Below are 56661 nucleotides of genomic sequence, written 5' to 3'. Positions count from 1 at the left end.
TGGTGTTCATGCCGATTGCAACCGCTTCGGAAGAGCGGGTTGATGACTTCGTGCGTGTCTACTTGCTGGGTGTATGGATAGTCGGTCCCTTGCTGCTCATGATTCGCAGCCGTGAGCCCCATTCCCTAAACGTTTCTTTGCATGAGTCCAATGAAGTTATTTAGCAAGTTCGCAATTCATTGCGCGTTGATTGCGGCCAGCTTGTTGCTGGCCGGTTGTGAAAAATCGGATGTTCGCTATTCCCAAACTCTGGACCGCAATGACTTGATGGTTCTGCCATTCCCCGGCTGGACGCCAACGGGGAACGACAAAGTTCAACCCGTGGACTTGTCGGCCACAACCGATACGCCCGTCGAAGTGGGCGTGGCCGGGACGTCGGCAGAAATCTCTCCTCTGTATGTTGTGAGGCTGGACGACACACATGCCGCGCTGGTGACCCAGGTGCTACCCGTCGATGAGAACAATCGTCCCTACGACTGCCACGCCTGCTCCGGCACGATTGGGGCCTACTTTTTTGAACACAGTGTCGATGGATGGCACATGATCACCAGACAAGATTCTGTGGCAATCAGTGGTGTGGAGGGCGACATTGGCAGGACCAGTATTACCAAATTGGAAGAGGGGCACTTTGCTGTTGCCGCCGAATGGGGAAGTTGCTGGCAAGGCTATTGCGGCAGGTGGCTGGTGGTCGTCGGCCTACAGGGCGATCTAGCCACCCGACTGAACCCAGGCATTGCCTTGTCGGTAGACAACGATGGCGCCCAGGGCGCCTGTAGTGCCTTGGACAGTCCTACACCCGCCAAGGAAGAACGCAGTGAGTGCCTAGATATTCAAAGCGAGTGGAAATTCCAAGGAAACCACCTGCAGGTGTTGTACAACGGCCGATTGAGCCAATTGGGTACCAACGGTGAATTGCTGCCCACGAAGAAGATTCGAGAACGAACGATTTACGTAGCCACACCCGGCGAGCTCACGCTGATCAGCGGGAGTGTTCCGATTCCTGAGTTTTGACCCATCCTTTCATACATCCACCTTCGGAGGCGAACCCATGGTTATGACGTCCGCAGGCCAGATATTCTTTGCCACCTGCGCGGTGTTCCTTGGCGCTGCGTATTGGTTAGGGCGGCGCGTGTCGCAGCGCTCACAACCCGGCAAGGGAACTAGCACGCTGGTGGTCATCATCATCTTTGCGCTGATTGCCTTGTTCGTTCCGTTCAGCTACTGGACCGGTCAAGCGCTGTACAACCTGGCGACCAAGCCCAGATACAGCGCCACCGTGGTGGGCTACACCTCCGAATTGCGCGACTACGAAGAAAAGGACTCCCGAGACCGCGTCGTCAGAGGTCAGCGCCTGATGCACACGGCGCAAGTGCGGTTTATCGGCCCGGACGGCGTGCCGCTGGAATTGTCGAGCACGGTGGCGTCCACCGAGATTCCCACCGAGGGGGCCAAGCTCACGGTGGTGTACGCCCCCGGGGACCATGCGGCTGCAGAGCTCAGCGGCCGCACCGTGGGCCTGTGGCTGGGAACAAGCGTCATGCTGTTCATCCTGGGCTACTGCCTGTGGGCCACCATCTGGTATGCGCTGGGCCGCCCCATGGCAGGCGTGGCGGCATTCGGCATGACGTTCCTGTTACGCGTCTTCTTGCCCGGTGTCAGCTTGCTAATGGCGCTGACGCTGGGCTATGTGGCACTCAAGTACTTTGCCCTGGGCAATCCGGACGGCTACCCGCTTTGGGTGGCATGTCTATGCACCCTGTTTACGCTGGCGCTATTGCCGCTGTTGGTGACACTGTTCACGCGGGACAAAGTGAGCGTGCGTAGCACATCTCCACACTAAGACATGCAGTGCAAACCTTTCAAGCTATTGGCACATGTACTGGCAGGGTGGCTGCTGGTCGCTGGTATTGCCATCGGCCAAACGCTGGGCTTGGCGTATATCAGCGCTGAGGCCCAGTCGTATGGCAACGTGCCCGTACCAGAGCTGGTGTATGCCCGCTTTGGCAAAAGCCCGGACCCGATGATCCGCGAACAAGTGGCGCAGGGCATGCTGAACAAGGCCGAGGCCTTATCGCAAAGCGGCGAGGCGGCAGAGTCCGCCGCCACCTACGACCTGGTGTACGAACGGTTTGGCCAAGACCTCGCCCCCAATGTGCTGGTGCAAGTGCTCAAAGCGCTGATCAACAAAGGCTACAACCTGGGCCAGCAGCAGCAACTGGAAGCGGAGCGCGCGGTATATGCGCTGATTGACCGCGAATACGGTCAACGCCAGGAGCTGGTGCTCAAAAAGAAACTGGCAGATGCGTTATTTAACACCGGCATCAATTGGCAAAAGGCCGGGAACGCTGAGGCCGCTATTGCGGCCTACAAGCGCATTGACACCCGCTTTGGCACGGAGACTGAACCCAGCCTGCAAGCCAGCGTCGCGGTGGCCCTGGTCAATGCCGCTGTGCAGCTGTCGCATACCGATGTGCGAGCCGCCATTGCCCTGTGCGACCAAATAAAAGCGCGATATGGGCAAGCGCCGTCGCCACAGGTACGCCAACGGGTCGCGCAGGCGCAGGTGAACAAGGCCATCGGTCTGCAAAGGTTGGGCGAAACGGCGCAGGCCTTGTACACCTACGATGGGGTCATTCAGCGGTACGCGGCTGACAAGGCCGCGCCTGTGTTGGTGCAACTGGGGCGGGCCTGGTATGGCAAGGCCATTAGCTTGGCAGCACTTGGAAAAACGGCGAAGGCCATGGCGCTGTACGACACGGTCTACACCCGCTATGGAACCAGCACGCACGCACCGCTGCGTTTGGTAGCAATGCAATCGCTGTTTAACAAAGGCGCGGCACTCGCCGTCCAGGGACAACTGGAACAGGCTGTTGCCAGCTACGCGCTACTCAGCAATGCGCTAGACCGTCGGGGCGATAGTGAGGTGCAGGAAGTCGTGCTGCAAGGCACGGTGAACATGGGAGTCGCACTGCACGAACTGCAACGCTACAGGCAAGCCATTGAGGCGTATGACCGGGCGGTACGGATCTACCAAGCTGACCTGTCAAACGAAATGCGTGAACAGGTTGCATTTGCTTTTTTTAATCGGGCTGTCAGCCTGAAAGCCCTTTCCGACATGCGCAGCGTACGGGTGAACTACGACCGGGTTGCAGAAACTTTTAGTGAAGACCCGAGCCCGATGCTGCGCGAGTATGTGGCCGCCTGGCTCTATAACGCAGCGCAACAGCTGACCGTTAAAGAAGAGTATGCCGATGCTGGGATTCTGTACCAATTGATTCACGCCAATTTTTCCAAAGACACAGCGCCCGGTGTGCGCAAAGTACTGGCCCTAAGCATGAGCAATTTGGCGCTGGGCTTCGGTCTGACCGACAAGCTGGAAGAAGAACGGCAAGTAAACGATTTGCTGGCGGAGCATTTTGCCCAAGACGACAACACCGAAATTCGCACCTTGGTAGCTCGGGCGTTAAGCAACGCCTCAGATGCACGGGTGGTGGAATCAAAGCGGCTGCTTTTAAATGCCCAGAGTCCGGCACTTATGCTGGCACGCGCGGTGGCCGACTTGCAAAAGGCCACGCTCATTTGCGCGCAAGAAGAATGCGCTGCAGTACTCGCCAACTTGGGCTACGCCCAGTTCTTGAATGGTGATGTGACCACGGCGGAGCGGACCATTCGTGAGGCAGTACAACAGGGAGGAGCGCCTGTGCTGGAAAACTTGCACAAAGATGCCGCATTGCACCGCGTCGAGCCCGCGGATACGCGGTTCGAAAAAATGCTCACGTCGTGTTGTGATGCGCGATGAACATGGGAGCAGCGCTTTGCTGATGCGGATCAAGGCGTCTCTTCTTGGCGGAGTGGCAGCAGCAATTGCAGCGCCAGCGTTCTGGTTCGTAGCCGAGCTGGTCCAACCGAGTGGGTTCTGGACCAGTCCCGTCGATGTGCTCTTTGCAAGTCCCGCAATCTGGCTGTTTGCGGGTTTCATTGCGGTTCCCACCAGTCTCTGTCTTGGGCCAGTGCTATTTGCGCTCGCTTGTCGCCTACCAATGCCACAACAGTCAGCTGCCGTCCTGGGGGGGCTTGTCGGTGCTGCAATCATGTACGTCCTGCCGGTTGTTGTTGGCAGCGCAGACCGCCCTTTCTCACCAGAACTCAGCATTTTCGGAGCTCTAACCGGTGCATTCGGCGCATGGGTTGCCGCATATTTCCTCGGTTGTCGTGGAGTACGGGGACGCAACGAGAGTGCGACCGGGACTTCCAAAGCGATCAAGTAGCTGACCATGAGGTCAAATAACGTGAGGCGTTGATTCATTAGGGAGCTATATGCGTTTGGTCGGTACTTTTCTGGTTTTCACCTTAGCCACGTCCTCGGTTCTTGCTGCGGATTTATTCAAGGATGGCAAACCCGTGCCAATGAAAAAGGGGAGTGAAATTGCTGCTTCGACAACGATCAGCGGTTATCCGATGTACTTGGACACAGGCGCATGGCGGTTGGTGAAGATCGAAACCAGCATAGCGGACACACTGGGGGCCGCAGACTCCCTTCGCCATGGTGAGGTGACCCTGCTGCAGGTAGATGCCACAGGTACTGCTGTTGCTTCCATGTCGGTCCTGGTCAACCTGACCTCTACGGGGGACAACCTTTACATGGGAGGCTCGCCGTGTGCGGGCGCGCATATCGTGTCGGTCAACAAAGGTGCAAGCCTGTATGACAACTGTTTGACCATTGACGCGAACGCTTCTGACCCTTCAAAAAGTGAAGGAACGAACTTCGCCATCCGTATTACGCAAAGTCGCAGTGGTGGACGCTTGTATATCCTTGACCTCCGTGTGCTCGCCAGTGTGTTGGGGGTCAGGGGTACTTATCTCGCGGACTGGCAGGCGGATGCCATTAAGGCGTCTGCGGAAAAGAAAGCATTCATCGAGCGCCTGAAGAAATGGGCAGTGGCATTGCAGGATGCCAGTAGCCGCGCGGTGGAATTCAGCAAGCCTGCGGACGCATTCGCGGCCGTTCCGTCTTACCGCACGCTGGTGCAACAATGAATGGATCTATGCGTTATGAACCGACATTCGTTTGACACTTTTTGCCAGCAGCAGCAACTCGACGCAGAGGGGGTGGGGCTAGTACTCGGCCTCAGCGGAAGTCGGCCCGACGCCCTTGAGTGGCGGTACTTTTTAGCGCAATTGCTGCGCGGTGCCGGCCTGGGGGCACTCGGTGCAGGCGTGCTGTTTTTTGTGGCTGCGAACTGGCAAGACTATGGCGTGCTGGGCCGCTTTGTGCTGCTGCAGTCAGGTCTGCTCTTAGGGGTTGCTGTGGCGCTATGGCGGGCACCACCCCAGCCGCTAGGCCAAGCAGGGTTGCTATTGGCCACACTGCTGACCGGTGCCGTGCTGGCGCTTTTTGGTCAGTCCTACCAAACTGGTGCAGACGTGCATGAACTCTTTTTCACCTGGGCGGCATTGAGTTTGCCGTTTGCCCTGGCAGGCAGATCGGGTGCGCTGTGGGCACTGTGGTGGTGTGTGCTGAATGTGGGCCTGGCCCTGCTCTTTGGTTGGTTGGGCAGTGGCCACGTGTTTTGGCGTCTGCTCGACGGCTGGGGCGTCGGCCACGCCGACTTGTTGATGCTGCCCTGTTTGATCAACTTCGCCGCCGCAGCGGTGTTCAGCGCTGTGGCTAACACACGCTTTGCGCCAGCCGCGCCCCAGTGGCTGGTGCGCCTGCTAACAAGTTTCGGCATGGCCTACGGAACGGCCGCGTGTATAAATGTGCTCAGCCGCAGCGGCAATCCAGGTACACCCGTGATGCTGGTTTTTTCGCTGATCTGCGCGTCTCTCGCCGTGCTGACCTGGAAGCGACGCCGTGACGTGTTCAATATCGCCTTGATCGCAGCCAGTTGGATCGCCATCTCGACCACTTGGCTCATCAAGACCATACAGTTCCATGACGTCGGCGCCTTCTTCATGGTGGCGTTCTGGCTCATCGGTACGTCCACGGCGGCGGGCATGCTGTTGATGCACTGGGTGCGAGCGTGGCAAGTCGCGGCAAAGCGGGAGGTTCACGCATGAAGGCCCTGAATCCACAAGAACTGCTGAGTGCGTTGCAAACACGCGGCCTCGCCCCTGCTGACGCAACGCTGGCCTCCATTGAGCCTGGTACACCACGCCCCTGGTACATCAGCCTTCTACTTGGTGTCAGCGGCTGGCTTGCAGGGGCCTTCATGCTGGTTTTTGTGGCGCTGGTGTTTAGTCCCGACTCGCCGAGCGCGCAGGCCATCAGTGCTCTGGCGCTATTGGCCTGCGCCTGGGGTTTGTTCAAGGTGGATCGCGAGGGCACTTTTACCTCACAACTGGCACTCGCGTTGTCTGTCGCTGGGCAGTGCTTGATGCTGTTTGCGCTTAATGAAGACAACCAAAGCATCGCTGTCATTGCTGGCACCGCCGTCGCGCTGCAAGTGGTGATGGTGCTGGTGATGCCCAACCCTCTGCACCGCAGCATGTCAACGCTGTTTGCCATGATCGCCTGGGCCATGATGTTGCGTTTTGGCTTGTTCGGCGAACCAAGGTGGAATAGCTCGACTTACGTGAGTCCTTCGCGTGGCGCAGCCTTACTCGGCTGGGCACTGGCGTGGGGGCCAATGCTGGGGGTCTTGTGGTGGCTGGTGCGCACCGAGGCGCAATGGGTAGCGCGCGGCTGGGCAGCGATGACGCGCCCGGTGCTGCAGGGCCTGATCATTGGCCTGGCATTCGCCACGATTGCGTCGCAGCCCTTCGAGAATCTTGTCTGGTGGGGTCATGGTGCAGAAGTGCAACTCAACGGGCTGGCCTTATGGCCCATGCTGTCGGCCGGCGCAGCATTGGGCGCCGTGGCAGCGGCCTTTGCCCTGCGCAGCCGTGCGCTGATGGGAGCCTGCATCCTTGCGGTGCTGCTGCACATCTCTCACTTTTACTATGTGCTTGGAACGAGCTTGTTGCTCAAGTCCCTGCTGATGATCGCGTTGGGGGTGGCACTGTTGCTGGCCTCACGTGCAGTCACCAAGGCCACACCGGAAACGAAACCATGAACAAACACTTTACGGCTGCGCGCCTATTGATACTGTTCGGTACGTTGCTGGTACTGGGCGCGGTGAACTATGCCATTTACGGCAAAGAACGCATTAAGAGTGACGGCGAAATCGTCTACCTACAGCTCGTCCCGGTAGATCCCCGCTCGTTGATGCAGGGGGATTACATGGCTTTGCGTTTTGCGTTGGTACAAGAGCTGGAGATGTCACTTGCTGCCAACGCCAGCAACCCCGCACAGTCGCCACGCGAAGGTGAAGTGCGCTGGGTCAGCGTAGCACTGGCATCCGACCACGTGGCCACCCTTGGCGCAGCCGAATCGGCGCTCCCACTCAAGCTGCGCTACCGCGTTCGCAACGGCCAAGTCTGGCTGGGTACCAACGCTTTTTTCTTTCAGGAGGGGGATGCCGAACGCTTCAGCAGCGCCCGCTACGGAGAGTTTAGGGTCGACCGCCGCAGCGGCGAGGCGGTCTTAGTGGGATTGCGTGATGACGCCTTGATGGCGCTGTAAGGTCCCACACGGCGTTTGTATATAGCCCACTGCGCGAAGACCTGCGAATAAGGGCGCCCTATGACAGCAAAAACCACTCTCCAGCTCGGCGCCAATAGCAGCAGCGTGCTGTGTACCCAAGACGACCGTGTTGTCCTCCAGCAAGACCTTCCTCTGGGCACCGCATCGCTGGCGCGCCAATGGATGCGCCACACACCACCCACACCTCTGGACATTGAGCACGCTATCGAGCAGACCGAAGACGTGATAATGCCCTTGGCCGCCAAGCTGGTGCGCACGGAGCAGTTGCAACTGCGCGGGTCAGGTGCTGCGCTGATTCTGCAAGGTGTGGGTGCTGTGCCGGATACCGTGTTGCGATGGAATTTGGAAGAAGTGGAAGACCTATTCAACCGCATCGCCATGGTGAGCCAGGGGCGCCCCAGCGCGCACGAGGCCTTGCCTACGGCGCCGGAGTTTTATGCGGCGATGGTGATTTTGCGGGAGTGCTTGCACCACCTGCGGTTTAGTGGGGTGGTGTTGCAGGTCTAGTGTCCAAATTGAGCCAGACGGCGGGAGCGGGTTTGGGGCTCAACTTACAAAAACTAGGCACTCTCACTTTGAGAAATGAACTCATGGTTACTCTTGCCTAAATTGCATTTAGAGCAAAGTGTTTGAAGATTCTGGACCTCAGTTTCACCACCTTTAGACCACGGTACGATGTGATCAACATGCAGCTCAATTTCAGGATTTCTCGCGGGAGATGCTCCGCATGAGCGGCAACGAAAACTATCCGACTGCAATACGGTGAACCTCAGTTTCACATTGATATTTCTTGATGTGCGCTTCGTTGAAACTCTTGCTTTCGAAGTAACTGGGTTTTGTTTCTGAGGTTGATGAGATGGTGGCGGCTCATCAACATTGATCTCTTCATCATCTTCCGCATTAACGTATTCGATGAATGCCGACAATGCACCTCTCCAGCCTCCAAACCTTCTAGTGAAAGTTTCAAGGGAATATCTGGAAATCCCCTTCTTCATGTCGGTTGTGGTTGGCTGATTGCCCAGAGTGGTCCAAATCCTCTCTATCTCCAAGAACAAATCCTCGGTACTTACATTCCTGAGATGCCCCGTTGGTTCGAGACAGGCTCTTGAAACAAAACTAGCCCAGGTTCCAAATCTCTCCGTAACAGTTGGAAGTGAGAAGTTTCCGTTTTTGCTGTAGTCAGTAGAGGTAACAACTCTTTTGTCCAGAAGCTCCGCGACACGTATCAAGTCGCTGATCATCGCTTCATCAGAAATGCGTTTCATCTCACTGTCGTGTTTTTCAGTTCGCAAACCCAGTTTCGCAAGAACTTCCGGCCATGATCCGAATCGCTTTCTGAACGTGCCCTCGGAATACTTGCCCTGAGATCTGTAGAGGGCATGCGACAAATAGCGATCTCCAACAACATTTGCAACCCGTTTGACGTCTGCAAGTAGTTCATCATCGGCTACGCCTTGTCGATATTCGTTGAGCTTGAATTTCATATTGCCTCCGCACCGAGGGTCGATGTCTTGACCGCGAAAAATCGTGACTCGTTGCACGCGATTGTTTCACTAAATGAATCGCAGTCACTCTTAATACTGAGTTGGAGTAAGCCTCGATGTCACATCGCCACGACTGGCCTCACTTCGCCGCCTCCACCTTTACCTTCACATTAGGCGTCTCCCCAAACATCTCCGGTGCGTACATAGCTTCCACGCGTGAGGGTGGCAGCGAGAACTCGCCCACGTTGTTCAGGCGGATGGTGTATTCCATCTTCACCACGCCTTTGGGCAGGTACTCGTAGTAGCTGCGGAAGGACTCAAAACTGCGCTCTTCGAACGCGGCCCAGCCGTAGCCTTCTTTCTTCTCGCCCTGCGTGGCAATCTCGCTGTCGCGGCCCAGGCCGCTACCCAGGATGGTGGCGCCGCCAGGCACGGGGTCGGTGATGGCGACCCAGGTCATGTCGGCGCTGGCGTTCACTTCGATGCTGATGCGCAGCACGTCACCACGTGTGTAGCTACCGGCGGGCAGGTTCTTGTTGGCCTGCTCCACGGGGGTGATGGTCTTCTTGATCTGGTAGCCCGCAAAGAACGGCGCCTTCAGCTGCACCGCGGCCACCGACTGCAGCGTGAGCCAGGGCTTGCCGGCGCCTTGGTGGGTCACGTTCAGCGTGTCTTTGGCGGCGGTAGTTCCCCAGGGCAAGAACATGGTGTTGTTCTTCAGGTTGCCCGGTGATGCGGGTGCACCAAAGATGGAGGTCTGGTGCGCAGCGCCGGATGCATCCGTAGTCTTGATGCGCTCCACCTTGCTCCAGTCCACGCTGGCCGCGCCCGTGCTCATGGAGGCCTTGGTGCTGCCGGCCACCGGCACGGCTTCAAACTTGGCGCTGAATTTCTCCAGTGCCAGGCCGCCCCACAGGTTGGCCGTGGTGGTGTGCCAGGCGCCGTTTTGCTGGCGGCTGATGAAGCCGTTGGCCAGTCGGCCCATGTCGTCTTTCCAGGCCGGGTCGTCCATCACGCTGAGGATCAGGCGGGCAGTGTTCACGTCGCCGTTTTGCATCAGCCACCACCAGTAGTCGTCCTTCTCGCTACTGAAGACCATCTTGGTGCCCTGGTAGCTGATGCGGCTGCGCAGGATCTGGTTGGCCTCGGCGATGCGCTTGTCGCGCTCGGGCACGTCGTTCACGCGTTTCAGGATGTTGAGCCAATCAATCACCGCGTGCGTGGGCCACTGGTTGGGCGCAATGGTGATGCTGTTGACCATGCGGCCCTGTGCCTTGCCGTAGCGCGACAGCGCTTCGATGGCGGCCAGCTTGCGCATGTCCAGGTCCTTGCGCGGGCTCCAGAACTCGCGCTGGATGCGGCCTTCCACAAACGCGATCAAGCCACGCTCCATGGGCGCACGAATCTCGTCGCTCAGTGCAAATGCGGGGTTGATGGTGGACGCTTCATGTGTGGCGGCCAGCAGGTAGGCCGTCAGCGTGTCGCTGCCGCGGTTGGCCTCGCCATCGCGCGGGGGGAAGTAGTTGGCTAAGCCATCGCTGTCCAGGTAGCTCGGGATTTGCGTGGCCACGGTTTGCCACAGCTTGCCGTCACGCAGGCCCACGCTCTTGCTGGTCTTTTGCTCCAGGCAGGCAAAGGGATATAGCGCAAACCAGTCACGCACGCCTGGCAGGCCTTCAGCCAGCTTGGGTTGCAGCGCCATCTTCAAGCCGCCGCGGCCGGGCAGGGCGTCAGCGGGGGCGTTCACGTCCAGGGTCAGCGGGCCGTCAATCTGTACCAGCGTGGCCTGCTGCACTGTCAGCGGTACGGCGGGCACGATGCGTTGGCGCGCCTTCAGCGCGTCGCGCGCGCCAGTGATGGTGTCCTTGGCTTCAATCTCCCACAGGATAGCTTCGTTGCGCGTCAGCGCCAGCTGTGCGGGTGCGGTCACATTCCACGCTACCTCACGGGCATCGCCCGCAGGAATGTCTACGGTTTGCGGTGGCAGGTCCAGCAGCGTGGCGCGCGGCGTCACCAGCACCTTCATGGCCTGTTTGGTGGTGTTGCGCAGGGTCAACTGCGCGCGGAACTGGTCGTCCTCGCGCACCATGGGTGGCAGGCCGCTGATGATCTGCAAATCTTGCGTGGCGCGGATGCTAGTGGAGCCGGTGCCAAACATGCCGGTGAACGCATCAGCCACCGCCACGATCTTGAAGGTGGTCAGTGCATCGTTCAGCGGCACGGTGACCACGGCCTGGCCGTTGGCGTCCAGCTTCACGCTGGGGTTCCACAGCAGCAGGGTTTCCAGCAGCTCACGCGCACCGCTGTGGCCACCGCCACCGCCGGGCGCCACGGCCTTGCGGCCATAGTGGCGCCGGCCGATGATTTCCATTTGTGCGGTGGACGTTTCCACGCCCCAGCTTCGGCGCTGCAGCATCGCGTCCAGCAGGTTCCAGCTGCTGTTGGGCATCAGTTCCAGTAGGGCCTGGTCCACGGCGGCCAGGGCCACTTCGGCATTGGCCGCGGGCTGGCCATTGGGTAGCTTCACGGTGATAGTGACTTTGGCTTGGCTGCGCACGGCGTAGCTTTCCTTGTCGGCTTTCACGCTCACGGCCAGTTCATGCGCCTTGGTGCCTACGCGAATTTCGGCCACACCCAGGCGGAACGCGGGTTTGCTCAAATCCACCAGCGCGGTGGGCGCCACGTACTCGCGTCCCTCGTACCAGAAGCTGGTCCACCACTCACGCGGGGCCTTGTAGCCCCAGGTGAAGAAGCTGTACCACGGCACCTCACGCAGGCGGCCGCGCAGCACCAATGCGCTTACATACACATTGGGGCCCCAGCCTTCCTGAATCTTCAGGCTAATGGTGGGGTCTTGCCCGTTGAGCTGCACCACCTCGGTCTGCACAATGCCTTCGCGTTCCACCGCCACCAAGGCCGTGGCAAAGCGGAAGGGCATGCGCACCTGGAACTTGGCGGTCTCTCCGGGTTGGTAGCTCTTCTTTTCAGGCAGCAGGTCGATGCGGTCGGTGTTCTCGCCACCAAACCAGAGTTCCCCCTGCTTGGTGACATACACGCTGCTGGCGGCCTGGATGGTGTTGCCAGATGCGTCTTTGGCGGTCACCACCAGCTCCACTTCGCCGGCTTCGTTAAGTTCGGTTTCGCAGAGCAGCAGGCCGCGCGAATCGCTCTTGCCGCTGCACACGCTGCCCATTTCCTTGGTGCTGGTTTTGTTGTCGTAGGTGTAGAAGCCGCCCACCATGCGCTTGCGCGTGGTGGTGGTGATGCGGGCGGTGGCTTTTACTTCCAGCGCCACGCCTGTCTGTGGTTTGCCAGTCAGGTCCAGCGCCAGCGCCTGGAATTTGATCTTCTGGCTGCTGGACACCCAGCCTTCGGTCTTGATGCCAGCCACCACAGCGGCGGGCCACAGCGTCTGCGTGCTGCGGATGGTTTGCACTTCGCCATTGGGGTCGGAGTAGGTGGCCTCCAGCAGCAGGTCTTGCGGTTGGCGGCTCTTGGGAACCTTGTCGATGGCTACCTTGCCCGCGCCGTTCTTGTCCAGCGTGATCGGCAGCTTGTCGGCAATCACGCGGGCGTCAGAGCCCGCGTTGGCGTCTTCCTCGCCTTCGCCGTTGGACACCTCACGCGCACCGCGCGGCGCGGAGAAATTGAACTCGCTGAAGTCTGCGTAGTTGAGCGACTTGGCACGCACGAGGGCCGATACACGCACCGGCAGGTTCACCGCACCGCCGCCCGATACGTAATTGATCTGCACGTCCACGGGCACCTTGTCTACGCTCACCAGTGCTTTCTTCTCGGTGGGTGTGACCCGGCCTTCCAGCACCGGCAGGCGGAACTCTTCTACGCGGAACTGGCCGGTGTAAAAGTCTTGGTCGCGCGTGCCGCCGGTCAGCTGCACCTGGTACACGCCCAGCTTGGCACCGGGCGGGATGGAGAACGTGTTTTCCGCACTCAGACCGCCCGTGGCGGTCTTGCGCCACTTCAGGTCCATCTCGTACTGCTGACCGCTACCCACATGGGTAATCAGCAGGGTGTCGGGCTGTTTGGCGGGCAGGTCAAAGCCCTTGGATGTTTCGGTGCGCAGCAAGTGCTTCATCGATACGGTCTCGCCCACACGCAGCAGCGTGCGGTCGAAGATGGTGTGGGCGCGTTCGTCGGGCACCACGTCGCGGCTGGTGGGCAGATTGAAACGCCAAGGCTCGATGCCACGGTTCCAGTCGCTCCAGGTAAAGGCCAGGTCTTGCACCGTGCCCTTGCCGTCGCCCGCAGGCTGGGTCGCGCGTGCGCTCACAAAGTAGGCTGAGCTGTAGCCTTCCTCACCGCTGCAGTGCGGGGGCTGGGGTGAGATGCCGCTGAGGTTGGCAATGCCCTGGGCATTGGTCACGCCGGTGGCGACTTCCTTGCCGCGGCAGTCCGACACGCGCACGGTGGCGCCGGCCACAGGTGTGCCCTTGTCCAGCGAGGTAACCCAGGCCAGCGCGTTCTCACGCCCCAGCTTGAAGTGCACGCCCAGGTTGGTCACCAGGGCCGAGGTGCGCACATACATCGTGCGGGCTGCGCCATGGCGTTCGTCCAACAGGCTCGTGCCCAGCTTTTGCGATGCAATCTCCACCACGTGGAAGCCGGGTGGCAGCGGAATGCCCACCACCTCAAACGGGCGCGGGTCGTTGTTCTCGGGCTTGGGCAGGTCCAGCGTTTTCACACTGGCCTGGCCCTGCAAGAGCGACAGCATGCGCGTCTGCACACCGTATTTGTCTTGGTCGCTCACGATCTTGGGCAACGGGCCCTGCACGTCGGCCGCGGCCTGCTTGCGCGACACGGTGTAGGCGTCGTAGCGCTGGAGCTTACGCCACCAGGCAATGATCTCGGCGTCGGTGCCGGGCTGGAAGGTGCTGACCTTGCCGGCCGGTGCTTTGGGCGCGGTGGGCTTGCCTTGCTCGGCGTTTAGCCCTTTCACATTCAGGGCGGCTTCCACATTGCGCAGCGTGACTGGCAGCAGGGCCACGCCATTGGGCTCGGCAAAGCGTTCCACGATGCCAAACGGTGACGCAGCAAACTTGGCCAGTGGTGGCATGGAGCCCGTGGCCACCTTGAGCGGGAAGCTGTCCGCATTGCGCAGCGCGCGGCCCGATGCGTCCTTGAAATCCTTGGGCAGCTCGATGCTGAACTGGGTTTGCTCGGTAAACGGGGCGGCAAACGAAATGCCGTTCACCACGTCGTCGCCATCGCCTTGCTCGGCCAGGTCGGGCTTGATGGTGTCTTTGCCGCTTTTCAGGCGAATGCCTTGCAACAGCTTCACCGGCACGGGGGCGTTGAAGTTCAACGTCATGGGGCGAATCGGCAGGCAGGCGCTCTGCGCGTTTTCGCGCTCGCAGTTGAAGGTGGCGGCAAACGGCTCGCGCACCTGGAAGTTGAAGCGCTTCTCCACGCTATTAGGCACCCCGGTGGCCGCGCCGCCGCGCGCCGGCGTCGTCACGCCCTTGCCAAACACGATCTGCACCTTGGCCGACGATGACAACTTGCGGTTGCACGCCAGCGTGACGATGGACAGGGGGTTGGCCTTGGCCTCGTTCTCCATGCCCTGGGCTTGCAGCAGGCCATCGCGTTCCTTGCCGCTCAGCAGGCGCACCGCCACACGCTCGCCCAGACCTTCCACCGCGCACCACACATTGGCCTGCACGCTCTCTAGCGTGGCCGCGCCATTCAGGCGCAGGGTGAAAAACTGCTCTTCGTCAATGCGGCTGCCCGAGTAGGGGCGGATGTTTTGCACAAACGGGCCGCCGCTATTGAATTTGTAGCTGGTCGCGCCGGCCAGCTCAGCGCCTTTGGGTGATTTGAAGCCTGCCTTGGCCTGCACCGTGCAGCTGATGCCCGGGGGCAGGTCGTTCTCAAAGTCAAACGCCCACACCCGGTCGTTCACCCAGCGGCCCGTGCCCTTGGTCACCTGGGCGTCGCTGCAGCTCAGCGTCAGCGGCGCTTCGGCCTTGGGGTCGCCAAAGTTGACGGCACTTTCGTCAAATTTGGCCACCACCTGGCGCACCTGGGCGACTTCGCCCTGGGGGGACAGACTGGTGATTTGCAGGGCCAGGGCGGCCCAAGAGGATGCGGCCAGGCCGCAGGCGACGATGATTTTTTGGTATTTCACGCAGGCTCCCGAAAAGCAGCATGGAGCGTAGCCGAAAAAAATTGAAACCAATTGAATCCAACCGTTTCCGCGCTGCGTACCTGTAACAAGCCGCAACGCATGTGCCTGCGCACCCCCTTCAACCCTGACCGATTGGACGCCCCATGAACCACCTTCGTACCGCACTGCTGCTCAGTGCCGCCTGCCTGTGCAGCGGCCTGACGTACGCCGATACCGGCAAACTTTTGCTCACCGGGGGCGTCAGCTCCATCGACGGCGCTGCCGGCGGGGGCCTGACGCCCTGGGCCGTCATTGGCACCAACGCCACCGAAGGCGAAGTGGGCTTCTCTGCCCACGTGAGCCGCGCCGCCACGCAGGACTACAGCCTCAACACCATGGGGGTGGCCGTGGGCTTCAAAGACCGGGTGGAAGTATCCCTGGCGCGGCAGGACTTTGACGCATCCCCCGCCACCGCGCTGAACGGCCTTGGCTTCAACGTGCAGGCCGGCCAGCACGTGAAGATGGATGTGTTGGGCCTGAAGGTGAAAATTGCCGGTGACGCCGTGCTGGACAGCGACAGCTGGATGCCGCAGATCGCCGTGGGTGTGGAGCAAAAGTCGGTGGACGCGGGCTCCATCACCCCGGTGCTGGACTTTCTGGGTGCCAAAAACACCGGCACCGACTTCTATGTCAGCGCCACCAAGCTGTTTTTGGGCCAAAGCCTGCTGGTGAATGGCACGCTGCGCTACACCAATGCCAACCAAAACGGCCTGCTGGGCTTTGGCAGCAAGGCTCCGGGCAAGAACGAAGGCAGCTGGATGCCCGAGGTGTCGGTGGCCTATTTGCTGAGCAAAAACCTCGCGGTGGGCGCCGAATACCGCGTCAAGCCCAACAACCTGGAAGCCCTGGGCCGCGCATCCGGCTTGTCCAGCGGCTTGGCCGAAGACGCCTGGCAAGACGTGTTCGTGGCCTGGGCGCCCAACAAGCACGCCTCCGTCACCCTGGCCTATCTGGACCTGGGCCGCGTCCTGCCCGCCATCACCGCCAACCGCAGCCAGACCGGTTTCTACCTGTCTGCCCAGTTCGCGTTCTAAGCACTCACATTCATAGGAACTGTCATGAAAAAACTATTCATCGCCCTGGCCATGGCCACCCTGGGCCTGGCTGCTCTGCCCGCCATGGCCCAAAGCGCCGCCCACAAGCAGAACGACACGCTGTACCAGGCGCTGGGCGCCAAGTCCGGCCTGGAGGCGCTGATGGAGGTGTTTGTGCAAGCGCTGAAGGCCGACAGCCGCATTGGCGCGCAGTTCAAAGACACCAACGCCAAGTATTTGCAAGAGCAGCTGGTGGACCAGTTTTGCGTGGTGAGCGGCGGGCCCTGCAAATACCAGGGCGCCGACATGAAGGCCGCCCACGCAGGCATGGAGATCAACAAGGCGCAGTTCAATGCGCTGGTGGAGGTGCTGCAGGGCGCCATGGATGCGCGCGGCATTCCGTTCACTACGCAAAACCAGCTGCTGGCACGCCTAGCACCCATGCACCGTGATGTGATCACTGCCCAATGAGCCCGGCCATGCGCAACCGTTTGTTCAAAGCGCCACTGGCCCTGGCCGCATTGGCGGCGTGCGGCTTGGCCGCCGCGGGCACGTTGGAGGTAATGGTGCTGGACCGCGATGGCAAACCCACGCCCGATGCCGTGGTGGTGGTGGTGCCCAGCGGCAAGGGTCAGCCCAAAACGCCGCTGCCCAACAGCGCCGTGGTGAACCAAGAGAAGCAGCAGTTTGTGCCCGCTGTCACCGTGGTGGCCGTGGGCGCCCGCGTGCGCTTCACCAACACCGATCCCTGGAACCACCATGTGCGCATCGGCACCGCGGGCGCGGCCGCCGGCAACTCCGATGGGCAATCCGCCCTGCTGGAAGGCAAGGCCGAGGGCAAACCCGCCAGCTCCGCCGTGTTCACCATGGACAAGCCCGGCGCCGCGGGCGCTGCGCTGCTGGGCTGCTTTATCCACAGCCGCATGAGCGGCGTGGTGTACGTGGCCGAGTCACCCTGGACGGTGAAGACCAATGCCGATGGCGTGGCGGTGTTGGAAGATCTGCCAGAGGGTGCAGCAACCTTGAAGGTGTGGCACGCAGCGCTGTTGGTGGAGAAGGTGCCGCAGGTGTTGACCGTAAGCCATGCACCGGCGAAGGTGACGTTTCAGCTGGACGTGGTGCCACGGCGGCGTAGTTAAGCATCTTGGCCGTAGAACCGTTTTGCAAAGGCGCGGTAAACCCCAGGAAAACCTGCGTAAATAGTCTGGCTCAAGTGGCTGCGCAGGCGTATAAAAGTACCAGTCGCTCTCGCAATGCCCATTGGCGACTAGCACCCGCCCAGCCAAGGCTCTCCGGACGCTAAGGGTGAATTTACGAAAGACATTCATGTCCTCTGCATCGTTGGCCACCTCCCGCCTCCACAAGGCAACACCCATTGTTCAATTCCAATTGAATTCGCACGGACCGGTTACGTTGGCGTCACCGGCCATGTCTGTTTTTACCGATTTGTCGCAGGTGCGCGCAGCCACCGTTCAGTCGCACACCACCCTCGATCAGGCCGAGTTGAAAATGATTTACTTGGGCGTGCGTCTGCTGTTTGTGGTGTCCGACATGCCCGCGGTCGATGGCGTTTTGACATTTGTAGACATCGCGGGCGAGCGCCCCACACTCCTGGTGCAACAGCGAAAAATGAAGCGCCACGAGTTGACGGCTGGTGACCTGATGACACCGCTTACCGAGATTGATACGGTGCCTTTGGCGGCCTTGCGCCGAGCCACCGTGGCCGAGGTGGTTGAAACCCTGGTGCAACACGGGCAACCGCATCTTTTGGTCGTAGAAACGTCACCCGAAGATGGCTCCACTTGCATCCGAGGCCTCATCTCGCAGGCCCAGGTGGAGCGCCAACTTGGCCAGACGCTGCCTCGCCATGACCGCGCGCAGACATTTGCCCAATTGGAGCAGGTGCTGGCCAGTCACTAGCGCTTCTGACGGTACAGCCGGGGCATTGCACCCCGGCTACCCATCACAGCATCTTCTGAATCAATGCTCCCTTGAACAGCACCGGCCCCGTAGGCCCGGTCTCGCTTGGCACGCCGCCCTTGGGTTCCAGGCTGATGGCGAGTGTGGGCACTTCGCGTACATCGCTCTCACCCGCAGTCAGGTGCAGCAGCTTGTCGCTGCCCAGCACGCCCAGCGACTTGGGGCCACCGCCCGGAGGTAGGGCCCAGAGTTGCAGAGACCGGTCGCCCGCCTCTTGGTAGCCACCCACGCGTTGCAGCGTGAGCTTCTTGGCCTTCGGGTCAAACGTCACCAGCATGGACGCGGCAGCCTTGTCGTCCGCCAGTACGGCCACGTATTCGATCTGCGGCGCACTTTGCAGCTGCGTTTGCAGGCGTGCAATCTCACCGCCCAGCTCTTGGCGCATGCCGATGCCCAGTGATACGGCGGCGATGGTGGCCAAGGCACCTGCCGCGGTGGCGGTGCGCCACACGGTCAGGCTGCGCAGCCAGCCGGAGAGACCGACAGGCTCTGCCGCGGCCAACGTGGCTTGCGCACGCGCAGCTTGCTGTGCCGAGCTCTGCTTTTCGCCCTGCATCAGGTTGTCAATGCGGGTCCACACGGCGGGGCTGGGTTGGGCCTGGGGCTGCAGCTCGTTCAGGCTGGCCAGGCGGCTTTGCCAGATGAGGGCGGCGGCGCGCACGGGGGCTTGTTCGCGGGCCAGGGTTTCAAAGCGGCGGCGGGCGCCACCGCGCAAGGTGCCCAGGGCGTAGCTGCTGGCCAAGCGGTCCAGCAGTTCGGGGTGTTGGATGAGGTTCATGGTGGGGCTCCTTACGCAAAGCGCGCCATGCACAGGCGCAGCTGGTCCAGCCCGCGGCGGATCCAGGTTTTGACCGTGCCCAGCGGCAGGCTCAGTTGTTGGGCCAGTTCGCTGTGGCTCAGGTCACGCACATAGGCCAGGCTCACCACCTCGCGCTGTTTGCTTTCCAGCTTGCCCAGGCACTGGTGCAGGGCCCAGGCCTGTTCGCTGGCCTGCGCGGTGTCCATGGGGTTGGCGGCGTCGCCTTCCAGCGTGTCGCTCAGGGTGTCGTCCAGCTCCTGCGTCAGGTGGCTGCGGTCGGCGGCGCGGCGGCGCAGCATGTCCAGCGCGCGGCTGCGCACGATCATGCCCAGCCAGGCCATGGGCGGGCTCAGCGAGGCGCGGTAGTCCGCGGCCGAGCGCCAGATGGACAAAAAGGCTTCTTGCAGCACGTCCTCCGCCAGCTCGCGGCGGGTGACCACGCGCAGGGCCAGGCCATAGAGCTTGGACGCACACAGGTCATACAGCGCCTTGAGCGCGGTGTCGTCCTGGCGGGCAATGCGGTCCAGCAGGGCAATGAGCTGGGCGTCGTGGTTGGCTAGGGGCATGCTGCCATTGTCTGGCAAGCGCGGTGGCACCGCGGGCGGTCGTGGCTTGCGCGCAAACGCACGCAACTTGCTATGAAAAGTAGAGCGACCTGCGCTGGTTTGATGGGGGCTAGAGGGTAAAAACATGCTGAATTACCTGGTGGAGGATGCCTTGGGCTTGTAAGGAGTACGCAGCGCAAGGCCTGCTGGATTCAGGCTCGCAAAACTTGACTGCTGCAGTGGGGCAATCTGAATCCAACCTGGGGGCCGGGTGCGTATTGAGAGCGTGGGTCGGCAAATGTCGTCCCGCCTGTTTCGTCTCCCACTTTTTCAAAGGACCTGACCATGACCTCTCTGATTCAAACCCTCACTTCTGGCTCTTCTGTTCCTTCCCGCCGCGCCTTCATGGGCCGCACCGGCACCTTGTCTGCGGTTGCCGTGGCCCTGCTGGCTGGCCAAGATGCCATGGCCCAAGGCATGGCTGGGGACACGTCCAAGGACGTCAGCATCCTCAACGTGGCGCTGGGCCTGGAGCACGAAGCCATCAACGCCTACCAACTGGGCGCTGGCAGCGGCCTGCTGCAAAAGCCCGTGCTGGACGTGGCCGTGCGCTTTCAGGCCGACCACAAGGCCCACCGTGATGCACTCGTTGCCACCATCCAGAAGCTGGGCGGCACGCCGGTGATGGAGAAGAAGCTGGATGACTACGCCAAGGCGCTGAAGGCCGACACCCTGCGCAACCAGGGCGATGTGCTGGACCTGGCCGCGCGCCTGGAGCTGGGCGCTATCAACGCCTACCTGGGTGTGATCCCCGCGTTTGGCAACAAAGACCTGGCCAAGGTGGCGGGCCGCCTGGCCGCGGACGAGACCATGCACTACACGCTGCTGCAAAACGCGCTGGGCCGTCCGTTGCCCGCAGGCGCTTTGTCCTTCGGCGCGTGATCGGTATGCGTTTGCCTTGCGTGTTGCTCTTGGGTCTGCTGGGCCTGTCAGCTGGCGCCCAGGCCCAATCGGTGGCGCGCGGGCAGGCGCTGTTCGAGAGCCGCTGTGTGGCCTGCCACAGCCTGGATGCCAACCGCGTGGGGCCCGCCCTACGCGGCGTGGTGGGCCGCACGGCGAGCAAGGCCAAGGACTATTTTTATTCCGAGGCCATGACCGCCGCCACCCATGTGTGGGACGCGCCCAAGCTCAAAGCCTGGCTGACCAACCCCGAAACCGTGGTGCCCGGGCAAGAGATGAACTACCGCCTGGACATTCCCCAAGACCGCGAAGACGTGGTGGCCTACCTGGCCTCTGTGTCCGCACCCGCCCGAAAGTAAAACCCTGAACATGCGTGTCCCTCTCAACCTGCAGGGCGTGAGCTACATCCAGCACGTGGCCACCCTGGGCGGAACCGCCCTCAAGGCCGCGTGTGCCCAGGCCAACGAAGGCGCCAAGCAACTGGTGCAGTACACGGCGGACTACATCTTCTACCGCGCCATGTAAGCCGCACGCCAACTACAGCGCCAGGGTCCACTCTCTCCAGTGCCCGTCTTCGGTGGCGTGCAGCGGCGCGGTGCCGTGTACCCGCAGCGCGCGCTGCTCGGCGGCGGGCAGGCGCAGCACCATGGTGGCTCGCGGCGGCGGGCGCTCCCCTTCGGACAGCACCTTGATCTCGATGCGGTCCGCACTGCAATGCACCTGCAAGCGCCATTGGCCGTAGTTGCCGTCACGGCAGGCCTGCGAATGGCCGTCGTCTTCAAAACAGGTGGCCTCGAACGTGCCATTGCCTGTGTAGGGAAACACCTGGAAACCGCGCAGGTCTTCGACCCGGCCGAAATGGATCTTGCCCACATTCAGCGGAATGGCGCAGCCTTCGCGGGCCAGCAGCGGGGGGGGGGCGTCTAGTGGGGCGTCGAGTGTGACTTGCTCGCCGGCATGGTGGTGCCGTGCCGTATGCCACTCGTACCAGCCACCGGTACCCGGCAACCATACCTCGCGCTGGCTTTGGTTTTTTTCCACCACCGAGGCCACCAGCAGGTTGGCGCCGAGCAGCATGTCGTCGTTTTCTTCCAGGCAGCGCGGGTCTTCCGGGAAGTCGTGGTAGGTCGGGCGGATGATGGGTTCATACGCGCTGTGGTAGCGCCATACCAGGTCGTACAAGTAGGGCATGAGCTGGTAGCGCAGAGCTATGAGTTCGCGGATCTGCGGCGTGACTGCCGGGTACATCCAGGGCTCGTTAACGGTCTGGTCATCGTTCCACGAATGAATACTGAAGCGCGGCAAGAAGATGCCGTGCTGCACCCAGCGCACCAGCAGCTCGGGGCCGGGCGCGGGGCCAGAAAAGCCGCCGATGTCATGCCCGGTGTTGGACACGCCCGACATCGCCAGGCCCATGCCCATGCGGACGTTGTAGCGCAGGGTTTCCCAGGCGGTGTAGTTGTCACCCGACCAGGTTTGCACATAGCGCTGCATACCGGCGGCGCCGGAGCGCGACACCAGGTAGGGGCGTTCGGCCGGCGCGAATTCGGTCTGCGCGGCGTGCGATGCCTGCATCATCAGCAGGGTTTGCAGCGGCTTGGCTTCACGCGCAGGGCGCGGCGTGCCAAAGCCGTGCACCATGGCCTGGTCGCTCCAGATTTCGTATTCGTTGTTGTCATTCCAGGTGGTGGGAATGCCGTACTGCAGCAGCTGCTCGGTGACTTGCTTTTTCCACCAGGCGATGGTGGCTGGCTGGGTGAAATCCAGGTAGGCGCCGGTGCCGTCCCAGAACTGGATGACGGTGGGCTGGCCGTCGGGGTCGGCCACTAACAGGCCGGCCTGGCGGGCTTCTTCGAAACGTGGGTGGTCACGCAGCAGGGCGGGCTTGATGTTGGGCACCAGGCGCACACCTTTGGCGAGGTAGCTCTCTACAAAAGCTGCGGGGTCTGGAAACTTGTCTCGGTTCCAGTTGAACACGTAGCGGCCCGGGCCGATGGAGGTGTAGCCCGAGGACAGGTGGAACGAGTCGCAGGGGATGTCGTGCTCGGCGCAGCGCTCCAGGAATTCGCCCATGCGCTCCTGTGCATTCGGCGCGTCGGTGTAGCTCATGGTCGAGCCCGAATAGCCCAGCGCGTAGCGCGGCGGGAAGATGGGGCGGCCGGTCAGCCAGGTGTAGCGGCGGGTGATGGTGGCCGGGTCGGCGCCAGCGATGTAGTACAGGTCCAGGTCGCCATGGTCGGCCACGAAGTAGCGGTAGTGGCCATGGTAGTTGTCCATCTCGCGACCCATGTCGAAGCTGCAGTCGGACAAGGTGTCGTAGAACAGGCCAAAGCACAAGCCCGCATCTTTTTCGCTACCCTTGCGGGTGATGTAGAACGGGATGTGTTTGTACAGCGGGTCGGTATTGCGCGCGCTATAGCCCATCGGGTCCAGGTTGCACATGCGGTAGCGCTGGCCGGCGCGGTTGGCGTCGCCGGCGCGCTCGCCCAGGCCGAAATAGGCCTCACCGCGCTCGCGCTGCAGGTAGTGGTAGACCTTTTCGTCCCACCAGCCGAAGTTGTAGCTCTGGGTGGGGCGGTCGGCGGCGGCGGCGGTCCACGCACCATGGTGCAGGCTTTCCCAGCGGCAGAAAAAGCCGGCCCGTTTGATGGTGAGGCGCACGGCGGTGGTGGTGATGCACAGCTGGTTATCGTCCTGCGTCAGCTCGAAGCCGGGCAGCGAGAAGCCGCTGGTATCGAAGCGGTCACGGCCCTCCACGGGCAGATTTTCCAGGCCGGGCGCCACCGTCCAGCTGCGCGGCATGTGCAGCTGGCCGTTGGGCAGCACCAGCACGCGCAGGATGTCTTCTTCGAGCACCCAGACATGGGCGACGGCGCCGCCGGTGCTGCGCAGTTCGAGGTGGTTGCCGTTGCGCGCATGCAGGGCGAACGCGGGGGGATTGTCGAGGCGCATGGTCGGATGGAATTGGGGTTACAGACGCAAGCCGTTTTGGTCGAAGCAGTGCAGGTGCTCAGGGGGCGCGCTGACGCGCACGGTGTCGCCGCGCTGGATGGTGGTTTGCCCATTCAGGATCAGCTCGAAAGGCGCATCGGGCACCACGTTGCCGTGAAGGATGCTGGTGGCACCCAGCTGCTCCACCTGCTTGACCTTGAGTTGCAGCGGGCCGGCGTCATCCAGTTGGGCGTGCTCAGGGCGTATGCCCACGGTGTGCGCGCCGGGCAGGGCGGTGGGGAATTCGGCCGCGGGTACGAAGTTCATACGCGGGCTGCCGATGAAGCCGGCCACAAACTGGTTGCAGGGCTTGTTGTACAGCTCCAGCGGCGAGCCGACCTGCTCGATACGGCCAGCGCGCAGCACCACGATCTTGTCGGCCATGGTCATGGCTTCTACCTGGTCGTGGGTGACGTAGATCATGGTCGCGCCCAGGCGGGCATGCAGGTCGCGGATCTCGGCGCGCATGGATACGCGCAGCTCGGCATCCAGGTTGCTGAGTGGCTCGTCGAACAGGAACAGCTTGGGTTCGCGCACGATGGAGCGGCCAATGGCCACGCGCTGGCGCTGCCCGCCCGAGAGCTGGGTGGGCTTGCGCTGCAGCAGCGGTGAAAGCTGTAGCAGGGTGGCGGCGGCGGTGACCTTGGTTTCAATCTCCGACTTGGCCACGCCCAGGTTTTCCAGGCCGAAAGCCATGTTGTCGTACACGCTCATGTGCGGATACAGCGCGTACGACTGGAACACCATGGAGCAACCGCGGTGTGCGGCGGTGACCTCGTTGACGCGCTGGCCGTCGATACGGATATCGCCGCTCGTGGCGGGCTCCAGGCCGGAGATGATGCGCAGCAAGGTGGATTTTCCACAGCCGGATGGGCCGACGAAGACCACGAATTCACCGTCGGACACGGCCAGGTCGACGCCGTGGATGATGGTGATCTTGTCAAAGCTTTTGACGACGTTGGAGAGTTCAAGAGTAGCCATGGGGGATTCCTAGACGGGTTACTTCACACCTGCACTGGCGATGCCGGTGGTGATGTATTTCTGCAAGAAGGCGAAGACGATGGTGATCGGGATCAGCGTGATGACCGTCATGGCCAGCAGGTAGTGCCACTGTGTGTTGAGTTCGCCCTGGAAGGCATTGAGCGCCAGCTGCAGCGTGAAGTGCTCCGACTTCGACAGCACGATCAGCGGCCAGAGGAAATCGTTCCAGCGCCACATGAACGAGAAAATGGCCAGCACTGCCATGGCCGGGGCCGCCAGCGGCAGGATGATCTTCCAGTAGATGCGCCATTCGCTGGCGTTGTCCATGCGCGCGGCTTCCAGCAGCTCGTCGGGAATGGTCAGCATGTATTGGCGCAGCAGGAACACGCCGGTGGGCGTGGCCACCGCCGGCAGGATCACACCCCACAGGTTGTTCAGCAGGTTCAGCTCCGAGATCACCAGGAAGGCCGGCACCAGGATGATGGTGGGCGGAATCATCAGCGTGGCGATGATCAGCACGAACACCGTTTTCTGCCCGGTGAACTGGTATTTCGACAAGGCGAAGGCCGCCATCGAGTTGAACAGCAGCGTGAGGATGGTGGCCACCACGGTGATGAAGACACTGTTCCACAGGTAGCTGCCGAAGGCGAACTTGCCGAACAACTCGGTGTAGTTGCCGCTGGCGAACCTGAGTTCGTTGACCGGCTGGCGATCGTTGATGTTAATGCGCAGCTCGGTCTCTGGCGCGGCCGGGTCGACCATGGTGGCGATAAGGCCGATGCGGCGCACCTGGGCCAGCTCGCGGGTCCGACCCTGTTCGTCCTTGGCGCGGAACAGCGGCAGTGGTTTGTCGAAGCCTGTAACCACCACTTCCTTCTGGCTGTAGGGCAGGAAGGTCGGCGGAAACTGGCTCATCGCACTTTCGGTCTTGAAAGACGACATCACCAGCCAGAGCACCGGACCGAACATCACGATGAGGCCGGCCAGCAGGTAGGCGTAGGAGACCCAGTCGGTCCAGTGCAGGCTGGTGCCGCCGTGGGCACTGCCCTTGGTTCGGGTGAGGAAATTTGCCATCTCTGCGTCCTTATTTCTTGACCTTGCCGGCCTCGCCCGCCTTCGACAGGCGCAGTTGCGCAAGCGTCAACGCCATCAGGCCAACGGCGAGGATCAGCGATGCCGCGGCCGCCAGGCCATACAGGTGGATCTGCTCGGCGAAACCGGTCTGGTAGATGTATTGCACGATGAAGGTGGTGGCCGAGCCCGGGCCGCCGCCGGTGAGCACGAACACCTCGTCGAAGCTCTGCACCGCGCGGATCATCACCAGCACCAGCACCACGATCAGGTTGGGCATGAGCAGCGGCAAGGTGATGCGCCGCAGCACACGGAACGGCGGCGCGGCGTCCATCTCGGCGGCTTCGTAGACATCTTTGGGAATCGCTTGGAGGCCGGCCAGCAGGATCAGCGTATAAAAGCCCATGTGGGCCCAGATGGACACCACCACCACCCAGAAGAATGCCCAATGCCGGTCCAGCAGCCAGTCCATGGACTGCGCGCCCATGGCCACCAAGCCGGCGTTGAACACCCCCTGGCTTTGCAGCAGCCACTTCCAGATCAGCGCCACCACCACCGGCGACAGCAGCACGGGGTAGAAGAACACCCCGCGCCAGAAGCCCCGGCCGATGATCTTGCGGTTCAGCACCAGGGCCGTGACCAGCGAGAAGCACACCATCAGCGCCACCTGGATCAGGCTGAACTTCATGGTATTGAAGATCGAGCGCCAGAAGATGTCGGTGCGGCAGGTCTGCAGGTCGGTGTAGTCGCGGCATTCGAGCAGGATGGAGAAGTTCTCCAGCCCGGTAAACGGCCGCTGTGTGGGCAGCAGGTTCACCCCACCTGTCACCGCGTAGACCAGGTTGATGATGATCGGCAGGAAGGTGAACACCGTGATCACCAGCAGATTGGGGCCGACAAACAGCCAGCCGATGCGGGAGGCTCCCAGCCATTTCTGGCCGAGCCGGAACACCGGTTCGAACAGATTGAAGAACAAGCCCAAAAGGCGCAGAAACACCGACATATCTCTCCTTTCCAGCGGCTCGCGCAGGGGCGAGCATTTCCCCCGCCACCGCAGCCGCGCCAGGGGATTGGCTAGTCAAATACTACAAATTTGATAGCTGCTTGCGCACTATCTATATGCGCTAGAGGCCTAAAAGGCATCTAATCACCGTGAGACGGGCGCTTACTTTTCGGCTTGCTTGACGGCCTCAGCCATGTCGGTGCTGATCTTGTTGACGGCTTCGTCCACGCTGATCTCGCCCACGATGGCCTGGGTGACGCGGGTCACGGTGGGCAGCATCAGGGCGCGGTTGTATTTGTAGCCCTGCAGCGCATAGGCCGCCGGTGCAATGGTAGGGGTGCCGTTGGTGAACACGGTCAGCGCCGCCTTGGCGGTCGGTCCCGCGCTGGTGTACGCCAGGCCCCGTTTGGCCACCTCGGCATGGGCTGGAATGGTGTTGGTGCGCGATGCGAATTCGGCCACATTCGCCTCCTGCGCCATGAAGTCGAGGAACTGGCCGACTTCCTTCGGCGACTTGGTGGTCTTTAGCGCCACCCAGGCCGAGCCACCGGGCATGCCCGAGCAGGCTGCCGGGCCGCAGGGGTTGGGCACGGCCACCCAGTCAAAGGCGCTGCCGATTTCCTTTTGCAGGCGGTTGATCTGCCACGAGCCCGACAGAATCATTACCACGCGGCCGTTCTTGAATTCACCGACCGTGTCGGCATAACTCGAGCCGCCAGAGCCGCCCCACACATCTTTCAGCATGGTGCCGTCCTTGTGCCAGGCGACGAACTTGCCCACTGCGGTCTTGTAGCCTTCGTCGAGTGCAAGGTTGCCTTGGGCATCAAAAATCTTGGCACCGTAGCTCACGGCCGGGCCGCCAAAGCGGTGGCCGGAGCGGTCCCAGGCCATGGCGGCGGGCGTTTGCGTGGCCTTGGCCACCTTGCGTGCGGCCTCGGCCCAATCGTCCCAGGTCGCCTTGGGGCCGGGCATTGGGATCTTGGCCTGTTCAAACAAGGTTTTGTTGACGAAGGGGCCGGTCATGGTCATTTGCGACAGAAAACCGTAAATGCCTTTGTCTCCTGCCTTGTTACGCATCCATGGCAGGGTGCTGCCGAAATTGGTTTCCCAGTATTTGCGGTCTTTCACATAGGCGCTTATGTCGAGGTAGTTCTTTGAAAGACCACCGATTTCGGCCACGCGGGCGATGTCCGGGCCTTGGCCGGCAGCCAGTTGGATGGGCAACTGCTCGACCACCGTTTTGTAGGGCACGATGTCCAAGGCTACCTTGGCACCGGGGTTTTGCTTCTCGTAGCGCTTGATGAGATCGGCAGTCACATCGCACTCGATGCCATCTTGGTAGCACATGACGCGGATTTCGGCCAGCGCTGTGCTAGCAAGACCCAAGAGTGTGGCGCCCAAGGCCGCCTGCAGGAATGGAGACTGGTGGTTCATTTGTCGTCCTCTTTGTAAATGTTTTACTGCTCGGCGCCCAGCGTTCTTCGTGCTTTTTTGCAACCGATAAAAGATTATGGCAAACGTTTGCCTAAAATGTCAAAAGCTATTTGGGACGGCGGCAATAATCAACGGTGACCACGCATTAACTGTGCAGCTGCGCAGGCCCTGTGATTGGTGTTGAAATGAACAAAGTGGGAGCACGATGAAGGACGCAAATCGAAACACCGTTGGCCCAGTATCGCTGGCCACGGTGGCAGCACGCGCGGGCGTTTCGATTGCCACGGTGTCTCGCATCGTCAACGGAGAGACGCGGCGCGCCTCTGCCGAAACCGTGGAGCGGGTGCGCGAAGCCATTCAGGCCGTGGGATACCACCCTAACCAGCTCGGCCGGGCATTGCGCAGCCGCGAGAGCCGCCTTGTGGCCATGCTGGCGGCCAATCTGCACAACCCCGTGATGGCGACCATCGCAGCCTCCACCGAAGCCGCCTTACGCAAGGCCGGTTACGTGATGATTCTGTGCGACACGCACGACAGCCCTGAGTTGCAGGACGACTACCTGAACGCGATGCGCTCCCAGGTGGTGCATGGTTACGTTATGGTGGCTAGCCAACCCAGCCCGGGGCTGCAGGATTTTATGGCGCGCGGCGCGCCCATGGTGTTTGTGAGCCGGCGCAGTCCTTTTGGTGAGGGTTGCTTTGTCGGGCCCGACAACCGGGCCGCGGGCGCGGATGCCGCTGACTATTTGTTGAGCCGGGGCGTCGATGCGCCGGCCGTGGTGTTCCCCGAAAAAGAGTCGTCCACCACGCGGGAGCGGGTGCAGGGTTTTTGCCAACGCCTGCTAGAAAAAGGCCTACCTGCCGAACAAATTGCGCGCGCGCCAGGGCGGGGCCTGTCCCACTTGGAAGTGGGCTATTCGGCGGCAGCGCAGTTTGCTGGGGCAGGGGGCTGGCCGCGCGGCATCCTGTGCATCAGTGACCAGGTGGCCTACGGTGTGCATCGGCTTGCGCGTGAGTGCCAAGTGCAGGTGCCGCGCGATTGCGAAATCCTCGGTATCGACGGCAACCCGATCAATGCCTGGTTGGCGCCCTGGCTGACTTCGGTGGAGATTCCGCACCGCGAGTTCGGCCCCAGCATCGTGGAGTTGCTGCTCAATCTGTGGAGCGGTGGCCCGCCACAGGACCGCCTGCTGCCCCACCGTATCGCGGCCGCGACCGATTGCTAGGCCTGTTCAAGCTCGCTGAAAAGCGGGCAGGTGAACTTGTTAATGCACAGGTCATTGGACCATTGCCTTGGCAAGGCATAAGCGACTACTTGGACATCCCCCTTGAAGACTGGTGGCTTACCCAGCCTCCGTGTCCGCTCCCACCCGAAAGTAAAACCCTGAACCTGCGTGTCCCTCTCAACCTGCAGGGCGTGAGCTACATCCAGTACGTGGCCACCCTGGGCGGAACCGCCCTCAAGGCCACGTGTGCCCAGGCCAACGAAGGCGCCAAGCAACTGGTGCAGTACACGGCGGACTACATCTTCTACCGCGCCATGTAAAGAGTAGGGACCCTGTTCACCGGGGTCCCGCAGACGACAAACGGGGGGCAAATTCACCCGTTTGGGGGATAGGCACACCGGGGATGCCCCCACAGAATGGGGGTGACGGCAGGGCAACCTGCCAAACGGACCAATAGGCCTATCAACCCCCGTGGGGAAAGCCGTGTGAAACCGATGTGGCAACGACTGACCCAGCGTTTTAACGCCAACAGTCACCGTGAGGTGATTGCGCTCATGGGTGCACTGCTGGTGTGCATCTGGGGTTTTGTTGGCTTTTGGTCGTGGTGGGAATACACCAACACCATCAACTCCAACACCCGCGTGCTGGAGCAGCTGACCGCTGCTGTGCAGGCGCAAACCCATAGCCTGTTCAAGCAGGCCGAGTCGCTGATGATCGTCACCGACCACTGGATGGCCGATCACCCCGACCAAGACCCATCCAAAAGCCCCGATTTCATTGCCCAGGTCGACAAGCTGCGCAAGGCGTCCAATGGCCTGCTGGACATTCGCCTGGTGACCCAAAGCGGCGATCTGCGCTTTGTGCCGGACCAGGGGCAGGGCCAAAACGTGAATGTGGCGGACCGCGACTACTTTCTCGCCCAGCGCGACCCCAAAACCCGTGGCCTCTTTATCGGTCAGCCCATATTGGGCCGGGTGAGCAATAAATGGGTGATCCCCATCTCGGCGCCGGTGGACCGCGGGGGTGGCAACGTGGCGCTGGTGCTCATCATCATTGAACTGGAGCGCATCGACGGCGTGTTTGACGCGGAGCGCATCAAGCCCGCGGGCACCATTGGCATCGTGCGTAACGATGGCATGGTGTTGTTCCGTAGCCCCATGAACGAGAAGACCGTGGGCCAGTCGATTGCCAAGGGCCAGGCCTGGGGCAACTACATGAGCGTGATGGCCAAGGGGGCGTACGAGTCGCAGGTCAGCCTGTTTGACAATCGGCCGCGCCTGGTGACTTTCTCCCGGGTGGACGATTATCCGCTGGTAGTCTACGTCAGCGCCAGCAAGGATGACCTGCTGGTGCCCTGGCGGCAGCACACTGCCATCTTTGGCGTCGTGGCGGGGTTGCTGTCCGTTGCCAGCTTGGTGATGAGCTCGGTGCTGATGCGGGCGTTAACGTCCTCGCGCCGGTCCGAGGCCATCATCCACTCCACCGACGAGGCCATCGTTGGCAAGTCGCTGGACGGCATCGTCACCAGCTGGAACCCCGGGGCGGAGCGCATGTTTGGCTACGCGGCCGCGGAGATGATTGGCCAGCCCATTCTGCGGCTGCTGCCCGCCGACAGGTTGGGTGAAGAAGCCAGCATTCTGGAGAAAATCCGGCGCGCCGAAGGTGTCGAGCATTTTGAAACGGTGCGCATCTGCAAGGACGGGCGCGAGATCAATGTCTCGGTCACCATTTCGCCCATCCGCAACAGCTTTGGCCACCTGATTGGGGCTTCCAAAATCGCCCGTGACATCACAGCCCAGAAAAATGCTACGCGGCAACTGCGGCTCACGGCCAGCGTGTTCAACAACACGGGCGAGGGCATCATGATCACTGACCGGGCCGGCCTGATCGTGGAGGTGAACGACGCGTTCACCCGCATCACTGGCTATAGCCGTCAGGATGTGATGGGCAATGACCCCAGCATGTTCCGCTCTAGCCGGCAGGGGCCTGAGGTGTTTCAGGCGCTACGCCGCGCGCTGGTGCGGCATGGTGAGTGGAAGGGCGAGTTGTGGAGACGCCGCAAGGACGGCGAGGCCTACTCCGCCTGGCTCACCGTCAGCAAGGTCAAGGACAGCTCGGGCAAGGTGCGCAACTACGTAGCGCTGTTCTCTGACGTGACGGTGCTGAAGCTGCAACAGGAGGAGCTGGAGCACGGTGCGCACTTTGACGCACTGACGGATTTGCCCAACCGCCTGCTGCTGTCAGACCGCCTGCACCAGGCGATGACCGTGTGCCAGCGCCACCACCAGAGCCTAGCCGTGCTCTACCTGGACCTAGATGGGTTCAAGGCTGTCAACGACCAGTTTGGCCACGAAGCGGGCGACGCGCTGCTGGTGGCCGTGTCCCAGCGCATGCAGGCCGCGCTGCGGGATGTGGATACGCTGGCCCGCATGGGCGGTGACGAATTTGTGGCGGTGCTGACCAATGTGGAAAACATCCAGGACTGCATCCAGATGGTCACCCGCGTGCTGCACGCGTGCTCCGAGCCGGTGCGCATTGACGGGCGTGACCTGCGGGTCACCGCCAGCATTGGTGTCACCGTGTACCCGCAGGACAACGCAGAGGCCGACCAGCTGATGCGCCACGCGGACCAGGCCATGTACGAGGCCAAGCAGAGTGGCAAAAACCGCTTCCACATGTTCGACTCTGCGCAAGACGCCGAGGTGAAAAGTCGCAGCCTGCAGCAGGAGCTGATTTCGCAGGGGCTGAGCAACCAGGAATTTGTTCTGCACTACCAACCCAAGGTGAACATGCGCACGGGCGCCATCGTGGGCGTGGAGGCGCTGATCCGCTGGCAACACCCCGAGAAGGGGCTGCTGCCACCCGACGCCTTCCTGCCGTCGATCGAAAAGCACCCGATGATCGAGGCCGTGGGTGCGTGGGTGATTGATGCGGCGCTGCAGCAAATGGTGGCGTGGAAAGCCCAGGGCCTGCTGCTGCCGGTGAGCGTGAACATCGCCGCCCGGCAACTGCAGCAGCAGGACTTTGCCCAGCAGCTGGCCGCTCTGTTAGCCAACCACCCCGACGTGGATGCCAGCCACCTGGAGCTGGAGGTGCTGGAGACCAGCGCGCTGGACGACATCGGCTCCACCGCCACCATCATGCAAGAGTGCCACCGCGTGGGCGTGCGCTTTGCGATCGACGACTTCGGCACCGGCTACTCCTCGCTCACCTACCTGCGCCGCCTGCCAGTGGACGTGTTGAAGATCGATCGCAGCTTTGTGCGTGACATGCTGGACGACCAAAGTGATCTCTCCATCGTCAGCGGGGTGATCGGGCTGGCGGTGGCCTTTCACCGCGAAGTGATTGCCGAGGGCGTGGAAAGCGTGGCCCACGGCCAGCAGCTGATTGCGCTGGGCTGCCACCTGGGTCAGGGCTACGAGATTGCCCGCCCCATGCCGGCCGAGCAGATTCCAGCTTGGTGCGAGACCTGGACACCCCCTGTCGAATGGATCGCCTGAGCCTGCGCGGCGCGGGAAAGTTGGAGGCGGCGCGCCATCCTGCTATTGTGTGGTCCAAAACACCGCGGGAATTGACATGAACACAGCAATGAAACCCACCCAGCACGCGTCCAGCGGCGCCGACAACCGGCTGCAGCTGCTGCTGTTTCGCTTGGGCGAAGAGAAGGGCTCTACCCGGCGCGAGCTGTTCGGCATCAATGTGTTCAAGGTGCGCGAGATCGTGGTGGCGCCGCACATCACCGCCATCGTCAATGCACCGCAGTTCGCCATGGGGCTGGCCAATGTGCGCGGCCAGCTGATCCCGGTGATTGACCTGCCACGCCTGGCGGGCTGCGTGCCGCAGACCGAATCGGGCATCGTGCTAGTGACTGAATTTGCGCGCAACACCCAAGCGTTTTTGGTGGACGAGGTGGTGGAGATCGTGCAGCTGGAGTGGAAGCATTTGCTCGCGGCGGATTCCAGCTCTTCCATGCTGCTCTCGGGCGTAGCCCGCATCGATGGCGATGCGAAGGATTCACGCCTGGCCCAGGTGCTGGACGTGGAGCAGATTCTGCGCGACGTGTTCCCAGCCACACACAGCCAGGAGAACAAAAACTCCGGCATTGCCAAGATCAACATGCCGCCGGGCTCGGTGGTGCTGTTTGCCGACGACTCGGCGGTGGCCCGCATGCTGGTCGAAGAAAGCCTGAAGACCATGGGCGTGCACTTTGTGGCCGTGAAGAATGGCAAGGAAGCCTGGGAGAAGCTCAACAGCTTGCACACCGAAGTCACCGCGCAGGGCAAAAAGATCAAAGACCGGGTCGCCCTGGTGCTGACGGATCTGGAGATGCCCGAGATGGACGGCTTCACCCTCACGCGCAACATCAAGCAGGACGTTCGCTTCTCGGGCATCCCGGTCATCGTCTATTCGTCACTGACGGGCACCGCCAGCGAAGGCCACGCTACCAGCGTGGGCGCAGACGCCTATGTGGCCAAGTTTGAACCACAAGAACTGGCCCAGTCGATCAGCAATATCCTCGCCAATTCGCTATCGTATTAGTAGCTGCTAGCTCAGGTACTCCACCACCAACAACGCCTTGGCCAGGCCCTTGCCGGTATTGCGAATGGCGTGTTGCACGTCCACAGCGTAGCGCGCGCTGTCGCCGGCTTTCAGCACCTTGCTGCTGTCGGCCGCCTGCACGGTGAGCGTGCCGCTCAGCACCGACAAATGCTCCTTGGCGCCCGCCTCATGCGGTTCTGAGGCCAGCACACCACCGGCCTCCACCGCCAGCTCGTACCACTCCACCTTGCCGGCCAGCGCAATGGGCCCCAGGATGCGCAGCGTGCACTTGCCGTCGTTGCTGGTGGTGACCGGAATGCTGTGTGCGGCCACCAGCTCCACCGTGGGGGCCGCTTTGTCGGCCACGCCACCGGCCAGCAGGTCGGTCAGGCTTAGCCCAAGCGCGCTGGCCAGGCGCCACAGCACGCCCACTGTGGGGTTTGCCTGGTTGCGCTCCACCTCGGACAGCATGGACTTGGACACCCCTGCGCGCTTGGACAGCTCATCCAGCGACAGCTTTTGGGCTTTGCGGATCTCCTGTAGCTTGGAGCCGACGGCCGGTGGGCCGTCGATGAGGGGAATGGAGGAGGGGACTTGCGCCATGGTGGTTTTGGTCGGTAAAATGGATTTTTGTTCGATATACCGGAAATATCCGCTAATCCAATCTTACACCGCCCACGCCGTCATGACCATCGCTCACCCTGCCACTTCCCAGTCCTCCGGTCACTACCTGCAATTCGCCAGTGACAACACCTCAGGCATCTGCCCCGAGGCCATGCAGGCCTTTGCCGCGGCTAATACGGGGTTCGCCGCGTCCTACGGAAATGACGATGCCACGCGGCTGGCCTGCGACAGGCTCCGCGAGGTGTTTGAGGCGGACGCTGAAGTGTTCTTCGTCTTCAACGGCACGGCGGCCAACTCGATTGCGCTGGCGTCGCTCTGCCAGTCTTACCAGGCCGTCATTTGTAGCGACACGGCGCACGTGGAGACGGACGAGTGCGGTGCGCCTGAGTTTTTCTCCAATGGCTCCAAGCTGCTGTCGGCCCCACACCGCCACGGCAAGCTCACCTCGGCTGGCGTGCTGGAGGTCATCACCCGCCGCACCGACGTGCACTACCCGCGACCCAAGGTGGTCACGCTCACCCAGTCCACGGAAATGGGCACGGTCTACCAAAAGGGCGAGATCAGCGGCATCAGCCGCATTGCACAGGAGCATGGCCTGAAGGTGCACATGGACGGCGCGCGCTTTGCCAACGCAGTGGCCGCGCTGGATGTGGCGCCGGCCGATATCACCTGGCGCGCCGGTGTGGACGTGCTGTGCTTTGGCGGCACCAAGATGGGCCTGCCGATTGGTGAGGCCATCGTGTTTTTTGACCGCAAGCTGGGCGAAGAGTTTTCCTACCGCTGCAAGCAGGCCGGGCAGCTCGCCTCGAAGATGCGCTACCTGTCCGCCCCCTGGCTGGCCATGCTGACCGACGGCGCTTGGCTGCGCCACGCGACGCATGCCAACGCCATGGCGCAGCGCCTGTCCGACAAGGTGGCTGGCATTGCTGGGGCTGAGTTGCTGCTGCCCACGGAGGTGAATGGCGTGTTTGTAAACCTGCCCGAACCCGCGATTGCCCGCCTCAAGGCCCTGGGCTGGACCTTCTACACCTTCATCGGTGGCGGCGCCCGCTTCATGTGCTCCTGGGCCACCACCGAAGAGGCGGTGGACCACCTGGCGCATGACCTGGAGCGGGCGCTGGCGGGTTGAGTGATACGGCGAGTGCTATGGATTCAGTAGCTGCTCGCGCATACTCCATGAGGGCTAGAGGCCTATTTTTCCTTAAATCAGCCGTGCGCGATGCCGCGCAATCTGCGCCCGCACTTGGGCTGGCGCCGTACCACCCAAAATATTGCGCGCATTGAGCGAGCCGCGCAGGCTCAGGCATTCGTAGACATCTTTTTCGATGCTGGCGTGAAAGCCTTGCAGCACGGTCAGTGGCAGCTCCGACAGGTCGCAGGCATGCGACTGTGCGGCCTTGACGGCATGGGCCACGGTTTCGTGCGCATCGCGGAAGGGCAGGCCCTTTTTCACCAGGTAGTCGGCCAGGTCGGTGGCGGTGGCGTAGCCTTTGAGGGCGGCGCGTTCCATGGCTTCGGCGTTCACGCTGATGCCGCCTTCCTTCTGGCCCGTATCCGCGTTCACTTGTCCGCCAATCATTTCTGAGAAGATGCGCAGCGTGTCTTTGAGTGTGTCCACGGTGTCGAACAGCGGTTCCTTGTCTTCCTGGTTGTCCTTGTTGTAGGCCAGGGGCTGGCCTTTCATCAGGGTGATCAGGCCCATCAGGTGGCCCACCACACGGCCGGTCTTGCCGCGTGCCAGCTCGGGCACGTCGGGGTTTTTCTTCTGCGGCATGATTGACGAGCCCGTGGTGAAGCGGTCCGCAATCTTGATGAAACTGAAGTTCTGGCTCATCCAGATGATCAGCTCTTCGCTCATGCGGCTGATGTGCACCATGGTCAGGGTGGCGGCGCTGGTGAACTCGATGGCGAAGTCGCGGTCGCTCACGGCGTCCAGGCTGTTCTGGCAGACGCCGTCCATGGCCAAGGTCTTGGCCACGCGTTCGCGGTCCAGCGGGTAGCTGGTGCCGGCCAGGGCGGCGCTGCCCAGCGGCAGGCGGTTGGTGCGGCGGCGCACTTCGCCAAAGCGCTCGGCGTCACGGCTGAACATTTCCACATAGGCCAGCATGTGGTGGCCAAAGCTCACCGGCTGGGCCACCTGCAGATGGGTGAAACCAGGCAGGATGACCTCGGCATTCGCCTCGGCCACATCCACCAGCGACTTTTGCAGGTCCACCAGCAGCTCGCCAATCAAATCAATCTCGCTGCGCAGCCACAGGCGCACGTCGGTAGCGACTTGGTCGTTGCGGCTGCGGCCGGTGTGCAGGCGCTTGCCGGCGTCGCCCACTAGCTGGGTCAGGCGCGCCTCGATGTTCAGGTGCACGTCTTCCAGGTCCAGCTTCCATTCAAACGCGCCAGATTCGATCTCGCCCCAGATCTGGGCCATGCCTTTTTGGATGGACGCATGGTCTTCGGCACTGATGATGCCCTGCGCGGCCAGCATCTCGGCATGCGCCAGACTGCCGGTAATGTCGGCCTGCCAAAGGCGCTTGTCAAAGAACACGCTGGAGGTGTAGCGTTTGACCAGATCACTCATGGGCTCAGAAAACAGCGCGGACCACGCCTGGGACTTTTTATCGAATTGGTTTTGGGACATGGGAAGCGCTTCTCAGAATGGAGTCAAAATCTGGTGAACATGAACGACACCCAAATATTATCGACGTTCCAGGACCTGTCCCAGGAGCCACCGGCCGCGCCCAAGGCGCCTGCGCTGGTGTTTGATGCGTGCCAGATGGGGGTGGTGCTGCGTGCGGTGCTGTTTGTGGAGGTGGCGGTGGGTGTGGCGTCCATGTATGCCGCCAGTTCGCTGTGGGACTGGGTGATGCGCCTGGCGCTGGTCACCGGCGCGGCCCTGCCTGCCACGCTGGCCTGGCTGCTGACGGCCTGCATCGTCAAGCGCTGGCTGGCCCGCATGCCAGCGGTCGTGCAGTATTCGGTAGCCGTGGGCTTGGGCGCGGTGGCCGGCACCTATGGCTGCGGCCTGTTGACCGTAGCGGGGTTGCTGGAGCGGTCCCCTTGGGTGGCCAGCATGTTCAGCGGGGCGTTTGTGTCTTCGCTGCTGGTGGCGGCGCTGGTCATGCGCGCCAAGGGCCGCACCCCGGCGGACACGGCGGCGCGGCTGGCCGAGCTGCAGTCGCGCATCCGCCCCCATTTTTTGTTCAACACCCTCAACAGCGCCATCGCCCTGGTGCGCGCCGAGCCAGCCAAGGCCGAGACCCTGCTGGAAGACCTGAGCGACCTGTTCCGCCACGCGCTGATGGACCAGGGTACCGAGGTCACGCTGGCCGAAGAAATTGCACTGGCCCAGCGCTATATGGCGATTGAAAAAGTGCGTTTTGGCGACCGGCTGGATGTGCAATGGTCGCTGGACCCCGCGGCCGACCACGCCAAGCTGCCGCCCCTGCTGCTGCAGCCGCTGGTGGAAAACGCCGTGCGCCATGGCGTGGAGCCCAGCGCGGCCGGTGCGGCCATCCGCATCTCCACCCAGCGGCGTGGCTCGGTGGTGGTGGTCAAGGTGACCAACACCGTGCCTGCCGGTCAGGGCGCCGAGGGCCATGGTCTGGCGCTGCGCAATGTGCAAGACCGCCTGTCGCTGTTGCATGATGTGCAGGGCCAGTTCCGCAGCGGTCTGCGCGATGGTGTCTACCAAGTGCGAATGGAGTTTCCCGCATGAACATGCCCGTAGCTGCCCCCCGACGTTTGCAGGTGATGGTGGTGGACGACGAGCCGCTGGCGCGTTCCCGCCTGCGCACCCTGCTGGGTGATTGCAAGGCCCCTGCAGCGGATGTGGTGGCTGAGGCTGCCAACGCCAGCCAGGCGCTGGAGCTGCTGCGCCGCCAACCGGTAGACCTGGTGTTTTTGGACATCCACATGCCCGGTGCCGATGGTCTGGCGCTGGCCGAATCGCTGCGGGCGCTACCGCGCTCACCGGCCGTGGTGTTTGTGACCGCGCACGCGGAGCACGCGGTGCAAGCCTTTGAGCTGGAGGCGGTGGACTACCTGACCAAGCCTGTGCGCCTGGAACGCCTGCAGGCCGCGCTACAAAAAGCTGAGCGCTTCGCGCAGATCCAGTCGGGGCCTATGGCCAATTTCGTATCTGACGAGGTGTTGGTCATCCAGGAACGCCACCGCACCGAGCGTGTGCCGTTGCACCAGGTGATTTACTTCAAGGCCGAGCTCAAATACATCACCGTGCGCACTGCAACGCGTCACTACATCCTGGATGGCTCACTCAACGACCTGGAAGAAAAATACCGCGAACACTATGTGCGCGTGCACCGCAACGCCATCGTGTCACGCCGCGCCGTGCGCGCGCTGGAGAAACACTTTGACCCCGAGGAGGGTGACGGCTGGGCCGTGCGGCTGCAGGGGGTGGACGAGCTGTTGTCCGTCTCGCGCCGCCAACTGGCCGTGGTGCGGGGGCTGATCACCCAATGAGCCTGCGGGGCCTCGTGCTGCTGTGCAGTGCGTGGGCGCTAGCCGGTGGGTGCGCCGCACAGAAGCTGCGCATCGGTGCCGAAGACGACTGGCGGCCTTATGCCTATGTGCAGGACGGCAAGCCTGCGGGCTTTGCAGTGGACATTGCACGCGCGGCCTGGGCCGCAGCAGGTGTGGAGGTGGAACTGGTGCCCTTGCCCTATGCGCGCTGCATGAAGGAAGTGAACAACGGCACGCTGGTCGGCTGCTTTGACACCCTGCGTGATGCCCGCACCGAAGCCAAATACCGCTGGCACAAGCAGCCGCTGTTCAAGGCCCGCATTGCCATCTATGGCCGCAGCAACCAGCCCAGCAGCAAGATCGATCTGCAGGCGCTGCGCGGCACCCGCGTCAGCGTGACCAATGGCTACGACTACGGTGAAGCCTTTGACAACGACCCCTACATGATGCGCGACGTGTCGTCGTCCGACCTGACCTCGCTGCGCAAGCTGGTGGCGGGGCGGGTGGACTACGCACTGGTGTTTGACCGTGTGGCAGCACACATTGCCAGCCAGCACCCGGAGCTGGCACAAGGCTTCAAGCAGCGTGGGGTGCTGGTGGAGCCGCAGCTCTACATCTCGTTCGCGCGCGACTTCCCCGGCATTGAACGCACCATTGCCCAATTCGACGATGGACTGGAGAAGGTGCGCAAGTCCGGCGAATACGCGCGCATCGAAGCGCGCTGGAAACCCTGATTAGCCTGTGTTGCGCAGACCGGCGGCGATGCCGTTGATCGAGATGTGGATGCCGCGCTGCACGCGCTCATCGGCCTTGCCTTCGCGGTAGCGGCGCACCAGCTCCACTTGCAGGTGGTGCAGGGGGTCGATGTAGGGGAAGCGGTGGCGGATCGAGCGTTGCAGCGCCGCGTTGTTGGCCAGGCGGTTCTTTTCACCGGTAATGGCCGACAGTGCGTGCGCGGTGGCGTGCCACTCGGCCTCGATGGCGCTGAAGATTTTCTTGCGCAGGCGGGCATCGCCCACCAGCTCGGCATAGCGCGATGCCAGTGCCAGATCGCTCTTGGCCATCACCATGTCCATGTTGGACAGCAGGGTGCGGAAGAAAGGCCATTGCTTGTACATCTTCTGCAGCAGCGCGGTGCGTTCCTTTTGCTGCTCGGGCGTGCCGCTTTGCATGAACTGGTGCACGGCCGAGCCAAAACCAAACCAGCCCGGCAATGTCAGGCGGCACTGGCCCCAGCTGAAGCCCCAGGGAATCGCGCGCAGGTCTTCAATGCGCTGCGAGGCCTTGCGCGATGCGGGGCGTGAGCCGATGTTGAGTTCGGCAATTTCGCGCAGCGGCGTGGAGGCGAAAAAGTATTCGGTGAAACCCGGGGTTTCGTACACCAGTGCGCGGTAGGCCGCCATGCTTTTTTGTGACAGCTCAGCCGCAGCATCCAGAAACGCCTTGGTCGCGGACTTGGTGGGTTGCAGCAGCGTGGCTTCCAGCGTGGCGGCCACGAGTGTTTCAAGGTTGCGTCGGCCAATTTCGGGGTTGGCGTATTTGGAACCGATCACCTCGCCCTGCTCGGTCAGGCGGATCTGGCCGCGCACAGTGCCGGGGGGCTGGGCCAGGATGGCCTGGTAGCTGGGGCCGCCGCCGCGGCCGACCGTGCCGCCACGGCCGTGGAACATGCGCAGCTGGATCTTGTGCTCTTTGGCCAGCACGTCAAACAGCTCGACCAGCGCAATCTCGGCGCGGTACAGCTCCCAGTTGCTGGTGAAGATGCCGCCGTCCTTGTTGGAATCGGAGTAGCCCAGCATGATGTCTTGCTCGGCGCCGCTGCGTTTGACCAGTTCGGCCACGYCGGGCAGCGCGTAGAACTCGCGCATGATGGGCGCGGCGTTGCGCAGGTCTTCGATGGTTTCGAACAGCGGCACCACGATCAGGTCGACTGTGGCCTGCGCGTCAAGCGTGCCGCGCATCAGCCCCACTTCTTTTTGCAGCAGCAGCACTTCGAGCAAGTCGCTCACCGTTTCGGTGTGGCTGATGATGTAGTGGCGGATGGCTTCGAAGCCAAAGCGTTCGCGCATGACCTTGGCGGAGGCAAAGATGGCCAGCTCGCCCTGGGCGTGGGCCGAGTAGTCCACGCCGTGCACGCGCAGCGGGCGGGCATCGTTCAACAGGCCTAGCAGCAGGGTGCGTTTGGCGGCTTCGTCCAGTGCGCTGTAGTTAGCTTCCACACGGGCCGTGGCCAGCAGTTCGGCGACCACTTCTTCGTGCTTGTCGGAGCTTTGGCGCAAATCCACCGTGGCGAGGTGGAAGCCAAACACTTCCACTGCACGGATTAGCGGGTGCAGGCGCTGGGTGACCAGCGCGGCGCCGTGGTGGGCCTTCAGTGAGCTGGCGATGGTGCGCAGATCGGCCACAAACTCCTGCGCCAGCAGGTAGGGGTTTTGCGGGGCCACGGCGTGGCGGGCAGCTTCGGTGCCGGTGAGACTCTTCAGCGTGGCGGCCAGGCGCGCGTACATGCCGGTCAGCGCGCGACGGTAGGGCTCGTCCTTGCGGTGCTCGTTCTGGTCGGGTGAGCGCTCAGCCAGGGCCTGCATCTCAGGCGTGCAGTCGGCCAGCATGGCGGAGATGGAAAGCTCAGCACCCAGGCGGTGGACTTCGGTTAGGTAATGGCGCAGTGCCACTTCGGACTGGCGGCGCAGCGCGTATTCCAGGGTCTGGGCGCTGACGTTGGGGTTGCCGTCGCGGTCGCCACCGATCCACTGGCCCATGCGCAGAAAGCTGTGCACGGGGTGGTTGCCCAGCATCTCTTCCAGGTCGGCATAGAGCTTGGGAATCTCGCGCAGGAAGGTGGACTCGTAGTAGCTCAGCGCGTTCTCGATCTCGTCAGCCACAGTGAGCTTGCTGAAGCGCAGCAAACGGGTCTGCCACAGCTGCATCACCCGGGCGCGCATCTGGGCTTCGTTGGCGGCCAGTTCTTTGGGGGTGAGGGCGTCTTTCTTGCTGTCGATCGAGATGGCGCGCAGCTTGATTTCGTCGCGCGTGGTCAGCAGCTGGGCGATGTCGCGCTCGGCATCCAGAATGCTTTTGCGTTGCACTTCGGTGGGGTGGGCGGTGAGCACGGGGGACACATAGCTTTGGGCCAGTGTCTGTGAGATGGTCTTGGGCGAAATGCCGGCCCAGCGCATGCGCGACATGGCGACCTCGATGCTGCCCTCTTGCGTGTCACCCGCGCGTTCATGGACGGCGCGGCGGCGGATGTGGTGGCGGTCTTCGGCCAGGTTGGCCAAGTGCGAAAAGTACGTGAAGGCGCGGATCACGCTCACTGTCTGGTCACCAGACAGGCTCTTGAGCAGCTTCTTCAGCGCCTTGTCGGCTTCATGGTCGGCATCCCGGCGAAACGCCACCGACAACTTGCGGATCTGCTCGATCAGTTCGTAAGCGTCCACACCCTCTTGCTCGCGAATCACATCGCCCAGAATGCGACCCAGAAGACGGATGTCCTCCACCAGGGGGCGTTCGTTGTCTTTGCTACGCTTGGCCGTCTCGGCGGCAGGGGCATTTTTCATGGGTCAAACAGGTGGGAGTGGAGGGCGCTTCGAACGAAGCAAGTATCGCGCCCATGCTAGCATCGAAGGCATTCCACCGATTACTAACAGGTTACGATTTTGCGCAATTTTACGATCGCCACACGTGAGAGCCGATTGGCGCTTTGGCAGGCGGAACACGTCAAGGCTTTGCTGGAGCGACACGGGGCCTCGGTGACCCTGCTGGGCATGACCACCAAGGGCGATCAGATCCTGGACCGCTCGCTCAGCAAAGTGGGTGGCAAAGGCTTGTTTGTCAAAGAGCTGGAAGTGGCATTGGAAGAAGGTCGCGCCGACCTCGCCGTGCACTCGCTCAAAGACGTTCCCATGGAGCTGCCGGAAGGCTTCGATCTGGCCTGCGTGATGGAGCGCGAAGACCCGCGTGATGCCTGGGTTTCCAACCGCTACGCCAGCCTGCTGGACTTGCCGCAGGGTGCGGTAGTAGGCACGTCCAGCCTGCGCCGCACGGTGCTGCTGCACGCCCTGCGCCCCGACCTGCGCATAGAGCCGCTGCGCGGCAACTTGGACACCCGCCTGAAGAAGCTTGACGACGGTCTGTACGACGGCATCGTGCTGGCCGCGGCCGGTCTCAAGCGCCTGGGGCTGGCATCGCGCATCCGCGCCACCTTCAGCCCCGAGCAGATGCTGCCCGCTGCCGGGCAGGGCGCCTTGGGCATTGAGATACGCGAGGGCCGTGCCGATGTGGCCCAGGCTTTAGCGCCACTGGTGCACCAGCCCACCTGGCTGGCCGTGGCGGCCGAGCGCTCGGTGAGCCGCATGATGGGCGGCAGTTGTTCCATGCCATTGGCGGCCTACGCCACGCTGGACGGCACCCAACTGCACATCCGCGCCGCCTGGGGCGATGCTGATGGCGTGCTGCCCTTGGTGACTGCCCAGGCCAGTGGCGAGGTGGTCGACCGTGCCGCAGCTGTGGCGCTGGGTGAGCAGGTGGCGCGCCAGTTGCAAGACGGCGTGCGCGCGCAGACTGCGGTCGGGCACTGAGCCATGCGCGTCATCGTGACCCGCCCGCAGACCGAGGCCGCGCAGTGGGTGCAAACCTTGCAAGAGTCGGGCTATGAGGCGCACAGCCTGCCCTTGATCGATGTGCAGCCGGCGGCCCAGCCGCAGGCGGTGCGCGAGGCGTGGGCTCGGCTGGATCAGAACCAGTACGACGCGGTGATGTTCGTCAGCCGCAACGCGGTAGACCACTTTTTTGCATTAAAACAGGCTGTAGTCCCCGTATTCATTGCGCAAGCAGCTATCAAAAGCAGAGCATTCGTCACCGGCCCTGGCAGCTACTCGGCACTTCTGCGCGCCGGCGCGGAGCCCGGCTGCATTGATGCACCTGCGCAGGACACGGGCCAGTTCGATTCCGAGGCCCTGTGGGCTGTGGTGCAGGCCAAGGTGGTGCCCGGCTTTCGCCTGCTCATCGTGCGCGGCACCACCGCGCAGGGCGATGCCAGCGACGAGGGCGTGGGCCGCGACTGGTTTGCGCGTAAGGCCACGGCGGCCGGTGCGGTGGTTGATTTCGTGGTGGCTTATCAGCGGCAGCGCCCGGTGTTGCCTGCCGGCGGTAAGGCGCTGATTACGCAGGCGGCCAGCGACGGCTCGGTCTGGCTGTTCAGCAGCTCTGAGGCCATTGCCAACCTGCAGGCCTGGTGTCCGCAGCAGCCCTGGCACCAGGCGCGTGCGGTGGTCACCCACCCGCGCATTGGCCAGGCGGCGCGCGCTGCCGGCTTTGGCACGGTGCGCGAGTCCAAACCTGCGCTGGCAGCGCTGATGGCGTCGATAGAATCCCTCTGATGAATACTGAGTCCCCGCTCCCCCTGGCGCCTGAGGTGGTGGATGTCACGCCGCAGGCCGGCGCGATCCTGCCTGCGGTCAAATCCTCCCGGCGTTTGCTGCGCGGCGTCGCCGTGGTGGCCGTGGTTGGGTTGGTGGCCAGCGTGTTCCTCTGGCAAAAGCTTAGCTCCATCCAGGAGCAGCTGGCGCGCCAAAGCGCCGATGCCGGCACCCAGGCCACCGAGGCGCGCGCCACCGCTCGCCAGGCCCAGGAGTTGGCCATCGAGACCGCGGCCAAACTGGCAGTGACGGAGGCGCGACTGAGTGAGGTGTCGCTGCAGCGCACCCAGCTCGAAGAACTCATGCAAAGCCTGTCGCGCTCACGCGATGAGAACTTGGTGGTGGACATCGAATCCGCGCTGCGCCTGGCGCAGCAACAGGCCCAGCTCACCGGCAGCGCGGAACCTTTGCTGGCGGCCCTCAAGTCCGCCGAGTTGCGCGTGGCACGTGCTGCGCAGCCGCGCCTGACCCCCGTGCAACGTGCCATTGCCAAAGACGTGGCGCGTATCAAGGCCACGGCACTGGCCGACACACCGGCGCTGCTGGTCAAACTCGATGAACTGGTGCTGCTGGCCGACGACGTGCCCGTGGCCAATGCGGTTGCCGTGGCGCGCCCCACTGCCAACCTGCAGCGCAAGACCGAAGAGTCGGTGCCCACGTGGTGGATGCGCATGCTGTCGGTAGTGCGCGAAGAAATCCGTGGCCTGGTGCGGGTGAGCCGCATAGAAAACCCGGAGGCACCGCTGCTGTCGCCCGAGCAGTCGTTCTTCGTGCGCGAAAACCTCAAACTCAAGTTGCTTAACGCCCGCCTGGGCCTGCTGGCCCGCCAGACCGACTCAGCGCGTGCCGACCTGGCCGCGGCGTCTGCATCGCTGGTCCGTTATTTCGATACGTCCTCGCGCAAGACCCAGGCCGCGCAGGGCGTACTGCAGCAGCTGCAGGGTCAGATGCGTTCGCTGGAGCTGCCACGCGTGGACGAGACCCTGGCAGCATTGGCCACCGCGGCAGCGGGGCGCTGAGATGCGGGCTGCACTGTGGCTCATGGCATTGTTTGGCACAGCCGTGGCGGCTGCGCTGTTTGCGGGCAACAACCAAGGCACGGTTACGCTGTACTGGCCGCCCTACCGCGTGGATGTGTCGCTGAACCTGGTGCTGCTGGTGCTGGCACTGGCGTTTGTCACCCTGCACCTGGCACTGCGCGCGTTGTCGGGCTTGTTCAGTATTCCGCTGCAAGCCAAACGCTGGCGCCTGTTGCAAAAAGAGCGCGCCATCCACACCGCCTTGCTCGACGCCGCCTTGCATTTGGTGGCTGGTCGTTTTGTGCGGGCCCGCAAGGCTGCGGAGCTGGTGGTGACGCTGGAAGAATCGGTGCGCGCCGGGGATGAAAATGTGGTGCAGGCGGCACGCCTGCGCACGTTGTCACACCTGCTGGCAGCGGAGAGCGCGCATGCGCTGCAAGACCGCGCGGTGCGTGATCAGCATTTCCAGTTGGCGCTGGAACACACCCACCTGCGCGCGGCGCAGGACGCGCGTGACGGCGTGCACATGCGTGCCGCCCGCTGGGCCTTTGATGACCGCGACCCCGGTGCCGCCATGCAGTGGCTGGACCAACTGCCCCAGGGCACGGCACGCCGCACCATTGCGCTGCGCTTACGCTTCAAGGTGGCGCGCCAAGCCGGCAAGGCCCGCATGGCACTGGATGCGTCGCGCCTACTGACCAAGCACCGTGCGTTCTCTGAGGTGGCGGGCGCCGGCATTGCCCGCGGCCTGGCACTGGAGATGATTCGCTCGGCCTACGACCCGGCCCAGTTGCAGCGTGAGTGGGACCACCTGGACCCTGCAGAACAGCGCATCCCCGAAGTGGCGCTGGAAGCCGCGGAGCGCTGCCTGGCGCTGGGTGGGGATGTGGCCGTGTCGCGGTTGTGGGTGCATCCGCTGTGGCAGGCCATGTCGCAACGCCTGGATGCGCTGAGCCCGACCTTGCGCCTGCGGCTGATTCGTGTGCTGGAAAAAGGCTTTGCGGTTGCCACTGGCGCGCCCGATGCGGCTTGGCTGGCCCGCATTGAATCGCTGCAATTGTCCAACCCTGCAGACCCGGTGTTGCAGTACCTGGCGGGGGTGATGTGCGCGCGTCTGGAGCTGTGGGGCAAGGCACAGCAGTTGTTACGCCAATCGCTGTCCATGCTCAAGGACAAGGAACTCAAGCGCGATGCTTGGCGGGCCCTGGCCGAACTGGCCGAACAGCGCCAGGACACAGCCGCTGCAGCACAGGCTTACAAGGAAGCCGCCAAAGCGTGACGGGGCCGGTTTTCAGGGCTATTATCCGCCCATGGCCACACTCATAGACCACCTCATCAAGCTCACAGACCACCGCGAGCGCGACCTGTTGGAGCTCACCCTGTCCAAGGCCTTGATTGACCTTGTACCTATCCAGCGTGTCATCGTGGCACGGGTGGTCAGCGAGGAGGGGATTCGGCGATGGCTGGAGGTCACCACGCTGGACGCCAAGGGCGGTGGCAAGGTAGTGGACCCGCTACGGGTGGACTTCCAAAAACTGTCGCTGCTTGAAGACAACAAGGACCGCCTCAAGGCCCTGCAAACGCGCAGCACCGTGGAGATTGCCTGGGCGGGTGAAGACGGCCCGCGCATCACCTACTTCCCGTTGTTTGCCGAAAGTCTGAGTGACGACGAAGGCGTGCTCGAGATCCATTCCGCCTCGGTGCTGAGTTCCGAGCAGGTGTTGACCATTGGTGCGGTGCACCATGTGTTCCGCAATATGTACCACCTGCTGGCCTACAGCGACCGCGATGCGCTCACTGGCTTGTTGAACCGCAAGTCGCTGGACGACACGTTTTACAGCGCGGTGCTGGACGAACTGGGCGAGGGCGATGTCGTGGCCAAAGGCGCGTCCGAAGCCGCTGTGGCCCCCGGGCAGGAACGCCGCCACCGGGTGCCGCCCAACTACTGGCTGGGCACCATCAGTGTGGACAGCTTTGGGCTCATCAGCGACAAGAGTGGACACCTGATTGCCGAAGAGGTGCTGCTGCTGGTGGCGCGCATTATGAACAACACCTTTCGCACCTACGACCGGCTCTACCGCTTGGGTGGTGAGCAGTTCGCGGTGCTCATGCACTGCCCCGACGAAGCGCTGGTGCTGGCGGCGTTTGAACGCTTCCGCGCCAATATCGAGAAATTCAATTTTCCTCAGGTGGGGCGTTTGACGATTTGCGGTGGCTTTACCCGCGTGACGCCCGATGACTCCCCCAGCACCGCGCTGGAACGGGCCGAGCGCGCCGTGGACTACGCCCAACACAATGGACACAACAAGGTGTTTAGCCACGCCGAACTGGTGCGCCGTGGCTTCTTTGGTGAAGCGCTGAAGATTGGTGCGGTAGATTTGTTCTGATGTTCTGACTGAGTAGTTTTCACCCATGAAAAAGGGGCACCTCGGTGCCCCTTTTTCATGGCGGGTTCTTGCGAACCCACACCCGGGTGCTTAGCCCGCGTTGTTGCTCTCGAAAGGCAGGGTCATGTTGCGCAGGTCGCGGCGGGTTTCCACCAGTACCAGCGGCTGCTCTTCAATGACCACCGGAGCGGGGCGTTCCCGCGGCACGTGCACGGGCTTGGGTTCGGCGGCAATCGCGGCCTGCACCGCAGCCACTTTGCTCAGGTCGGAGTTGACCCATTGCAAACCAGACCCTTGTGCCACTTGCTGCAGCGAGTCGGTGGGCAGTGCGTAACCCTGTACCTTGGGCACCTGGCCTGCGGCCGGTGCGGCAGCTACCACTGGGACCGCAACTGGTGCCGCTATGGGAGCGGGCGCCGCTTCAGGTGCGGGTGCTGCGGTTTCAGCGGTGACAGCTTCATTGCTGGGGGCTTGGGCCGCATCGGTCTGCACTTCTTCGTTGGCAGGGCGCGGAGCGCGTTCACCGCGGTCCTGGCGGTTGCCACGGTCACGGCCATAGCGGTCGCGGGACTGGCGCTCGCGCGGCTCACCCTGGGCGCCGCGGCCTTCACCAGCGTCGTCACCGGCAGGGGCTGGTGCCACTGCGTCGGCGCCATGGGGTTCGGTATCGGCAAAGCCCAGAGCGGATTGCTGCTCGGGGGCATTGCGGCTGCCGTCGTCCTGGCGCGGGCCACGTTCGTCACGGCGGCCATTGCGGCCACGGTTGCGGCCACGGCCTTCGCGGCCTTCACCACGGGCGTCGGCATTCACCTCGCCAGCAGTTTCAGGGCGGGCTTCGCCAGACTCTTCACCATGCGCTTCGTTGCGGGGCTCGGCAGGGCGGTCGCCATTGTCTTCACGGGGGCCACGGCCCTCACCGCGGTTGCGGCCTCGGCCTTCGCCGCGGGGACCACGGTCCTGGCGGGGTTCGCCACGGCCTTCACCGCGTGCCACTGGGGCGTTGCCGCCTTCTGCGGGCGCGTTGACTTGCACGTCCTGGCCTGCCATGACAGCGCCGGCGTCCATGCGTTCGTTGCGCTGGGCGCCACCTTGGCGTTCGCCACGCTCGCCGCGTTCACCACGGTTGCGTCCATTGCGGCCGCCGCGTTCACCGCGCTCGGTGCGTTCGCTGTTGCCTTCCGGGCGCGCTTCACCACGGTTTTCTTCGCGAGGGCCACGGCCTTCGCCACGGGGTTCATTGCGTCCACCACGGCTGTTGCGGCCTTCGCCACGCTCGCCGCCACGGTCGTTGCGTTCACCACCACGGCCACCGTTGCGGTTGCCATCGCGGCCTCGGCCATCACGGCCTTCGCGCTTGTCGTCGGTCTTGGCGGTCGCGGGTGCGGGTTTTGCCACAGGTGCGGCTTCTTCCATACCCAGCAGGCCCTTGATCCAGCCAAAGAAACCATGGCTGGCGGGTACGGGTGCAGCCACGGGCTTGGCAGCCGGTGCAGGTGCAGCGGCCTTTACCGGTTCAGGCTTGGGCGGGGCAATCGGCGCGGGTGCGTCGGGCAGCACGCCCTTGATCACCGGGGTTTGCTTGTTGGTGGGTTCTTGCGAACGGCGGGTCACGCCGGTGGCCTCTTCCATGTCGTCGGCCATCTTGTAGCTGGCTTCGATATGGTCCAGGCGCGGGTCGTCGTGCTTCAGGCGTTCCAGCTTGTAGTTGGGCGTTTCCAGCGTCTTGTTGGGCACCATCAACACGTTGATGCGCTGCTTGAGCTCGATCTTGGCGATCTCGGTGCGCTTTTCGTTCAGCAGGAACGAGGCCACGTCGACGGGCACCTGGCAGAGCACGGAGGCCGTGTTGTCCTTGAGGGACTCTTCCTGGATGATCCGCAGAATTTGCAGTGCGCTGGACTCGGTGTCACGGATGTGGCCAGAACCACCGCAACGGGGGCAAGGAATCGATGCACCTTCGGAGAGGGCCGGGCGCAGGCGCTGGCGGCTCATTTCCATCAGGCCGAACTTGGAGATAGTGCCGAACTGCACGCGGGCACGGTCCTGGCGCAGCGCGTCGCGCAAGCGGTTTTCCACTTCGCGGCGGTTGCGGGACTCTTCCATGTCGATAAAGTCGATCACGATCAGGCCACCCAAGTCGCGCAGACGCATCTGGCGTGCCACTTCGTCAGCGGCTTCCAGGTTGGTGCGGGTGGCTGTTTCTTCGATGTCGCCGCCCTTGATGGCGCGGGCCGAGTTCACGTCTACGGACACCAAGGCTTCGGTGTGGTCGATCACGATCGCGCCGCCAGAAGGCAGTTGCACCGTGCGGGCGTAGGCCGATTCGATCTGGTGTTCGATCTGGAAGCGGCTGAACAGCGGCGCGTCGTCGCGGTAGCGCTTGACGCGGGCAGCGTGTTCGGGCATCACGTGGGCCATGAACTGCTGGGCCTGCTCGTACACATCGTCGGTGTCGATCAGGATGTCGCCGATGTCGTGGTTGAAATAGTCGCGGATGGCGCGGATCACTAGAGAAGACTCTTGGTAAATCAGGTACGCGCCCTTGCCACCCTTGGCGGCACCGTCAATCGCGGTCCACAGCTTCAAGAGGTAGTTCAAGTCCCACTGCAGCTCAGGCGCGCTGCGGCCAATGCCGGCGGTGCGCGCGATGATGGACATGCCGTTGGGGTATTCCAACTGGTCCATGTTTTCTTTGAGTTCCGCACGGTCGTCGCCCTCGATGCGGCGCGATACGCCACCACCGCGGGGGTTGTTAGGCATCAAGACCACATAGCGGCCAGCCAGCGAGACGAAGGTGGTCAGGGCTGCGCCCTTGTTGCCACGTTCTTCTTTTTCCACTTGCACCAGCAGTTCCTGGCCTTCGCGGATGGCGTCCTGGATGCGGGCGTTACCGGCGGAGACGCCTTGTTGGAAGTAGGTTTTGGAGATTTCCTTGAACGGCAGGAAGCCGTGGCGGTCTTCGCCGTAGTCCACGAAGCAGGCTTCCAGCGATGGCTCGACGCGGGTGACGACGGCCTTGTAGATATTGCCCTTGCGCTGTTCGCGCCCTTCGATTTCGATTTCGTAGTCGAGGAGTTTTTGTCCGTCGACAATGGCCAAGCGGCGTTCTTCAGCCTGCGTGGCGTTGATCAGCATCCGTTTCATGGATTGCATCCTTCTTCAATAAGCACATGCCCGAATTGGGCGTACGGTGCCGGACTGACGAATTGAAGTGAGGTGGAATTGCCGGAGAACTTCAGGTCACACAAGGCGACGAAGCGTAGGCGCAGGGATGGGGACGAGAGGATGCGTTTGTGAACTTGCTATCAAAAGGGTAGCATGTTGCGCAGGTTGTACCGGGGCTGCAGGCCGATTTGCACCAAAAAACGGGGCGAAAACGCTCCGCTGGCACAGGGTCATCAGGCTTAGCAACACAAACATCTCGTTTCATTCCATCCGCAAACCGTGGGTTTGCGGACTTGGGGTATTCCGTATCAGGGTTTCAATTCGTCGGCTTGGCCGCGCTGTTGCTGACCATCACAGGCAGGTGGCGTGTGATTTGCAAGCAGTGCAGCCCGGTGGCATCGACCTTCCAGCGCAACGGTTTGTGGGGTGTGGACTAAACTCCAGACAAATCAACCACTTACAGCGCGACGCTAGTGAAACACATTATAGGGGGCAATCCGACCCCGCCTGCCCCCCCTGCAAACCCGCAAGTCAAATCCGTGACGGTCGACGAAGACAGTGCGGGCCAGCGCCTGGACAATTTCCTGATGCGCGAACTCAAGGGCGTGCCCAAAACCCATGTCTACCGCATCATCCGCAGCGGCGAGGTGCGGGTGAACAAAGGCCGCGCCAGCGCTGACACCCGGGTGGCGGTGGGCGATGTGGTGCGGCTGCCGCCGGTGCGCGTGTCTGAGCGGGCCGAGCAGAAAACCCAGGCCATGGCCGAGCAGGTCGCCGCCCAGGCCACAGGCCGGGTGCCGGCCAAAGCCTTTCCGGTGTTGTTTGAAGATGACCATTTCCTGGCGGTGAACAAGCCTGCCGGCGTGGCGGTGCACGGAGGTTCGGGGGTCAGTTTCGGCGTGATCGAGCAACTGCGCATGGCGCGGCCCCAGGCCAAGTTTCTGGAACTGGTGCACCGGTTGGACCGGGAAACCAGCGGTATTTTGCTGGTGGCCAAGAAGCGCAGTGCCCTCAAGGCCCTGCAAGACCAGTTCCGCGAGCGCGAAACCGGCAAAACCTACCTGGCGCTGGTGCTGGGCGCCTGGCCCGCTAATAAGAAGGTGCTGGACAAGCCTCTGCACAAGTACCTGCTGGCCGGCAAGGACGGCGCGGCCGACGCTGGGGAGCGGCGTGTCAAGGTGGTGACCAAGGACGACCCGGACGGCATGCCCTCGCTCACGTTGGTGAAGGTGCGCGCAGCGGCCGACGACTTTTCCCTGCTGGAGGTGACCATCAAAACCGGGCGCACCCACCAGATCCGGGTGCATCTGGCGTCGGAAGGCATGCCGATTGCCGGAGACGACAAGTACGGCGACTTTGAACGCAACAGGGCGCTGGCCCGCGGCGTGGGCCCCGCTGCGCTCAAGCGCATGTTCCTGCACGCCTGGCGCCTGCAGTGCAACCACCCCGCCACGGGGGAGCGCGTGGAGCTGCGGGCTGAATTGCCCCCAGAATTGAGCACTTTCCTGGTCTCTGCCTTACCCGGCGCGGCATGAGCCGGCCCCTTTTTTTGATCCTTTACAGAAGCCTATGTCCGCATCCCGACCCCGTGTCCGCCAGTTCGACCTGATTGCATTTGACTGGGACGGCACCCTGTTTGACTCCACCGCCATCATCACGCGCTGCATCCAGCTGGCCGTGGCCGATGTGGGCGGCACCGTGCCCAGCGACAAGGAGGCCTCTTATGTGATTGGCCTAGGGTTGATGCAGGCGATGGTCCATGCGGCACCTGACATTCCCAAGGAAAAGTATCCAGAACTGGGGGCGCGCTACAAGCACCACTATCTAGCGCACAAGAACGACACCAGTTTGTTTGCGGGCGTGCTGCCCATGCTGAATGAACTCAAATCCCGCCAGTACCTGCTCGCTGTAGCCACCGGTTCAAGCCGGGCGGGGTTGAACGACGTGCTGGACGCGGTGGCATTGCGCGGTATGTTTGACAGCTCCCGTACGGCGGACGAAACCGCCAGCAAGCCGCACCCGCGCATGCTGCAGGAGTTGATGGCCGAGCTGGGCGTGCCGCCCGAGCGCGTACTCATGGTGGGCGACACCACGCACGACCTGCAACTGGCGCTGAACGCTGGTTGCGCAAGCGTGGGTGTGAGCTACGGCGCCCATGCGCCAGCCATGTTTGCGGATCTGGGGCCGCGCTGCGTGGTGCACTCGGTGGCCGAGTTGCACGCTTGGCTGCTGGACAACGCCTGATCGATACAGAACCGGAAATGCGGCCATGGCCTTGAACACCGAGTCCCAAGTCATTGCCCTGTGTAATTCCGGCGACCTGGTCAACAGTGGCCTGGCTGTGCCGTTTGACGTGGTCTATTGCGGGCAGACCTGCTATGCCTTTGCCATTCGCTACGCGGACAAAGCCTATGCCTACCTGAACCGCTGTTCCCATGTGCCCATGGAGATGGACTACCAGCCCAATCGCTTTTTTGACATGACCGGCCACTGGCTGATGTGCGCCACCCACGGTGCCATGTACAGCCCGCAAACCGGGCAGTGCCGTACCGGTCCGTGTCGCGGGGGCCTGATCTCCATTGCCCTCACGGAATTCGATGGTGTCGTGCACTGGCATACTGGCCCTCACTTACAACCTGTGGTTTTCTAGAACTATGTCCGATCCCCAATTCCCGTCCACGCCTGATTCTGATGAAAATCCACGTGTAGCCACCGTGGAGTCTGCGCCAGTAGCTCCTAAAAGCGTAGCAAATGCCGCCACCTCAGCCCCCGGCTGGGAGCGCGCTACGCTGGAAAAGCTGGCCATGGCGTCCCTGGTGGAGCAGCGCACAGCGCGGCGCTGGCGCAATGCCATCCGCATTGGCTGGCTGGTGTTCCTGGCCGTGCTGGTCTGGTTGGGCATGCAGCGCGGCGGTTCCACCACCGACGTGAAGACGCCCCACACGGCGGTCATCGCCATCCAGGGTGAAATCGCCTCGGGTGCAGAAGCCAGTGCTGAATTTGTGGTCGCTGCCATGCGCAGCGCCTTTGAAGACGACGGCGCCAAGGCCGTGGTGCTGCTGATCAACTCACCCGGCGGCAGCCCGGTGCAGGCTGGCATCATCAACGACGAGATCAAGCGCCTGAAGGCGTTGCACAACAAGCCGGTGTACGCCGTGGTGGAGGAGACCTGTGCATCGGCGGCGTACTACATTGCCGCAGGCGCCGACCAGATCTTTGTGGACAAGGCCAGCATTGTCGGCAGCATTGGCGTGCTGATGGACGGCTTTGGCTTTACCGGCCTGATGGACAAGCTGGGTGTGGAGCGCCGCCTGATGACGGCAGGCGAGAACAAGGGCTTTTTGGACCCCTTCAGCCCGCAGACCGAGAAGCAACGTGCCTTTGCCCAAGCCATGCTGAACCAGATCCACCAGCAGTTCATTGCCGTAGTGAAAGAAGGCCGTGGTACGCGCCTGAAAGAAACGCCTGAAATGTTCAGCGGCCTGTTCTGGACCGGCCAGCAGGCCATTGAACTGGGTCTGGCCGACAAACTCGGCAACCTGGACTACGTGGCGCGCGAGGTGGTGAAGGCCGAAGAGATCATCGACTACACCCGCAAAGACAACGTGGCCGAACGCCTGGTCAAGCGCTTTGGCGCATCCATCGGTGATGGCGCAGCCAAGGCGCTGCGCTCGCTGCCTTCAATCCACTGAACCTGAGCGGGCTTAGCGCCCGATCGCAAACACGGTGGGCGTGGCGTTGTCCAACGCCCAGCCGCTCTGCTTCCACTGCTTCACCAGGTTGCTGTGGGTGCTGGCGGTGTCCAGCGTGAGTCCACTGGAGGTCGCCAGCCGCGTGTTGTGCTGCAAGGTTTGCAGCAGGCCCTGCAGCAAGGCGGTGTTGCGGTAGGGCGTCTCGATAAAGAGTTGGGTTTGCCCTGTTTTTAGCGCCAGAGACTCCAGCTCGCGAACGCGCTTGATGCGCTCGGCCGGTTCGGCCGGCACATAGCCCACAAACGCAAAGTTTTGCCCATTGAGCCCACTGGCCGCCAGCGCCAACAACAACGACACGGGCCCCACCAGCGGTACCACGCGCAGGCCCAGGTCATGCGCCGCGCGCACCACGGACGAACCCGGGTCTGCGATTGCGGGCATTCCGGCTTCGCTGACCAAGCCCACATCGTGGCCCTGCAGGGCGGCCGCCAGCAGTGGCGTGGCGTCAAAGCCGCCCAGGTGGTCGCCTTTCTTGTGCACCTCGCGCGGCAGCTCTTGGATCTGCAGCTCCTGCAGTGCGACGCCTAGCGGGTGGCCGGCATCGACGCGTTTGAGGTAGGCACGTGTGCTCTTGGCGTTCTCACAGATCCAGTGCCGCAGGCCGGCCGCCACCGCCAGCGTATGGGCGGGCATGCTTTGGTCCAGCGGGCTTTGGGTGGCGCAGCCAAAGTCCAGCGGCGCGGGCACCAAATACAGCGAGCCTTTAGAGGAGGGCGCCTGCGTCATACCGGCCCTAGCAAGGCAATGCCCGCTGCGCGCAGCATGTGGCTGGTGCGGATCAGCGGCAGGCCGACCAGGGCGCTAGGGTCGTCGTTGTCGATGGATTCCAGCAAGGCGATGCCCAGGCCCTCGCTTTTGGCGCTGCCCGCACAGTCATACGGCGTTTCGGCGCGCAGGTAGTTTTCAATTTCGGTGTCGCTCAGGTCGCGGAATACCACGCGCACCGGGGCCACATCCTCCTGTTGGAAGCCACTGGCCAGGCACACCACGGCCACGGCAGTTTGGAAGACCACCGTTTTGCCGCGCATTTTCTGCAGCTGGGCCACGGCGCGCGCATGGGTGCCGGGCTTGCCCAGCGGCTCACCGTCCAGATCGGCTACCTGGTCAGAACCAATGACGACCGCATCCGGGAACTGCCGGGCCACGGCCTGGGCCTTGGCCAGCGCCAGGCGGCGCGCCAGGGCGAGTGGGGTTTCCGTGGGCTGAGGGGTTTCGTCTACATCTGGCGCTGCCACGGTAAACGGCACGCGCAGGCGCTGCAGCAGTTCGCGGCGGTAGGCCGAGGTGGAGCCTAAAACGAGTTTGCGGGGGGCGGAGTCTTGCATGGGGCGATTCTCTTACACTGCGGCCATGACTTATGAATATTCAGCCAACAGCCTGAACATCCTGACCTTCGCCAAGAGCGACGGTCAGCTGGTGAGCCAGGTGCCTTTGGCCCAGATGCTGCGCTTGCGCGAAGAAACCCAGGGTGCGGCCGATGCCGTGGCCGTGCAATTTGACGCCCGCGGCGCTATCCGCTCCGATGCGGCGGGGGTGGACGAGCCCTGGGTGCGCCTGACAGGCAAGACCACCCTGACCATGACTTGCCAGCGTTGCCTGACGCCTGTGGATGTGGATATTGAATTCACGCGCGACTTCCGCTTTGTGGCCACCGAGGCGCTGGCCGAGATCGAAGACGAGGAATCGGAAGAGGATGTGCTGGTGCTGAGCCGGGAGTTCAATGTGCTGGATCTGGTGGAGGACGAGCTGCTCATGTCCATCCCGCCCGTGCCCATGCACGAGACCTGCCCTCTGCCGGTCAAGCTGACTGTGGCGGACGCGGATTTTGCCGATGCGCCCGAGGAAAAACCGAACCCGTTTGCGGTATTGCAGCAGCTCAAGGACAAAGGCCCTGGCTAAACGCTCAGCTTTGGGCTATAATCTGAGGCTTCGCGTGTGATTCCGTCGCGCGTATTGTTATCTTTACACCAACCCTAACCGTGTTGCCACAACCTGTGCAGCACTTT

General features: G+C 62.6%; 49 protein-coding genes (1 of these 49 cut by a window edge). 34 read left to right on the top strand and 15 right to left on the bottom strand.

Translation table 11 applies throughout. The features are described from left to right. The 9 genes from AC1DZ5_RS16750 to AC1DZ5_RS16710 form a co-directional block, all read left to right on the top strand. Positions 1-164, top strand: the 3' portion of a protein-coding gene (locus AC1DZ5_RS16750) for a hypothetical protein (RefSeq protein WP_477891068.1). Its footprint begins 160 nt before the window's first position; 164 of the gene's 324 nt are visible here — the last part of the coding sequence; its start codon lies off the left edge, out of view; its stop codon occupies positions 162-164. Then, positions 151-1011: a hypothetical protein gene (locus tag AC1DZ5_RS16745; protein ID WP_477891066.1), complete on the top strand. Its 861-nt coding sequence runs from the start codon at positions 151-153 to the stop codon at positions 1009-1011. Before AC1DZ5_RS16750 ends, AC1DZ5_RS16745 begins: the two co-directional genes overlap by 14 nt. Positions 1012-1048: 37 nt before the next feature. Beyond that, positions 1049-1840, top strand: coding sequence for a hypothetical protein (locus AC1DZ5_RS16740; RefSeq protein WP_477891064.1), 792 nt, complete (start codon positions 1049-1051; stop codon positions 1838-1840). A 3-nt stretch (positions 1841-1843) separates the two neighbouring features. Beyond that, entirely contained in the window at positions 1844-3799 is a 1956-nt protein-coding gene (locus AC1DZ5_RS16735) for a tetratricopeptide repeat protein (RefSeq protein ID WP_477891062.1), read from the top strand. 518 nt (positions 3800-4317) lie between these two features. Further along, the gene (locus AC1DZ5_RS16730) at positions 4318-5037 is read left to right on the top strand and encodes a hypothetical protein (RefSeq protein WP_477891060.1); all 720 of its coding nucleotides are present in this window, start codon (positions 4318-4320) and stop codon (positions 5035-5037) included. Between the two features lie 15 nt (positions 5038-5052). After that, the gene (locus tag AC1DZ5_RS16725; protein WP_477891058.1) at positions 5053-6060 is read left to right on the top strand and encodes a DUF2157 domain-containing protein; all 1008 of its coding nucleotides are present in this window, start codon (positions 5053-5055) and stop codon (positions 6058-6060) included. Next, positions 6057-7055 carry a DUF4401 domain-containing protein gene (locus tag AC1DZ5_RS16720; RefSeq protein WP_477891056.1) on the top strand — a complete coding sequence of 333 codons (999 nt, stop codon included), beginning with the start codon at positions 6057-6059 and terminating at the stop codon, positions 7053-7055. Before AC1DZ5_RS16725 ends, AC1DZ5_RS16720 begins: the two co-directional genes overlap by 4 nt. Continuing rightward, positions 7052-7564 (top strand): GDYXXLXY domain-containing protein, encoded by a 513-nt coding sequence (locus AC1DZ5_RS16715; protein WP_477891054.1) that lies wholly within the window; start codon positions 7052-7054, stop codon positions 7562-7564. Before AC1DZ5_RS16720 ends, AC1DZ5_RS16715 begins: the two co-directional genes overlap by 4 nt. A 60-nt stretch (positions 7565-7624) precedes the next feature. Then, positions 7625-8092 (top strand): hypothetical protein, encoded by a 468-nt coding sequence (locus tag AC1DZ5_RS16710; protein ID WP_477891052.1) that lies wholly within the window; start codon positions 7625-7627, stop codon positions 8090-8092. Positions 8093-8145: 53 nt separating this feature from the next. On the opposite strand, the gene AC1DZ5_RS16705 is transcribed toward AC1DZ5_RS16710, so the two are convergent. Continuing rightward, entirely contained in the window at positions 8146-9069 is a 924-nt protein-coding gene (locus AC1DZ5_RS16705) for a homing endonuclease associated repeat-containing protein (protein ID WP_477891048.1), read from the bottom strand. A 139-nt stretch (positions 9070-9208) separates the two neighbouring features. Further along, positions 9209-15214, bottom strand: a complete 6006-nt coding sequence (locus AC1DZ5_RS16700) for an alpha-2-macroglobulin family protein (protein WP_477891046.1) — start codon at positions 15212-15214, stop codon at positions 9209-9211. A 143-nt stretch (positions 15215-15357) separates the two neighbouring features. On the opposite strand from AC1DZ5_RS16700, the gene AC1DZ5_RS16695 reads away from it, so the two are divergent. The 4 genes from AC1DZ5_RS16695 (at position 15358) to AC1DZ5_RS16680 (ending at position 18207) form a co-directional block, all read left to right on the top strand. After that, the gene (locus AC1DZ5_RS16695) at positions 15358-16287 is read left to right on the top strand and encodes a DUF3034 family protein (RefSeq protein ID WP_477891044.1); all 930 of its coding nucleotides are present in this window, start codon (positions 15358-15360) and stop codon (positions 16285-16287) included. Positions 16288-16311: 24 nt separating this feature from the next. Continuing rightward, positions 16312-16758, top strand: a complete 447-nt coding sequence (locus tag AC1DZ5_RS16690) for a group I truncated hemoglobin (RefSeq protein WP_477891042.1) — start codon at positions 16312-16314, stop codon at positions 16756-16758. Positions 16759-16766: 8 nt separating this feature from the next. Beyond that, positions 16767-17426: a cupredoxin domain-containing protein gene (locus tag AC1DZ5_RS16685; RefSeq protein WP_477891040.1), complete on the top strand. Its 660-nt coding sequence runs from the start codon at positions 16767-16769 to the stop codon at positions 17424-17426. Between the two features lie 289 nt (positions 17427-17715). Further along, positions 17716-18207 (top strand): CBS domain-containing protein, encoded by a 492-nt coding sequence (locus AC1DZ5_RS16680; protein WP_477891038.1) that lies wholly within the window; start codon positions 17716-17718, stop codon positions 18205-18207. Between the two features lie 43 nt (positions 18208-18250). Here AC1DZ5_RS16680 and AC1DZ5_RS16675 read toward each other — a convergent pair whose 3' ends face one another. Together AC1DZ5_RS16675 and AC1DZ5_RS16670 are read right to left on the bottom strand one after the other, a co-directional pair. Further along, positions 18251-19045 carry an anti-sigma factor gene (locus tag AC1DZ5_RS16675; protein WP_477891036.1) on the bottom strand — a complete coding sequence of 265 codons (795 nt, stop codon included), beginning with the start codon at positions 19043-19045 and terminating at the stop codon, positions 18251-18253. Positions 19046-19056: 11 nt separating this feature from the next. Beyond that, positions 19057-19632: an RNA polymerase sigma factor gene (locus AC1DZ5_RS16670; protein WP_477891034.1), complete on the bottom strand. Its 576-nt coding sequence runs from the start codon at positions 19630-19632 to the stop codon at positions 19057-19059. Positions 19633-19956: 324 nt separating this feature from the next. On the opposite strand from AC1DZ5_RS16670, the gene AC1DZ5_RS16665 reads away from it, so the two are divergent. The 3 genes from AC1DZ5_RS16665 to AC1DZ5_RS16655 are packed head-to-tail and all read left to right on the top strand — an operon-like array spanning position 19957 to position 21096. Further along, on the top strand, positions 19957-20553 hold the full coding sequence (locus AC1DZ5_RS16665) for a ferritin-like domain-containing protein (RefSeq protein WP_477891032.1): 597 nt from the start codon (positions 19957-19959) through the stop codon (positions 20551-20553). 5 nt (positions 20554-20558) lie between these two features. Then, a complete protein-coding gene (locus AC1DZ5_RS16660; protein WP_477891030.1) occupies positions 20559-20930 on the top strand; it encodes a c-type cytochrome in 372 nt (123 codons plus the stop codon). Between the two features lie 10 nt (positions 20931-20940). After that, a complete protein-coding gene (locus AC1DZ5_RS16655) occupies positions 20941-21096 on the top strand; it encodes a DUF3455 domain-containing protein (RefSeq protein ID WP_477891028.1) in 156 nt (51 codons plus the stop codon). Positions 21097-21108: 12 nt separating this feature from the next. Here the strand turns inward: AC1DZ5_RS16655 and AC1DZ5_RS16650 are convergent, their stop codons facing one another. The 5 genes from AC1DZ5_RS16650 to AC1DZ5_RS16630 form a co-directional block, all read right to left on the bottom strand. Then, entirely contained in the window at positions 21109-23523 is a 2415-nt protein-coding gene (locus AC1DZ5_RS16650) for a glycoside hydrolase family 31 protein (RefSeq protein WP_477891026.1), read from the bottom strand. 18 nt (positions 23524-23541) lie between these two features. Next, entirely contained in the window at positions 23542-24543 is a 1002-nt protein-coding gene (locus AC1DZ5_RS16645; protein ID WP_477891024.1) for an ABC transporter ATP-binding protein, read from the bottom strand. 18 nt (positions 24544-24561) lie between these two features. Next, positions 24562-25617 carry a carbohydrate ABC transporter permease gene (locus tag AC1DZ5_RS16640; protein ID WP_477891022.1) on the bottom strand — a complete coding sequence of 352 codons (1056 nt, stop codon included), beginning with the start codon at positions 25615-25617 and terminating at the stop codon, positions 24562-24564. Positions 25618-25627: 10 nt separating this feature from the next. Continuing rightward, the gene (locus tag AC1DZ5_RS16635) at positions 25628-26617 is read right to left on the bottom strand and encodes a carbohydrate ABC transporter permease (RefSeq protein ID WP_477891020.1); all 990 of its coding nucleotides are present in this window, start codon (positions 26615-26617) and stop codon (positions 25628-25630) included. A gap of 162 nt (positions 26618-26779) precedes the next feature. Further along, the gene (locus AC1DZ5_RS16630) at positions 26780-28051 is read right to left on the bottom strand and encodes an ABC transporter substrate-binding protein (protein ID WP_477891018.1); all 1272 of its coding nucleotides are present in this window, start codon (positions 28049-28051) and stop codon (positions 26780-26782) included. A 205-nt stretch (positions 28052-28256) separates the two neighbouring features. Between AC1DZ5_RS16630 and AC1DZ5_RS16625 the strand changes: the two genes are divergently transcribed. From AC1DZ5_RS16625 to AC1DZ5_RS16610, 4 genes are all read left to right on the top strand, one after another. Continuing rightward, positions 28257-29276 (top strand): LacI family DNA-binding transcriptional regulator, encoded by a 1020-nt coding sequence (locus tag AC1DZ5_RS16625; RefSeq protein ID WP_477891016.1) that lies wholly within the window; start codon positions 28257-28259, stop codon positions 29274-29276. Between the two features lie 89 nt (positions 29277-29365). Then, entirely contained in the window at positions 29366-29596 is a 231-nt protein-coding gene (locus tag AC1DZ5_RS16620) for a DUF3455 domain-containing protein (protein WP_477891014.1), read from the top strand. 174 nt (positions 29597-29770) lie between these two features. Next, the gene (locus AC1DZ5_RS16615) at positions 29771-32776 is read left to right on the top strand and encodes a bifunctional diguanylate cyclase/phosphodiesterase (RefSeq protein WP_477891166.1); all 3006 of its coding nucleotides are present in this window, start codon (positions 29771-29773) and stop codon (positions 32774-32776) included. 76 nt (positions 32777-32852) lie between these two features. Then, positions 32853-33815 carry a chemotaxis protein gene (locus AC1DZ5_RS16610; RefSeq protein WP_477891012.1) on the top strand — a complete coding sequence of 321 codons (963 nt, stop codon included), beginning with the start codon at positions 32853-32855 and terminating at the stop codon, positions 33813-33815. Between the two features lie 6 nt (positions 33816-33821). On the opposite strand, the gene AC1DZ5_RS16605 is transcribed toward AC1DZ5_RS16610, so the two are convergent. Then, positions 33822-34418, bottom strand: a complete 597-nt coding sequence (locus AC1DZ5_RS16605) for a helix-turn-helix domain-containing protein (protein WP_477891010.1) — start codon at positions 34416-34418, stop codon at positions 33822-33824. Between the two features lie 82 nt (positions 34419-34500). Here AC1DZ5_RS16605 and AC1DZ5_RS16600 point away from each other — a divergent pair, with 82 nt between their 5' ends. Next, a complete protein-coding gene (locus AC1DZ5_RS16600; RefSeq protein ID WP_477891008.1) occupies positions 34501-35568 on the top strand; it encodes a threonine aldolase family protein in 1068 nt (355 codons plus the stop codon). Positions 35569-35640: 72 nt separating this feature from the next. Here AC1DZ5_RS16600 and argH read toward each other — a convergent pair whose 3' ends face one another. Next, positions 35641-37074, bottom strand: a complete 1434-nt coding sequence (gene argH / locus AC1DZ5_RS16595; protein WP_477891006.1) for an argininosuccinate lyase — start codon at positions 37072-37074, stop codon at positions 35641-35643. A gap of 39 nt (positions 37075-37113) precedes the next feature. Here argH and AC1DZ5_RS16590 point away from each other — a divergent pair, with 39 nt between their 5' ends. Genes AC1DZ5_RS16590 through AC1DZ5_RS16580 form a run of 3 tightly spaced genes read left to right on the top strand, consistent with a single transcriptional unit; the run spans position 37114 to position 39649 of the window. Continuing rightward, complete coding sequence (locus AC1DZ5_RS16590; RefSeq protein ID WP_477891004.1) at positions 37114-38151, top strand: sensor histidine kinase; 1038 nt, start codon at positions 37114-37116, stop codon at positions 38149-38151. After that, positions 38148-38915, top strand: a complete 768-nt coding sequence (locus AC1DZ5_RS16585) for a LytR/AlgR family response regulator transcription factor (protein WP_477891002.1) — start codon at positions 38148-38150, stop codon at positions 38913-38915. Before AC1DZ5_RS16590 ends, AC1DZ5_RS16585 begins: the two co-directional genes overlap by 4 nt. Continuing rightward, a complete protein-coding gene (locus tag AC1DZ5_RS16580) occupies positions 38912-39649 on the top strand; it encodes a substrate-binding periplasmic protein (RefSeq protein ID WP_477891000.1) in 738 nt (245 codons plus the stop codon). Before AC1DZ5_RS16585 ends, AC1DZ5_RS16580 begins: the two co-directional genes overlap by 4 nt. Here AC1DZ5_RS16580 and ppc read toward each other — a convergent pair whose 3' ends face one another. Then, a complete protein-coding gene (gene ppc / locus AC1DZ5_RS16575; RefSeq protein WP_477890998.1) occupies positions 39650-42472 on the bottom strand; it encodes a phosphoenolpyruvate carboxylase in 2823 nt (940 codons plus the stop codon). Positions 42473-42571: 99 nt separating this feature from the next. Here ppc and hemC point away from each other — a divergent pair, with 99 nt between their 5' ends. From hemC to AC1DZ5_RS16550, 5 genes are read left to right on the top strand one after another with little or no spacing between them, the layout of a single operon-like run. Beyond that, positions 42572-43492, top strand: coding sequence for a hydroxymethylbilane synthase (gene hemC / locus AC1DZ5_RS16570; RefSeq protein ID WP_477890996.1), 921 nt, complete (start codon positions 42572-42574; stop codon positions 43490-43492). Positions 43493-43495: 3 nt separating this feature from the next. After that, the gene (locus AC1DZ5_RS16565) at positions 43496-44293 is read left to right on the top strand and encodes a uroporphyrinogen-III synthase (protein WP_477890994.1); all 798 of its coding nucleotides are present in this window, start codon (positions 43496-43498) and stop codon (positions 44291-44293) included. Further along, complete coding sequence (locus AC1DZ5_RS16560; RefSeq protein ID WP_477890992.1) at positions 44293-45351, top strand: uroporphyrinogen-III C-methyltransferase; 1059 nt, start codon at positions 44293-44295, stop codon at positions 45349-45351. Before AC1DZ5_RS16565 ends, AC1DZ5_RS16560 begins: the two co-directional genes overlap by 1 nt. 1 nt (position 45352) lies before the next feature. After that, positions 45353-46630 carry a heme biosynthesis HemY N-terminal domain-containing protein gene (locus tag AC1DZ5_RS16555; protein ID WP_477890990.1) on the top strand — a complete coding sequence of 426 codons (1278 nt, stop codon included), beginning with the start codon at positions 45353-45355 and terminating at the stop codon, positions 46628-46630. Between the two features lie 31 nt (positions 46631-46661). Next, positions 46662-47738: a GGDEF domain-containing protein gene (locus AC1DZ5_RS16550; RefSeq protein WP_477890988.1), complete on the top strand. Its 1077-nt coding sequence runs from the start codon at positions 46662-46664 to the stop codon at positions 47736-47738. Between the two features lie 90 nt (positions 47739-47828). On the opposite strand, the gene AC1DZ5_RS16545 is transcribed toward AC1DZ5_RS16550, so the two are convergent. Then, on the bottom strand, positions 47829-50882 hold the full coding sequence (locus AC1DZ5_RS16545; RefSeq protein ID WP_477890986.1) for an Rne/Rng family ribonuclease: 3054 nt from the start codon (positions 50880-50882) through the stop codon (positions 47829-47831). Positions 50883-51376: 494 nt separating this feature from the next. On the opposite strand from AC1DZ5_RS16545, the gene AC1DZ5_RS16540 reads away from it, so the two are divergent. Genes AC1DZ5_RS16540 through AC1DZ5_RS16525 form a run of 4 tightly spaced genes read left to right on the top strand, consistent with a single transcriptional unit; the run spans position 51377 to position 54595 of the window. Next, positions 51377-52438 (top strand): RluA family pseudouridine synthase, encoded by a 1062-nt coding sequence (locus AC1DZ5_RS16540; protein ID WP_477890984.1) that lies wholly within the window; start codon positions 51377-51379, stop codon positions 52436-52438. Between the two features lie 34 nt (positions 52439-52472). Beyond that, positions 52473-53147, top strand: coding sequence for an HAD family hydrolase (locus tag AC1DZ5_RS16535; RefSeq protein WP_477890982.1), 675 nt, complete (start codon positions 52473-52475; stop codon positions 53145-53147). A gap of 25 nt (positions 53148-53172) precedes the next feature. Beyond that, a complete protein-coding gene (locus AC1DZ5_RS16530) occupies positions 53173-53553 on the top strand; it encodes a Rieske (2Fe-2S) protein (protein ID WP_477890980.1) in 381 nt (126 codons plus the stop codon). 4 nt (positions 53554-53557) lie between these two features. Continuing rightward, positions 53558-54595 (top strand): S49 family peptidase, encoded by a 1038-nt coding sequence (locus AC1DZ5_RS16525; protein WP_477890978.1) that lies wholly within the window; start codon positions 53558-53560, stop codon positions 54593-54595. A 12-nt stretch (positions 54596-54607) separates the two neighbouring features. On the opposite strand, the gene AC1DZ5_RS16520 is transcribed toward AC1DZ5_RS16525, so the two are convergent. Both AC1DZ5_RS16520 and AC1DZ5_RS16515 read right to left on the bottom strand, forming a co-directional pair. Continuing rightward, positions 54608-55381: an SAM-dependent methyltransferase gene (locus AC1DZ5_RS16520; RefSeq protein WP_477890976.1), complete on the bottom strand. Its 774-nt coding sequence runs from the start codon at positions 55379-55381 to the stop codon at positions 54608-54610. Beyond that, entirely contained in the window at positions 55378-55980 is a 603-nt protein-coding gene (locus AC1DZ5_RS16515; protein WP_477890974.1) for a Maf family nucleotide pyrophosphatase, read from the bottom strand. The genes AC1DZ5_RS16520 and AC1DZ5_RS16515 overlap by 4 nt, the downstream gene beginning before the upstream one ends. Positions 55981-56005: 25 nt before the next feature. On the opposite strand from AC1DZ5_RS16515, the gene AC1DZ5_RS16510 reads away from it, so the two are divergent. After that, positions 56006-56554, top strand: a complete 549-nt coding sequence (locus AC1DZ5_RS16510; RefSeq protein WP_477890972.1) for a YceD family protein — start codon at positions 56006-56008, stop codon at positions 56552-56554. Positions 56555-56661 lie beyond the last annotated feature (107 nt).

The organism is Rhodoferax sp. P1_F3, assembly GCF_056405715.1.
Note: the sequence above shows the minus strand (reverse complement) of the source record. Positions and strands in the feature narration are given on the sequence as shown.

Coding starts and splice junctions, on each gene's coding strand:
- AC1DZ5_RS16635 (WP_477891020.1), bottom strand. CDS start 26,617: ATGTCGGTGTTTCTGCGCCTTTTGGGCTTGTTCTTCAATCTGTTCGAA.
- AC1DZ5_RS16660 (WP_477891030.1), top strand. CDS start 20,559: ATGCGTTTGCCTTGCGTGTTGCTCTTGGGTCTGCTGGGCCTGTCAGCT.
- AC1DZ5_RS16615 (WP_477891166.1), top strand. CDS start 29,771: ATGTGGCAACGACTGACCCAGCGTTTTAACGCCAACAGTCACCGTGAG.
- AC1DZ5_RS16695 (WP_477891044.1), top strand. CDS start 15,358: ATGAACCACCTTCGTACCGCACTGCTGCTCAGTGCCGCCTGCCTGTGC.
- AC1DZ5_RS16580 (WP_477891000.1), top strand. CDS start 38,912: ATGAGCCTGCGGGGCCTCGTGCTGCTGTGCAGTGCGTGGGCGCTAGCC.
- AC1DZ5_RS16745 (WP_477891066.1), top strand. CDS start 151: ATGAAGTTATTTAGCAAGTTCGCAATTCATTGCGCGTTGATTGCGGCC.
- AC1DZ5_RS16550 (WP_477890988.1), top strand. CDS start 46,662: ATGGCCACACTCATAGACCACCTCATCAAGCTCACAGACCACCGCGAG.
- AC1DZ5_RS16725 (WP_477891058.1), top strand. CDS start 5,053: ATGAACCGACATTCGTTTGACACTTTTTGCCAGCAGCAGCAACTCGAC.
- AC1DZ5_RS16545 (WP_477890986.1), bottom strand. CDS start 50,882: ATGAAACGGATGCTGATCAACGCCACGCAGGCTGAAGAACGCCGCTTG.
- AC1DZ5_RS16535 (WP_477890982.1), top strand. CDS start 52,473: ATGTCCGCATCCCGACCCCGTGTCCGCCAGTTCGACCTGATTGCATTT.
- AC1DZ5_RS16610 (WP_477891012.1), top strand. CDS start 32,853: ATGAACACAGCAATGAAACCCACCCAGCACGCGTCCAGCGGCGCCGAC.
- AC1DZ5_RS16665 (WP_477891032.1), top strand. CDS start 19,957: ATGACCTCTCTGATTCAAACCCTCACTTCTGGCTCTTCTGTTCCTTCC.
- AC1DZ5_RS16740 (WP_477891064.1), top strand. CDS start 1,049: ATGGTTATGACGTCCGCAGGCCAGATATTCTTTGCCACCTGCGCGGTG.
- AC1DZ5_RS16720 (WP_477891056.1), top strand. CDS start 6,057: ATGAAGGCCCTGAATCCACAAGAACTGCTGAGTGCGTTGCAAACACGC.
- argH (WP_477891006.1), bottom strand. CDS start 37,074: ATGTCCCAAAACCAATTCGATAAAAAGTCCCAGGCGTGGTCCGCGCTG.
- AC1DZ5_RS16730 (WP_477891060.1), top strand. CDS start 4,318: ATGCGTTTGGTCGGTACTTTTCTGGTTTTCACCTTAGCCACGTCCTCG.
- AC1DZ5_RS16630 (WP_477891018.1), bottom strand. CDS start 28,051: ATGAACCACCAGTCTCCATTCCTGCAGGCGGCCTTGGGCGCCACACTC.
- AC1DZ5_RS16530 (WP_477890980.1), top strand. CDS start 53,173: ATGGCCTTGAACACCGAGTCCCAAGTCATTGCCCTGTGTAATTCCGGC.
- AC1DZ5_RS16525 (WP_477890978.1), top strand. CDS start 53,558: ATGTCCGATCCCCAATTCCCGTCCACGCCTGATTCTGATGAAAATCCA.
- AC1DZ5_RS16705 (WP_477891048.1), bottom strand. CDS start 9,069: ATGAAATTCAAGCTCAACGAATATCGACAAGGCGTAGCCGATGATGAA.
- AC1DZ5_RS16515 (WP_477890974.1), bottom strand. CDS start 55,980: ATGCAAGACTCCGCCCCCCGCAAACTCGTTTTAGGCTCCACCTCGGCC.
- AC1DZ5_RS16555 (WP_477890990.1), top strand. CDS start 45,353: ATGCGGGCTGCACTGTGGCTCATGGCATTGTTTGGCACAGCCGTGGCG.
- AC1DZ5_RS16600 (WP_477891008.1), top strand. CDS start 34,501: ATGACCATCGCTCACCCTGCCACTTCCCAGTCCTCCGGTCACTACCTG.
- AC1DZ5_RS16605 (WP_477891010.1), bottom strand. CDS start 34,418: ATGGCGCAAGTCCCCTCCTCCATTCCCCTCATCGACGGCCCACCGGCC.
- AC1DZ5_RS16520 (WP_477890976.1), bottom strand. CDS start 55,381: ATGACGCAGGCGCCCTCCTCTAAAGGCTCGCTGTATTTGGTGCCCGCG.
- AC1DZ5_RS16690 (WP_477891042.1), top strand. CDS start 16,312: ATGAAAAAACTATTCATCGCCCTGGCCATGGCCACCCTGGGCCTGGCT.
- AC1DZ5_RS16590 (WP_477891004.1), top strand. CDS start 37,114: ATGAACGACACCCAAATATTATCGACGTTCCAGGACCTGTCCCAGGAG.
- AC1DZ5_RS16640 (WP_477891022.1), bottom strand. CDS start 25,617: ATGGCAAATTTCCTCACCCGAACCAAGGGCAGTGCCCACGGCGGCACC.
- AC1DZ5_RS16715 (WP_477891054.1), top strand. CDS start 7,052: ATGAACAAACACTTTACGGCTGCGCGCCTATTGATACTGTTCGGTACG.
- AC1DZ5_RS16645 (WP_477891024.1), bottom strand. CDS start 24,543: ATGGCTACTCTTGAACTCTCCAACGTCGTCAAAAGCTTTGACAAGATC.
- AC1DZ5_RS16710 (WP_477891052.1), top strand. CDS start 7,625: ATGACAGCAAAAACCACTCTCCAGCTCGGCGCCAATAGCAGCAGCGTG.
- AC1DZ5_RS16655 (WP_477891028.1), top strand. CDS start 20,941: ATGCGTGTCCCTCTCAACCTGCAGGGCGTGAGCTACATCCAGCACGTG.
- AC1DZ5_RS16565 (WP_477890994.1), top strand. CDS start 43,496: ATGCGCGTCATCGTGACCCGCCCGCAGACCGAGGCCGCGCAGTGGGTG.
- AC1DZ5_RS16670 (WP_477891034.1), bottom strand. CDS start 19,632: ATGCCCCTAGCCAACCACGACGCCCAGCTCATTGCCCTGCTGGACCGC.
- AC1DZ5_RS16680 (WP_477891038.1), top strand. CDS start 17,716: ATGTCTGTTTTTACCGATTTGTCGCAGGTGCGCGCAGCCACCGTTCAG.
- AC1DZ5_RS16675 (WP_477891036.1), bottom strand. CDS start 19,045: ATGAACCTCATCCAACACCCCGAACTGCTGGACCGCTTGGCCAGCAGC.
- AC1DZ5_RS16560 (WP_477890992.1), top strand. CDS start 44,293: ATGAATACTGAGTCCCCGCTCCCCCTGGCGCCTGAGGTGGTGGATGTC.
- AC1DZ5_RS16735 (WP_477891062.1), top strand. CDS start 1,844: ATGCAGTGCAAACCTTTCAAGCTATTGGCACATGTACTGGCAGGGTGG.
- AC1DZ5_RS16685 (WP_477891040.1), top strand. CDS start 16,767: ATGCGCAACCGTTTGTTCAAAGCGCCACTGGCCCTGGCCGCATTGGCG.
- AC1DZ5_RS16585 (WP_477891002.1), top strand. CDS start 38,148: ATGAACATGCCCGTAGCTGCCCCCCGACGTTTGCAGGTGATGGTGGTG.
- AC1DZ5_RS16625 (WP_477891016.1), top strand. CDS start 28,257: ATGAAGGACGCAAATCGAAACACCGTTGGCCCAGTATCGCTGGCCACG.
- AC1DZ5_RS16510 (WP_477890972.1), top strand. CDS start 56,006: ATGACTTATGAATATTCAGCCAACAGCCTGAACATCCTGACCTTCGCC.
- AC1DZ5_RS16650 (WP_477891026.1), bottom strand. CDS start 23,523: ATGCGCCTCGACAATCCCCCCGCGTTCGCCCTGCATGCGCGCAACGGC.